At 45.3% G+C, this 57671-nt stretch carries 48 protein-coding genes and 1 tRNA gene (2 of these 49 only partly in view); 19 read left to right on the top strand and 30 right to left on the bottom strand.

Going from position 1 to position 57671, the window contains the following annotated elements:
* The 3 genes from WCY20_RS11085 to ccoS form a co-directional block, all read left to right on the top strand.
* Positions 1 to 150, top strand: partial view of an asparaginase domain-containing protein gene (locus WCY20_RS11085; RefSeq protein WP_345975149.1) — the 3' portion only. 333 nt of this gene lie to the left of the window's left edge; only the last 150 of its 483 coding nucleotides appear in the window; the start codon falls outside the window, past its left edge; its stop codon occupies positions 148 to 150.
* Complete coding sequence (locus tag WCY20_RS11080) at positions 143 to 2557, top strand: heavy metal translocating P-type ATPase (protein WP_345975147.1); 2415 nt, start codon at positions 143 to 145, stop codon at positions 2555 to 2557. Before WCY20_RS11085 ends, WCY20_RS11080 begins: the two co-directional genes overlap by 8 nt.
* 66 nt (positions 2558 to 2623) lie before the next feature.
* Entirely contained in the window at positions 2624 to 2845 is a 222-nt protein-coding gene (ccoS, locus tag WCY20_RS11075; RefSeq protein ID WP_345975146.1) for a cbb3-type cytochrome oxidase assembly protein CcoS, read from the top strand.
* A gap of 397 nt (positions 2846 to 3242) precedes the next feature.
* On the opposite strand, the gene WCY20_RS11070 is transcribed toward ccoS, so the two are convergent.
* The gene (locus WCY20_RS11070; protein ID WP_345975144.1) at positions 3243 to 3539 is read right to left on the bottom strand and encodes a c-type cytochrome; all 297 of its coding nucleotides are present in this window, start codon (positions 3537 to 3539) and stop codon (positions 3243 to 3245) included.
* A gap of 171 nt (positions 3540 to 3710) precedes the next feature.
* Here WCY20_RS11070 and rfaD point away from each other — a divergent pair, with 171 nt between their 5' ends.
* From rfaD to WCY20_RS11055, 3 genes are all read left to right on the top strand, one after another.
* Positions 3711 to 4724, top strand: a complete 1014-nt coding sequence (gene rfaD / locus WCY20_RS11065; RefSeq protein WP_345975143.1) for an ADP-glyceromanno-heptose 6-epimerase — start codon at positions 3711 to 3713, stop codon at positions 4722 to 4724.
* 301 nt (positions 4725 to 5025) lie between these two features.
* Complete coding sequence (rfaE1, locus tag WCY20_RS11060) at positions 5026 to 6456, top strand: D-glycero-beta-D-manno-heptose-7-phosphate kinase (RefSeq protein WP_345975141.1); 1431 nt, start codon at positions 5026 to 5028, stop codon at positions 6454 to 6456.
* Positions 6450 to 7058 carry a YfaZ family outer membrane protein gene (locus WCY20_RS11055; RefSeq protein WP_345975140.1) on the top strand — a complete coding sequence of 203 codons (609 nt, stop codon included), beginning with the start codon at positions 6450 to 6452 and terminating at the stop codon, positions 7056 to 7058. Before rfaE1 ends, WCY20_RS11055 begins: the two co-directional genes overlap by 7 nt.
* Before the next feature lie 186 nt (positions 7059 to 7244).
* Here WCY20_RS11055 and waaF read toward each other — a convergent pair whose 3' ends face one another.
* Both waaF and WCY20_RS11045 read right to left on the bottom strand, forming a co-directional pair.
* Positions 7245 to 8237, bottom strand: coding sequence for a lipopolysaccharide heptosyltransferase II (gene waaF, locus WCY20_RS11050; protein WP_345975138.1), 993 nt, complete (start codon positions 8235 to 8237; stop codon positions 7245 to 7247).
* Positions 8238 to 8239: 2 nt separating this feature from the next.
* Entirely contained in the window at positions 8240 to 9496 is a 1257-nt protein-coding gene (locus tag WCY20_RS11045) for a glycosyl hydrolase (protein ID WP_345975137.1), read from the bottom strand.
* A gap of 105 nt (positions 9497 to 9601) precedes the next feature.
* Between WCY20_RS11045 and WCY20_RS11040 the strand changes: the two genes are divergently transcribed.
* The 3 genes from WCY20_RS11040 to WCY20_RS11030 all read left to right on the top strand — a co-directional run bounded on the left by WCY20_RS11040 (position 9602) and on the right by WCY20_RS11030 (position 13825).
* Entirely contained in the window at positions 9602 to 11545 is a 1944-nt protein-coding gene (locus WCY20_RS11040) for an LTA synthase family protein (protein WP_345975135.1), read from the top strand.
* Between the two features lie 18 nt (positions 11546 to 11563).
* Positions 11564 to 12409 carry a hypothetical protein gene (locus tag WCY20_RS11035; RefSeq protein WP_345975133.1) on the top strand — a complete coding sequence of 282 codons (846 nt, stop codon included), beginning with the start codon at positions 11564 to 11566 and terminating at the stop codon, positions 12407 to 12409.
* A gap of 93 nt (positions 12410 to 12502) precedes the next feature.
* Positions 12503 to 13825, top strand: coding sequence for a UDP-glucose/GDP-mannose dehydrogenase family protein (locus WCY20_RS11030; protein WP_345975132.1), 1323 nt, complete (start codon positions 12503 to 12505; stop codon positions 13823 to 13825).
* Positions 13826 to 13913: 88 nt separating this feature from the next.
* On the opposite strand, the gene WCY20_RS11025 is transcribed toward WCY20_RS11030, so the two are convergent.
* Entirely contained in the window at positions 13914 to 14843 is a 930-nt protein-coding gene (locus WCY20_RS11025) for a glycosyl transferase family 90 (RefSeq protein WP_345975130.1), read from the bottom strand.
* A gap of 311 nt (positions 14844 to 15154) precedes the next feature.
* Between WCY20_RS11025 and WCY20_RS11020 the strand changes: the two genes are divergently transcribed.
* Positions 15155 to 16471 carry a hypothetical protein gene (locus WCY20_RS11020; protein WP_345975129.1) on the top strand — a complete coding sequence of 439 codons (1317 nt, stop codon included), beginning with the start codon at positions 15155 to 15157 and terminating at the stop codon, positions 16469 to 16471.
* Positions 16468 to 17061, top strand: a complete 594-nt coding sequence (locus WCY20_RS11015) for a YrbL family protein (RefSeq protein ID WP_345975127.1) — start codon at positions 16468 to 16470, stop codon at positions 17059 to 17061. The genes WCY20_RS11020 and WCY20_RS11015 overlap by 4 nt, the downstream gene beginning before the upstream one ends.
* A gap of 37 nt (positions 17062 to 17098) precedes the next feature.
* On the opposite strand, the gene WCY20_RS11010 is transcribed toward WCY20_RS11015, so the two are convergent.
* Genes WCY20_RS11010 through WCY20_RS10995 form a run of 4 tightly spaced genes read right to left on the bottom strand, consistent with a single transcriptional unit; the run spans position 17099 to position 20860 of the window.
* Positions 17099 to 18139 carry a glycosyltransferase family 4 protein gene (locus WCY20_RS11010; protein WP_345975126.1) on the bottom strand — a complete coding sequence of 347 codons (1041 nt, stop codon included), beginning with the start codon at positions 18137 to 18139 and terminating at the stop codon, positions 17099 to 17101.
* Between the two features lie 3 nt (positions 18140 to 18142).
* Complete coding sequence (locus WCY20_RS11005) at positions 18143 to 18931, bottom strand: glycosyltransferase family 2 protein (RefSeq protein WP_345975125.1); 789 nt, start codon at positions 18929 to 18931, stop codon at positions 18143 to 18145.
* A complete protein-coding gene (locus WCY20_RS11000; protein ID WP_345975124.1) occupies positions 18931 to 19689 on the bottom strand; it encodes a lipopolysaccharide kinase InaA family protein in 759 nt (252 codons plus the stop codon). Before WCY20_RS11000 ends, WCY20_RS11005 begins: the two co-directional genes overlap by 1 nt.
* Before the next feature lie 52 nt (positions 19690 to 19741).
* On the bottom strand, positions 19742 to 20860 hold the full coding sequence (locus tag WCY20_RS10995; RefSeq protein ID WP_345975123.1) for an O-antigen ligase family protein: 1119 nt from the start codon (positions 20858 to 20860) through the stop codon (positions 19742 to 19744).
* A gap of 367 nt (positions 20861 to 21227) precedes the next feature.
* Between WCY20_RS10995 and WCY20_RS10990 the strand changes: the two genes are divergently transcribed.
* Positions 21228 to 23165, top strand: coding sequence for an LTA synthase family protein (locus WCY20_RS10990; RefSeq protein ID WP_345975122.1), 1938 nt, complete (start codon positions 21228 to 21230; stop codon positions 23163 to 23165).
* Between the two features lie 39 nt (positions 23166 to 23204).
* On the top strand, positions 23205 to 24908 hold the full coding sequence (locus tag WCY20_RS10985) for an ABC transporter ATP-binding protein (protein WP_345975120.1): 1704 nt from the start codon (positions 23205 to 23207) through the stop codon (positions 24906 to 24908).
* Between the two features lie 40 nt (positions 24909 to 24948).
* Here WCY20_RS10985 and WCY20_RS10980 read toward each other — a convergent pair whose 3' ends face one another.
* From WCY20_RS10980 to gyrA, 22 genes are all read right to left on the bottom strand, one after another.
* Positions 24949 to 25800 carry a Wzz/FepE/Etk N-terminal domain-containing protein gene (locus tag WCY20_RS10980; protein ID WP_345975118.1) on the bottom strand — a complete coding sequence of 284 codons (852 nt, stop codon included), beginning with the start codon at positions 25798 to 25800 and terminating at the stop codon, positions 24949 to 24951.
* Between the two features lie 89 nt (positions 25801 to 25889).
* Entirely contained in the window at positions 25890 to 27221 is a 1332-nt protein-coding gene (locus tag WCY20_RS10975; protein WP_345975116.1) for an exopolysaccharide biosynthesis polyprenyl glycosylphosphotransferase, read from the bottom strand.
* Positions 27222 to 27305: 84 nt separating this feature from the next.
* On the bottom strand, positions 27306 to 28064 hold the full coding sequence (locus WCY20_RS10970; protein WP_345975114.1) for a WecB/TagA/CpsF family glycosyltransferase: 759 nt from the start codon (positions 28062 to 28064) through the stop codon (positions 27306 to 27308).
* A complete protein-coding gene (locus WCY20_RS10965; protein WP_345975112.1) occupies positions 28042 to 29220 on the bottom strand; it encodes a glycosyltransferase family 4 protein in 1179 nt (392 codons plus the stop codon). Before WCY20_RS10965 ends, WCY20_RS10970 begins: the two co-directional genes overlap by 23 nt.
* Positions 29198 to 31468 carry a polysaccharide pyruvyl transferase family protein gene (locus tag WCY20_RS10960; RefSeq protein WP_345975110.1) on the bottom strand — a complete coding sequence of 757 codons (2271 nt, stop codon included), beginning with the start codon at positions 31466 to 31468 and terminating at the stop codon, positions 29198 to 29200. The genes WCY20_RS10965 and WCY20_RS10960 overlap by 23 nt, the downstream gene beginning before the upstream one ends.
* Positions 31469 to 31477: 9 nt before the next feature.
* The gene (locus tag WCY20_RS10955) at positions 31478 to 32653 is read right to left on the bottom strand and encodes a hypothetical protein (RefSeq protein WP_345975109.1); all 1176 of its coding nucleotides are present in this window, start codon (positions 32651 to 32653) and stop codon (positions 31478 to 31480) included.
* A gap of 20 nt (positions 32654 to 32673) precedes the next feature.
* Positions 32674 to 34095: an MBOAT family O-acyltransferase gene (locus tag WCY20_RS10950; protein WP_345975107.1), complete on the bottom strand. Its 1422-nt coding sequence runs from the start codon at positions 34093 to 34095 to the stop codon at positions 32674 to 32676.
* On the bottom strand, positions 34096 to 35364 hold the full coding sequence (locus WCY20_RS10945; protein WP_345975106.1) for an O-antigen ligase family protein: 1269 nt from the start codon (positions 35362 to 35364) through the stop codon (positions 34096 to 34098). It lies immediately after the preceding gene.
* Entirely contained in the window at positions 35361 to 36590 is a 1230-nt protein-coding gene (locus tag WCY20_RS10940) for an oligosaccharide flippase family protein (RefSeq protein WP_345975105.1), read from the bottom strand. The genes WCY20_RS10945 and WCY20_RS10940 overlap by 4 nt, the downstream gene beginning before the upstream one ends.
* A gap of 7 nt (positions 36591 to 36597) precedes the next feature.
* Positions 36598 to 37701: a GDP-L-fucose synthase gene (locus WCY20_RS10935; RefSeq protein ID WP_345975103.1), complete on the bottom strand. Its 1104-nt coding sequence runs from the start codon at positions 37699 to 37701 to the stop codon at positions 36598 to 36600.
* Positions 37702 to 37709: 8 nt separating this feature from the next.
* A complete protein-coding gene (gmd, locus tag WCY20_RS10930) occupies positions 37710 to 38831 on the bottom strand; it encodes a GDP-mannose 4,6-dehydratase (protein WP_345975102.1) in 1122 nt (373 codons plus the stop codon).
* Positions 38832 to 39368: 537 nt separating this feature from the next.
* On the bottom strand, positions 39369 to 40202 hold the full coding sequence (galU, locus tag WCY20_RS10925; protein WP_345975100.1) for a UTP--glucose-1-phosphate uridylyltransferase GalU: 834 nt from the start codon (positions 40200 to 40202) through the stop codon (positions 39369 to 39371).
* Positions 40203 to 40444: 242 nt separating this feature from the next.
* Complete coding sequence (locus WCY20_RS10920; protein WP_345975098.1) at positions 40445 to 41428, bottom strand: hypothetical protein; 984 nt, start codon at positions 41426 to 41428, stop codon at positions 40445 to 40447.
* An 8-nt stretch (positions 41429 to 41436) separates the two neighbouring features.
* On the bottom strand, positions 41437 to 42570 hold the full coding sequence (locus tag WCY20_RS10915) for a polysaccharide pyruvyl transferase family protein (RefSeq protein WP_345975096.1): 1134 nt from the start codon (positions 42568 to 42570) through the stop codon (positions 41437 to 41439).
* The gene (locus WCY20_RS10910; RefSeq protein WP_345975094.1) at positions 42567 to 43625 is read right to left on the bottom strand and encodes an N-acetylneuraminate synthase family protein; all 1059 of its coding nucleotides are present in this window, start codon (positions 43623 to 43625) and stop codon (positions 42567 to 42569) included. The genes WCY20_RS10915 and WCY20_RS10910 overlap by 4 nt, the downstream gene beginning before the upstream one ends.
* Positions 43622 to 45250, bottom strand: coding sequence for a hypothetical protein (locus WCY20_RS10905; RefSeq protein ID WP_345975092.1), 1629 nt, complete (start codon positions 45248 to 45250; stop codon positions 43622 to 43624). Before WCY20_RS10905 ends, WCY20_RS10910 begins: the two co-directional genes overlap by 4 nt.
* 485 nt (positions 45251 to 45735) lie before the next feature.
* Positions 45736 to 45810, bottom strand: a tRNA-Asn gene (locus WCY20_RS10900).
* A 43-nt stretch (positions 45811 to 45853) separates the two neighbouring features.
* Positions 45854 to 46795 carry a radical SAM protein gene (locus WCY20_RS10895; RefSeq protein ID WP_345978258.1) on the bottom strand — a complete coding sequence of 314 codons (942 nt, stop codon included), beginning with the start codon at positions 46793 to 46795 and terminating at the stop codon, positions 45854 to 45856.
* Between the two features lie 11 nt (positions 46796 to 46806).
* A complete protein-coding gene (hemE, locus tag WCY20_RS10890) occupies positions 46807 to 47853 on the bottom strand; it encodes a uroporphyrinogen decarboxylase (RefSeq protein ID WP_345975090.1) in 1047 nt (348 codons plus the stop codon).
* Positions 47854 to 48030: 177 nt separating this feature from the next.
* On the bottom strand, positions 48031 to 48546 hold the full coding sequence (locus WCY20_RS10885) for a YqhA family protein (RefSeq protein ID WP_345975088.1): 516 nt from the start codon (positions 48544 to 48546) through the stop codon (positions 48031 to 48033).
* A complete protein-coding gene (locus tag WCY20_RS10880; RefSeq protein ID WP_345975086.1) occupies positions 48546 to 49577 on the bottom strand; it encodes an aspartate-semialdehyde dehydrogenase in 1032 nt (343 codons plus the stop codon). The genes WCY20_RS10885 and WCY20_RS10880 overlap by 1 nt, the downstream gene beginning before the upstream one ends.
* Before the next feature lie 33 nt (positions 49578 to 49610).
* Complete coding sequence (gene gyrA / locus WCY20_RS10875) at positions 49611 to 52130, bottom strand: DNA gyrase subunit A (protein WP_345975084.1); 2520 nt, start codon at positions 52128 to 52130, stop codon at positions 49611 to 49613.
* Between the two features lie 333 nt (positions 52131 to 52463).
* Here gyrA and WCY20_RS10870 point away from each other — a divergent pair, with 333 nt between their 5' ends.
* The 6 genes from WCY20_RS10870 to WCY20_RS10845 form a co-directional block, all read left to right on the top strand.
* Positions 52464 to 53765 carry an ammonium transporter gene (locus tag WCY20_RS10870; RefSeq protein ID WP_345975082.1) on the top strand — a complete coding sequence of 434 codons (1302 nt, stop codon included), beginning with the start codon at positions 52464 to 52466 and terminating at the stop codon, positions 53763 to 53765.
* Between the two features lie 80 nt (positions 53766 to 53845).
* Positions 53846 to 54184: a P-II family nitrogen regulator gene (locus tag WCY20_RS10865; protein ID WP_345975081.1), complete on the top strand. Its 339-nt coding sequence runs from the start codon at positions 53846 to 53848 to the stop codon at positions 54182 to 54184.
* Between the two features lie 268 nt (positions 54185 to 54452).
* The gene (locus WCY20_RS10860; RefSeq protein WP_345975079.1) at positions 54453 to 55628 is read left to right on the top strand and encodes an ammonium transporter; all 1176 of its coding nucleotides are present in this window, start codon (positions 54453 to 54455) and stop codon (positions 55626 to 55628) included.
* Between the two features lie 25 nt (positions 55629 to 55653).
* Positions 55654 to 56277, top strand: coding sequence for a hypothetical protein (locus tag WCY20_RS10855; protein ID WP_345975077.1), 624 nt, complete (start codon positions 55654 to 55656; stop codon positions 56275 to 56277).
* Between the two features lie 47 nt (positions 56278 to 56324).
* Positions 56325 to 57062, top strand: coding sequence for an energy transducer TonB (locus tag WCY20_RS10850; RefSeq protein ID WP_345975075.1), 738 nt, complete (start codon positions 56325 to 56327; stop codon positions 57060 to 57062).
* A gap of 58 nt (positions 57063 to 57120) precedes the next feature.
* A protein-coding gene (locus WCY20_RS10845; protein ID WP_345975073.1) for a phosphomannomutase/phosphoglucomutase crosses the window boundary here: on the top strand, positions 57121 to 57671 show its 5' end (the start). 808 nt of this gene lie beyond the right edge of the window; only the first 551 of its 1359 coding nucleotides appear in the window; the start codon lies at positions 57121 to 57123; the stop codon falls past the right edge of the window.

Here is a 57671-nt window from a genome sequence, read left to right as displayed (position 1 = left end):
CAGACAGAAGCGAGCCTGAACCTCGGCATGGCGCTCGGGTTTGCAGCAACACGGCCTGCTCCGGGTGTTTATATCTGCATGAGCGGTATTATCGCACCGCATGAGCAGATCCGAAAGAACAGAGCGGAAGGAAGGTTTGAAATTGTCTAATGTAGCGTGTGACCATTGTCATCTTCAATTTGATGAGTCCGTCATGATCAAAGAGGGAGAACACTATTTTTGCTGCAAAGGGTGCCAGGGGATCTACCATCTGCTTAAAGATGAAGGACTTGACAGTTTTTACGACAAGCTGGGTGATGAGAAACTGGCCCCGCCGACACAGCAGTTTGAAGATAGCAGCAACTTCAATTCACCGGCTTTTTATACCCGATATGTCTCTGTTGACAGTGAAGGGTTCAACGAGGTCTCACTGATCATCGAAGGGATCCACTGTTCGGCCTGCGTCTGGCTCAATGAGAAAGCGTTGGCGAAAATGGAAGGTGTCGTTGAAGCCCATATCAACCATACCAACAACAAAGCGCGCATTATCTGGGATGATGAGATCGTAAAACTTTCCGCGATAATCGATATGATCCGTGCCATCGGCTATGATGCGTTTCCGTATGATCCTGAGATCCAGGAAGCACGCGCGGAGAAAGAGCGCAAAGACTACTACCTTCGTATTACTGTCGCCGTTTTTGTCATGATGAATATCATGACGATCGCCGTGGCACAGTATGCCGGCTTCTTTACGGGGATGGAACAAGGTGTCAAAAACATACTCAATACTGCCGAATGGATACTCTCCACACCGGTGCTGTTTTACAGCGGCTGGGTCTTTTTTAGAGGCGCCTATTACGGCTTTAAGACCAAAACGGTCAACATGGACATTCTGGTCGCAACGGGGGCCCTCTTAACTTACCTCTATTCTATCTATATAACGATCTTCGAGAAGGGCGAGGCCTATTTTGATTCGGTGACGATGATCATCACCTTCGTACTGATCGGGAAGTTTCTGGAGGTTCTCAGCAAGAAGAGTGCAGCCGATACCCTTGATTTGCTCTCCAAGCATGTCCCGGGTGAAGTGACGGTTCTTAAAAACGGTGAACAGGTCAACGTTGATGTCAAAGAGGTCGTAATCGGTGATATCCTGCTACTGAAAGCCGGCGAAAAAGCGGGCATTGACGGTGAGATCATTGAGGGTGAAGGCAGTTTCGACGAATCGAGTCTTACCGGAGAGAGTGAACCGATATTCAAGCGTGTCGGCGAGCATGTGGTGAGCGGTACGACCAGTATCGACGCCGTTGTCCAGTACCGGGCGACAAAAGATTTTGAGCATTCTACCCTCTCTAATATTCTGACCATGCTGGAACGTTCCATGGCCAAAAAACCGCATATTGAACAGGTGGCAAACCGCCTTTCGGAATACTTTTCGGCCGTGATCCTGCTGCTGGCGCTGGGTACATTTATTGTCTGGTGGTTCTGGCCGCACAGTTTTGAGACCGCCTTTATGGTGGGCATCTCCGTCATTGTCATCGCCTGTCCGTGCGCCTTGGCACTGGCGACACCTGTGGCGACACTGGTCGGACTGGGGCAGGGTGCCAAACGGGGTATTCTGTTCAAAGAGGCTGCGCAGCTGGAGACATTGGCGAAGGTAGATACGCTGGTCCTTGATAAGACCGGGACGATCACGGAGGGGCGGCCGAAAGTGCATAGCGTGGAGTGGTTTGATGCATCGCATGAACGTGCGTCGCACAGTCTGAAGCTATTGGCGCTTCTGAACGCATCGAAACATCCGGTTGCAACGGGGGTGAGTGAATACCTTTTGCGTGATGATAAACAACCGACAGTTCCGATACTTAATGAGGTGCAGCAGATCGCGGCCAAAGGGATGGTGGCCCGCTGTGAACAACAGATGCTTGTAGGCGGCAACAAAGTGCTGATGCAGGAGCAGGGCATTGATACGCCGATGGAGAACACGCACACGCTGTTTTATTTTGCGATCGATGATCGGCTCATCGCCCGATTCGAACTATTGGATATGCCAAAAGCGGATGCGGCTGACGTCATCAGAGACCTGCAGCATTCGGGTATCGATGTCGTGATGCTGACGGGCGACCATGAAGGTGTGGCAAAACGTATCGCCGATGAGGTCGGTATCGAACATTACCAGGCTGACCTGACGCCGCAACATAAAGCCGAGATGATCGCCAATATGCAGGCAGACGGCCACAGGGTCGTTATGGCCGGTGACGGCGTGAATGACATCCTGGCCCTTGCACAGGCAGAGATCGGCATTGCCATGGGCAACGGAAGTGACATTGCTATTGATGTGAGCGATGTGGTGTTGATGAATGATTCATTGCGTTCGCTTGAAGAGTCGTTTCGCATCGGACGCGCGACCTACAGACTCGTCAAGCAGAACCTGGCGCTCTCGCTGGTGTATAATGCCGTAACGATTCCATTGGCGATGGCGGGTTTTATCATCCCGTTGATCGCCGCTATTTCGATGTCGATCAGTTCACTGTTGGTTGTCGGAAATTCGATGCGTATACAGTGGAGCTGGAAGAGAAAATAGGGTGACGTACCGTAGATACCTTATGGTAAAAAACAGGTCACCGATATTATTGAATAAGGAAGTTGAATGGACAGCTGGATCATAATTTTGATGCTCGGTGTTTCCGTCTTTTTAGGGGGATTGGCACTTTTCGGCATCATGTGGGCGATCAAGTCCGGGCAGTTTGACGATAAAGAGAAGTTTTTGAACCAGGTCCAGTATGACGGTGAGGAGGAGCTGAATGCCGCCGCCAAACAGCAGGCAAAAAAAGAGGCCCTGAAAAAGAGAAAAGAGTACCGTCCGGAGTGATGTCGCTGGATAACGGTCATACGGGAAGCCCTTTTGAGAGGAACTTGTTCGCCGAAGCGTATTAATATAAAAACGCGGTTTATCTGCGTGTGAACATTCTGTTGAAGAAAACCCAGTGTTAACGTAGTGAAGGGGAACTTGTTCGCCGAAGCGTATTAATATAAAAACGCGGTTTATCTGCGTGTGAACATTCTGTTGAAGAAAACCCAGTGTTAACGTAGTGAAGGGGAACTTGTTCGCCGAAGCGTATTAATATAAAAACGCGGTTTATCTGCGTGTGAACATTCTGTTGAAGAAAACCCAGTGTTAACGTAGTGAAGGGGAACTTGTTCGCCGAAGCGTATTAAAATTATAGAAAGCGGAAACTCCTGAAAGGAGAATCCATTAGAAGAGCTGATTATTTAAGAGTTGTGATGTACTCTGCAACTGCTTTGATTGTAGCATCATCGTAAGCCGCAACTTGACCTTTCATCAATGCACCCATACCGTGTACGTTACGTGTACCGGCTTTGTAGCCTTTTAGCGATTCTTCGATTTTTGCAGCATCCCAAGTGTTGATGATCTCAGATTTGTTAAGAGCTTTTTTCTCAGCTTTTGCACCGTGGCAGCTTACACATTTCTTATAGGCTGCAGCACCGTCAGCTGCCATTAGTGATACGCTTGCTACAAGTAGTGCTAATGCGATTTTTTTCATGTTTGATCTCCAGAGTTAAAATTTCAAAACATTATATGCATTATAATCTTAAATTGTACTAAGGCACTCTCGCTACATTAACCCTCTGTTTGCTATAATTCGCTTACAAAACGAACAATGCGTCAAGCACGTGTGATCCGCTAAAAAAACAACATATATTAAAGAGAGACAATGCGCTATATCGATGATGACCTAAAGGGAAAAACGATCCTGATCACTGGAGGAGCAGGGTTTATCGGCTCAAATCTGGCCTTCTATTTTCAGGAAAACCATCCCGATGCCAAGGTGGTGGTACTTGACAGTTTTCGTTCCGGCGAGACCCTCTCCAACGGTAATCTGAAGAGTTTCGGTCACTTTAAAAACCTTGTCGGTTTCAGCGGCGAGGTGATCAGCGGCGACATCAATGACAAGGCCTTACTTGCCAAACTTGAATCGGACTATGACTTCGATTACATCTTTCATGAAGCGGCCATCTCCGACACAACGGCCCTTGAGCAGGACCTGATGATCAGGACCAATCTCAATGCCTATAAAGACCTTCTTGACATGGCAGTCCGCCAAAACGCCAATATGATCTATGCCTCATCGGGTGCTACGTACGGTAACGCCCCTTCACCGCAGACGGTGGGTGTCGAAGCGCCGCAGAATGTTTACGGTTTTTCAAAACTGATGATGGACCATCTCTCCCGTGACGTAATGAAAAGCGCGAATATCAGTATTGTCGGACTGCGCTATTTTAATGTTTACGGACCGAGAGAGTATTATAAAGATAAGACCTCTTCTATGGTGGTCCAGTTCGGTCATCAGCTGCTGCAGGGCAAAAACCCGAGACTCTTTGACGGTTCGGACAAGATCGTGCGCGATTTCATCTTTATTGAAGACGTTATTCAGGCCAATATTTTGGCGATGCAGCCGAAGCAGAGCGGTATCTACAATGTCGGTACCGGTCATGCGCGTTCCTTCCAGGATATGGTCGATATCCTGCAAAAAGAGCTGGGCACATCATCTGCCTGCGAATATATACCAAACCCTTTTATAGGGCGTTACCAATTCCACACCGAAGCCAATATCGAGAGTACAAAAGAGGGACTGGGGTATGCGCCGCGTTACAGTTTTGAAGAGGGGATCAAAGCCTATATTCCAGAGATCAAACGTCTGTTTGAAGAAGAGGTGAAAAGCGTTTAGAAAAAGTGAACTGCTTCACTTTTTTAGCTTTGAAACCGGAGTGTTGTTGAGCTTGCGAAACCACGGAGGCTTAAAATCAGTTGCGTTTAGAAAAAGTGAACTGCTTCACTTTTTTAGCTTTGAAACCGGAGTGTTGTTGAGCTTGCGAAACCACGGAGGCTTAAAATCAGTAGCGTTTAGAAAAAGTGAACTGCTTCACTTTTTTAGCTTTGAAACCGGAGTGTTGTTGAGCTTGCGAAACCACGGAGACTTCTGTTTGTGGTGTTGAGATCACAAAGATGTACAAAGGAATTACATAATCATGACTGTGCTTAAAAACGCCAAACCTAACATCCTAGTCGTCGGCGACCTGATGATCGATCACTACCTCTGGGGTGATGCCGAGCGTATTTCGCCCGAAGCACCGGTGCAGGTTGTTGATATCGCCAGAGAGACATCGGTCCTCGGGGGTGCGGGCAATGTGGTCAACAACCTTATTTCGCTGGGTGCAGCCGTGAATGTCGCCAGCGTGGTCGGTGATGACGAGATCGCCAAAGAGTTGACGATCATGCTCAAATCCATCGGGGCAAAGACCGAAGGGCTGATCACCCAAAACGGACGCAAGACCAGTAAAAAGTCGCGTGTCATTGCATCGCATCAGCAGATACTGCGTTATGACAATGAGTCAAAAGAGACGATCAGTGCCGAGTCGGTTGAGAAGATACTTAAAGCGATCGAAAAAGATCTTTTTGTGATAGATATGATCATCCTTTCCGACTATGGCAAGGGGGTGGTCTCAGAGGCACTCTCGCAGGCGGTCATCACTCTGGCCAATGCAAAAGGGATCAAGGTGCTGGTCGATCCAAAAGGGACGGATTACAGCAAATACAGGGGTGCCCATATGTTGACGCCCAACAAAAAAGAGGCATCTGAGGCGACAGGTATCCCTATCGTTGATGATGCGAGCCTGGAGCGTGCGCTGCTTACACTGAAAGAGCAATGTTCCCTGGAACGTTCGATGATCACTCTTTCGGAGGACGGGATCGCTATCTATGACGGCGAAGTGAAACGTTTTCCTACGGTCGCGCAAGAGGTCTTTGACGTCACAGGGGCAGGTGATACGGTGATCGCTTCGATCGCCTTTGCTCTGAGCGCCGGTTTGAGTATCGAAGAGACGGCCCGCTTCTCCAACCTGGCAGCCGGTGTTGTCGTCGGCAAGATCGGTTCGGCGACGGTCACGCTAGACGAGATTGAGATCTATGAGTCAAAACTGCATCAAAGCAGTTCGGATGCCCATATCAAGAGCTTTGCCGAGATCGACCGCATCGTCAAGCGCGCCAAAGAACATGGTCAACGCGTTGTCTTTACCAACGGCTGCTTCGACATCCTGCATGTCGGTCATGTCAAATACCTGCAGGAGGCGAAGAGCTTCGGCGATATCCTGATTGTCGGGCTTAATTCCGATGCGTCGGTGCGTGAGCTAAAAGGGCCGTCACGCCCGGTCAACACCGAAGACGACCGCGCCTATATTCTGGCGGCGCTGGATGCCGTCGATTATGTCGTTAAGTTCAGCGAGGAGACACCGTATGATCTGATCAAGATGATCGCACCCGATGTATTGGTCAAAGGGGGTGATTATGAAGGTAAAGAAGTCGTGGGTACCGAGTTTTCAAAAGCGTTGAAACTGGTTGACTTCGTCAATGGCAAAAGCACAACAAAAACAATAGAAAAAATTCAAGGATCGACATGTTAAAAAAACTACTAATAGGACTACTCCTCTCCGGTTCGGTGAGCTACGCGATGCATGAGTTCGAATTAAATCTGAACAATAAAGATCTGGATCTGCATCTGGGGCTGGACATGGGGCAGTTCAATCACGCTATCGAACCTGACAGCTTTATGCTCAAGGCGAGACTGATGAAGGGTGACAATGCGCACAGCCGACTTCCGTACGATCAAGACCCTGAAATTCTGTCGGAAGTAGGGTTTGTGGTGCAGTCGACATCTGCATTGGCCCAGGAACTGATGCTGGGACTCGGCCTGAAAATCGCCTTTACACCGCTTGACAATGACCAGACAGTCTTTGTCATGCCGATCGGTATTGTGGGTGACTATACCCTTCCTTTGGATATTGCTATCCCGCTGCACATCGGCGGACAGTTCTACTATGCGCCCGAGGTGCTTACGTTTGAACAGTCGACCAGTTATACCGAGTACCAGGCAAACTTCGATATCCAATTGATGGAGAGAGCCTTCGTCACGACCGGTTACAGAGCTATCAAGACGCCGACGAAAGAGCGCAGCAACGCCTACTACAACCGCAGCTATTTCGTCGGCGTACGATTTTTGTTCTAGCTTCAGCACATCTTGTGCCGAAGTTCACCTCTCAGCGTACCGATGTACGCTTTCGGGTTCACTTCGGCACAATCTGCACCAAATCTACAACAAAAATATTTTGTTTGTTGTTCATTTTAAGTCTATCTTTCTAATCACTAATCACTAATCACTAATCACTAATCACGCTGACTGTTGATGTCAGTTTTACGAAAGGCCGAGTGTGTCGATGGCCTGTATCACTTCGTCCGCTTCGATCTTCTTCATACAGTCGTGATGTTTCAGCGGGCATTCGCGTTTCATGCAGGGGGCGCATTCGAGGTCGTGGCGGACAATGGCACTTTGGCGGTTTTTCCATTGGGAGGTCTCGAGGTGGCGTGTCGGGCCGAAGATGCTGACGGTCGGGACCTGGTAGGCTGCGGCCACATGCATCGGTCCGCTGTCGTTAGTGACAAAGAGCGAAAGGCCGCCGATGTGTGCGCAGAGCTCTTTGATGGAGGTCTTGCCGGCGAGGTTGGTGAAGTTGGTGATGCCGAGACGGATAAGTTCATCTTCTATCGCCTGGGCCATCTCCGTCTCGCTTGGGCCGCCGAAGATGACGATATTGTACTGCCCGGCATAGTGGGCGGCTACCCGGGCAAACTTCTCGGGGTACCACCGCTTGGCCGAACCGTAGGTGGCGCCGGGATTGATTCCGAGGGTCGCTCTTTCATAGCGGTGCGGTTCAATAAAAAGGCGCAGAGGGGAGATCTTTGCGATCTCTTTTGTTGTCAGGGTTTCGACCAGAGAGACGTACTGCTCAACGAGATGGCCTTCTTTTGCCTGCGGGGAGAGGGTCAATAGCAGTCGGGCGTGCCATGAATCACGGGCGATCGTGATTGGCGTCCCGGTGAACTTGAGAAGCAGCGATGCATGGATCTGGTTGCGAAAAGAGATGGCGATATCGTGTCTGCCGAGTCTCTTTGCGAAGGTGTAGGTGTTGAGCAGGCGGCTGCCGCCCTTTTTGGTCTCATCGACATAATGGCGGTGGCAGAAAGGGTGGTATTTGAGCGCCTCTATCGAGACAAAAGAGCCGACAAGGGTGAGTTTGGCATGCGGGTAGAACTCGCAAAGCGCTTCGATAGCAGGGGTCGCCATCACGGCATCTCCAAGCCAGTTAGGCAGTATGATCAGAATCGATTTTACAGGGGGTGTTGACATCTTTAATCACTTTTTTCAATGAGGTAGATCGGCGAGGGGCCGATCTTGAGGATTTGGCTTTCCCGCGTGTTACCATCGCGGTCGAGATAAGGCTGCGGTGTATTATAGGTAAGCGTCTGAAAATCCAGTGACCACTTCACAGTTGTGGTCTGAATTATGTTCTTTGCAACAAGGGTAAAGATACCATGCTTCTTCTCAAACGATACAAACTCCATCTCTTTTAGAGATCTCTGCATGGTCTTAAAAGCATTAAACGCAGTGCGTTTGCGCAGACCCTCTCTGTTGTCGACCAGCCCATAGCCCGGTGCGATCAGCTGGTGCCAGTAGACGGCGTCGACCTTTTGCGAGGCAAAGGCGAGCAGATAGTAGCGCACCATAAAGTCGGCGTAGCTCTCTTCGTCGACACACTCGTATTCGCTGGTCGGGGCGTAGGGTGCGGTGTTGGAAATGGGCCAGTTCGTCTCTGTGATGTAGAGGGACCGGGAGGCCTTTGGACTCATCAGGGCAAGGGCGTCGAGCAGACCGATCTTTTTGATCAGGTCGAACCCCATCTGCGTGTTTTCGGGCGCACCGCGGCGGTCGACATAGAGCAGGGCGGTAACGGCGTCATATCGGACTGTGAAAAAGTTGAAGAGGGCGTGGGCAGTGAAGTGGTATTCGAAGTCGATGACAGAAGGGCCGAGAAGTCTCAGTGCCGGAAATCTCCTTCTTTTGAGTTCATAGGCCACCTCGTAGAAACGGAGGTATTCGCGCACGCTGAAGAAGCCCCATTTGGCGCGGTTGATGGTCGAGCCGATCTGAAAACAGTCGACATAGGGGGAGAAGGCCTGAAAAACGCTTTCCAGATCGCTTTTTAAAAGCGCAAGGTCTTCCACATGTTCGCGGTCCTGCATCACATTCAGAATGATCTTTCTGCCTTCATTGACTTTGACAAAATCGACATAGCTTTCCAGGCGTTCCATCTCCCAGAGCGGGAAACGGATTAAAAGGGTTGACAGCTCCAGCTCGTCGGTCAGGGTATTGACGGCTTGCGGCTCTTTGTCGAGGTTGACGCTCATCCCGAAAAAACTGTCCGAAAGGATCCTGCGTTTGGGGATGACAATCTGTGCCAACAGGGCGACGGGCAAGACAAGAAGGGCGCTTAAAAAAGTCGAGAGAAGCGAAAAAAGCTCTTTTTTCCGCATTGCCTTTTTAAAGGCTCTGTCTTTTAGCTGGTAAGGTTGATCGGAGTAGGGATCCCACAAAAACGGCGCTTTCATCCTGAAATTATAGTCAAACTTAACTTGCAGAGCAGTCATAGGGCACCCGGCTGATGCCCTTTACCTAGTTCAGCTATAATTTCAGTAAAAAATTACGGACAACTAATGTACAGATCACGCACCAATTTTCAAGCCGTTATGGCAACGATCCGAGAACTTATCGTTTTCTATTTCCTTTTTATCGCTATCTTCTTTATCGGCAGAAGCCTGCTTCTTATGCAATATTATGACCGTATCGTTGATGCCGGTGTCAACCACTGGTACGGGTTTCTTCTCGGATTGCAGATGGACACGATCGTGGTCTCCATCATTCTGGTCATTCCTGTACTTCTTCTTTTCACCATGCCCAAGGTCTTTGAAAAACCGGTACGGATATTTATACGTCTCTATCTTCTCTTTTTTCTGTTACTGGCGGTCTATATTGAAAATGCGACCTTCCCTTTTGTTGCGGAGTTTGATGTCCGTCCAAATGACATATTTCTCAACTACCTGGCCTATCCGAAAGAGGTCCTGGGCAACATTTGGGTCTCTTACAAACCGGAGCTGTTTGTCGCTTTTGTCATGATGACGGCAATCGGCGTCTATTACTGGCGACGGACACGAAGCAGCTTCGAAGCGGCCTTTGAAGCGGCATGGTGGGTGCGTATCTTGTTTCTTGTGCCGCTGCTTGCCGTCCTGTTTATCGGTATTCGATCGTCGTTCGGCCACCGTGCAGCAAATATCTCCCTGGCCTCCTATACAAGTTCGCGCCTCGTCAATGAGGTCGCCAAAAACAGTCTTTTTGCAATCGGCTATGCCTACTATTCCCAAAAAAGCCATGGAAGCAAGATGGCAGGTTACGGAAAAATGGATATGGATGAGGCCTATGCACGTGTTTCAAAACAGCTGCACATCCCGGTCGGTGACCGAAAACTTCCTTTCTTCCGGGAACAGCCCAGCCATTTCAAGAACAGTAAGCCGAAAAACCTGGTCATCTTTGTCCAGGAGAGTCTCGGTGCACAGTTTGTAGGTGAATTGAGTGAGGAGAAAGGCATCACGCCGAACATCGACCGCCTGAGCAGGGAGTCGATCTTTTTCGATGAGGTCTACTCCAACGGAACCCGCAGTGTCCGCGGGATCGCCGGCAGTACGGCCGGTATTCTTGCCGTGCCGGGCAAGGGAGTGCTTAAACGTAACAAATCACAGAATGATTTCTTTACCGTCGCCTCACTGCTGAAACCGTACGGGTACCACAGCAGTTTTATCTACGGCGGCGAGAGCAATTTTGACAACATGCGCAGCTGGTTCCTCGGTAACGGGTTCGACGAGATCATCGATCAGCCAGAGTTCAAAGACCCTGCTTTTCTCGGTGTCTGGGGTGTCTGTGATGAAGATCTTGTCAAGCGGGCCAGTAGAGAGTTCGTTCGTCACCATGCGAACAACGAACCGTTCGTTTCGGTGCTTTTCAGTACGACCAACCATACCCCTTTCGAGTTTCCGGATGGGCGTATCGATCTGATCGAAGGCGAACCGGCGAACGGTGTCAAAAATGCGATCAAGTTTGCCGATTATTCCATCGGCGAACTGATCCGCGATGCCAAGAAAGAAGGCTATTATGAGGATACTGTCTTTATGATCATCTCCGATCACAACGTCCGTACCTACGGTGACGATCTTGTGCCGGTCAATATGTACCATATTCTGGGGATGATTCTCGGCGGCGGTGTTGAACCGCAACGTGTGACGACACTTGCGACACAGCCCGATGTTCTTGCCACGGCACTCGATGCGGTCGGACTTGATCTCACCTATCCGATCCTGGGAAAGTCCATCTTTGAAGACAGCGATAAAGATATGGTGCTTATGCAGTTTTTTGACATGTATGCTCTGCGAAACGGCAACGAAGTGGCGATCGTCCGTCCCAATAAAGAGGCCCTTACATTTACATACAGTGATGAGCACCTGCTCCCTGCCGAACATAATCAGACCCTTGAGAAGGATGCTGCGGCATTTGTGCATGTCCTGAACGATATCTATCAGAAACGCCTCTTCGCTGTAAAAAAACAGTAGTCAATTGAGGGGAGTGGTATGAAAAAAGTCATCGCGTTTGGTGTGGTTGCGGCGCTTGCCGTCTTGTGGAACATAACAGTCGTGTATGTTGATGCCCAGTTTGAAAAACGTGATTTTTCTGCTGTTTACGACAACTGCCATAAGATCTGGAGCTCGCGCGGACTCTACAACACGCATGACGAGCGCAACTCGATCACCGCTTTTAAGCGCGCATTCGGACGGGGTGCCAACGGTGCCGAGGTTGATTTTCATTATGATGCGAAGATGAACCGTTTTATCATCTCCCACGGTCACCCGAAAAAAGATGCCAACGGTGACTATATCTATCCGAAAAAAGAGGGCAGGATCCTGACACTCGAAGCACTTTTCAGCGCAGCGGGAGAGGGACATTACTTTTGGCTGGACTATAAAAACCTGGAACACCTGACGGCAGCAGAGACAGCGCAAGCCATTAATCGCCTCAAGTCGATAACAGAAGATGATGCTATCCGCGACCGTCTTTACATCGAAGCTTCGAATCCTTTGGCCCTTTCCAGATACACAGATGCCGGATTTAAAACGATCTTAGGTATCCATCCTCTCTCTGAGAAGAATATATTCTCTTCCCTTGTCATTAATGCGTATAAAATTGCCTATTATTTCAATAGTATCACCGCGCTGGCAATGCCTTACGGCAGTGTTGACAACCCTGTGTACGGCAAGCGTGCAGAAGAACGTTTCGGTTCTATTCCGGTCTTTCTTTTTCATGTTCCGGTAAATGACTCCCTCCTCAATGAACTTGTGCGTAAAAATAGTGTGCGTGTTATTCTTGCCGGACGCGATAAAAGTATAGACCGGTTCGATATCAATAATTGTGGAAAGTGATACACATCTTACATGGGGGGGGTATAGGCTGTTTGTAACCTCATTTTTGCTAAAATCATGATCTTAAAAGAATGGATCAAAAGGGAATAATATATGAAGATATCAGTAATCGGTACCGGCTACGTCGGATTGGTAAGCGGCACCTGTTTCGCGCAAATGGGCAACAAGGTGACTTGTGTCGATATCGACGAGCGTAAGATCGAGAAACTGAAGCAAGGCGTCATCCCTATCTATGAACCCGGTCTTGAGGAGATGGTCCTTGAGAACTACAAAAAAGGGACACTCTCTTTTACGACCGATGTCAAAAATGCGATTGCCAACTCATTGATCACCTTTATCGCCGTGGGTACGCCGATGGGCGAAGACGGTTCTGCCGATCTGCAGTATGTCCTTGCCGTTGCCAAAAGTATCGGGGAATCCATGCAGGAGTACATCGTCGTTGTTGATAAGTCAACAGTACCGGTCGGGACCGCGGACAAGGTCAAAGCGGCGATACAGGCCGAGCTTGACAGACGCGGTGTCGACATTGACTTCGACGTTGTCTCCAACCCGGAGTTTCTGAAAGAGGGGGCAGCGATTCAGGATTTTATGCATCCCGACCGTGTCGTCATCGGTGCCGATAATGACAAAGCGATGCAGATCATGCACGACCTCTACGCCCCATTTATGAAGACCCGGGACCGCTTCATCGGTATGGATATCAAATCGGCTGAGATGACCAAATATGCCGCCAACGCGATGCTGGCGACCAAGATCTCCTTTATGAATGAGATCTCAAATATCTGCGAACGTGTCGGGGCCGATGTCAACAAGGTGCGCAACGGTATCGGTTCGGATTCCCGTATCGGCTACAGTTTCATCTATCCGGGCTGCGGCTACGGCGGGAGCTGTTTTCCCAAAGATGTGCAGGCACTGGCTAAGACCGCCAAAGATTTCGGTTATACCCCAAGAATCCTCGATGCGGTCGAAGCGGTCAACTACGACCAGAAGAGCGTTATATCGAACAAGGTGATCAAACGCTTCGGAGAGAACCTTGAAGGGATGACCTTCGCGGTATGGGGACTGGCTTTCAAGCCGGAGACAGACGATATGCGCGAGGCCTCGTCGATCACGATCATCAACGAACTGACGTCGCGCGGTGCCAAAGTCGTTGCGTATGATCCTAAAGCCCGTCATGAGGCGGAGAGCTATTATCTTAAGGGGAATCAAAACGTTGCCTATGTCGACTCCAAATATGAAGCCCTTTCCAATGCTGACGCTCTTATCCTTGTGACAGAGTGGCAGGAGTTCAGAAGTCCTGACTTTGATGAGATGAAAAAACTGCTTAAAAACCCTGTCTTCTTTGACGGCCGCAACCAGTTCGATAAAGAGCGCATGAAAGAAACGGGTTTCGAGTATTTCCAGATCGGGGCGTAAGAACGCCTTTGATGAGTGAAGGGAACGGCTCTAACACATTCACCTTCTAAACAGTTCCTACTCCCTGCGATTGTGAAAGCAATTTGTTCTACAGCTGTCCCGACTTTTCGAAGTACTTTTTCAGGACCAGCAGAGAGATAGCGTCTTCGCGCTTTTGGTCTTTGAACTGGCTGACATGGTTGTTCGCGTTTTTGATGATGGCCAGCGCTTCATCTATATGCTCAGCATAGTAGTTTATCTTCTCTTCCAGATCCGAATAATCATCTTTCAGAAGCACGTAGTGATGGTTCGGGATCAGCCGTCCCTCCATAAACCAGGTCTCGTAGGTCGGTTTGACCATGAAGGCCAGCGAGTTCGACGACATCACCCACTTGAGGTTTGACGCCACATCGTTACCCTCGATGCAGAGGATGAACTTGTACTGCAGCTGCCTGGCCAGGCTCATCTTCTCTTTCTGCCATGGAGCACGCATATTTCCTTTTGTGTTTGTCTGACCGACATTGCAATAGGGTTTGTCGTGAAACTGTTGTAGAAAGTCAATACGGTGTTGGCCGTAAGCCTTGCCGCGCCAGACCAGTATATCTTTTTTGTCGCGGTAAGCCACTTTGTCGTCGACAAAGATGAAGTGTCTTACCTTGTTGAGCTTCATCAGGACGGCATTTGCATTGGCCCCGGCTATCGGCCGGCTTTTGACAAGACTTGGACGATCGGGTATTTTTGTAATATCACCGAAAAGATAGGCGACTTTGAAACGGGGGTCAAAGTATCTTAGATACTCCAGGAGATCGAAGAAGTAGGTCTTTTTTTTCTCTTTTTTAAAGCCTTTGATTGTTGTTGTGGCAGTTTCAAGGGTGAACTCCTCTTCAAGTTTGTTGTAATAATTCACCCGCTCCACAACCGCGGTATCATTTTGAAACGCTTTGATCTTGTCAGCGAGTTTCAGACGGTAGTAGGCATCAGGTAGGAGTAGTTTGGAAATATTCAACAGGTAGTAGGTCAATTTGGTGTTTTTATTCAAATCAATACGTATATATTTTTTGATCACGTGCATGCTCCGGAAAAGTTTTTAAGTATACAGGCCCCTTGCTAAAAAATACGCTAAATCAAGCAAAAAAGTCGTGCAGTTACCATATATAACAGCCTTTGGCTATGGTGTGCTGTAGTGTCAATGTATGCGCTTTACGTGCAGACAGTTTTTTAGTCTACTCATACCTGCAATGCGTTACTATATGTTTTATTTATCAGTACTGAACTGTGCCAAAGGGCCTATATGAAAATCTCCATTACCGGTAAACGGCAAAATAGACGCTGTTTCGATGGAATCACCGTATGATGTTGCATCCTAGCCTCTCTTTTTTTAAACAGCTGATCGACACACTGACGCAGAAAAAAATTGTCATGGCCTCCTTGCGTTACAAGCCGCTGGAAGAGCGTGTCGCATTCAGCGGTGACTACGATTTTATCACCTCTGAAGAGAATATAGATGCTATCCTTGAAGTGCTGTTTGCTCTGGCGACCGAGGCACGATTCAATTTTGTCATTAACCGGGTCAAGTACGGCAAAACTGTTATCTCTCTTTTCGGCACAAGCGACGCACGGCCGATTATTCTGGAGATATGGACCTATCTCGAAGTCCGGTTTGAAAAGACGCTGAGTTATCTGTTCTGGGAGGATGTTGAACCCCATATCATCTACCAGGAAGGGATTGGCTACACCCTCTCACTTGAATTTGAGGCCCTCTACTATATCTCCCATCTAAAGACGAAAAAGAAAGACCTGACACTGCCGTTGATCCGTGAACGGCTTGACTACTATAGTGAAGTACTGAAAGAGGGTTATCCTGAATACCGGCAGTGGTATAGAGCGTTGGCGGCAGACAGTTCGCTTCGAAATGAGATCGGTACCAAGGCAAACAGTGTCCTTGTGGAAAAAGGGATTCTTTTTACTGCAGGAGACCGTGCAAAAGCAGGTATGGCGAAGAAACTGCGGCTGCAGATATCGCTGCACCGGATCTATTCGCAGTGGCTCCGACGTATGAAGATCACGCCGGTCGTTGGCCCGGACGGTGTCGGAAAGACCTCCATTATCAATGCTCTTAAAAAAAGAGCGCGTTCCAAGATCAAATATTACCGTTTCAAAAATCTGTTCAGGCACAATTTTCTTTATCAGTTTAGTTTCCCTTTTTTAAAAAGAAAACTGGAGACCGGGGTAGCGAAGAACCAGTTTGACGATATCTACGGTGCATGGCTGGTTACGATCGCTTGGCTTCGCTTTCCGCTGCTTGCATTGGTAACGCTGCTGGGCAAGCGGTTTTACTTTTCGGACCGTTTTTTTCATGATCTGATCCTTAAGGATACCCGTTTTCCGGAGAAAAAAGCGGTGTTGCGCGGGAACTGGAAAGCGCTGCTCAAAAAGACGCCACGTACCTTCTGGTTCCTGCACCTTGATGCTCCGACGGAGGTGGTGCTTTCGCGAAAACAGGAGCTAAACGGTGATGCGGTCGACTGTTACCGAAGCGAGGTCTTTCGTATGTACCTTGAAAAACCGTCGCGCATCTACAGCTATATCAACACGGCCAATCCGATCGAAACATGCGGCGACGTGTTGATGCAGACGGCTCGAAACATAGGGATAAAATCCCGATGAGTACATTGAGGCTGAACGAATCGCTGTTGCTGGGAAAAGGCAATGAACGTCTCTGCTACGTCCATCCCGATGATCCGTCCAAGATCATCAAGGTCCCGTATAAACAGCTGAATGCCCGCGATCAGAACAGGCTTGAAGAGCTCTATGCCGCATATCTTGAAAGAAAAGGTGTAAGCTTCGAGCATATTACCCGCTGTTACGGCAGTGTCGATGTCGAAGGGAAAAAAGGTCTGGTCTTTGACCGGGTCATAAACAGCGACGGCAGTGTCAGCAGGACCTTCAGCGATATTATCAGGCAGCAGGTCATTACACCTGAGCAGGCCAAAGTACTATTGGATGACCTGCAAGCGTATCTTGTCGAAAACAACATCCTTTTCGTCGATGTCAGTCTCGACAATATCATGTGCCGCCATGAAGAGGACGGCAGCTACCGGCTTATCATCGTTGATGGTCTGGGTGCACGCCGTCCGGGTTTCAAATTCTGGCTCTACCGCCATTTTCCGCCGTACGCAGCCTATAAAGTGAAACATCAATGGCCGAAAGTGATGCGCAATTTTGAGAAGCTGCTAAAAGAGTTGGCTGCAAACTAGCATTTAACTGGAATAGAACTGCGTTGCAAAAAAGAGGCTAAGCTTCTTTTTGAACGGTACCATAGAGCCCGATATAGCGTTTGGCCATAGCCGACGGCGAGTAGTTTTTGACCGTCTCTTTTGCATGGGCCGCCAAAAGAGCTCTTTTTTCCGGATGTTTATAGAGATCGATAATGCTGTTTACAATTGCTTCGGCACTAGCTGGAGGGATCAGAAGCCCGTTATATTCACTTTTGATGATGTCGGGGATACCGCCGACATCTGTCGCTATGACCGGTACATTGAGTTGCATGACATCGAGAAGGATGGAGCCCAACCCCTCATGGCGTGAGGGAAAGAGAAAGAGATCGAAGCAGCTGATATAGTCGTTGACGTTGTCGACAAAGCCTTCAAAAGTGATGTTCTTTAGCCCCTTGGCCTGTTCTTTGAACTTCTCTTCATCCTCACCTCGTCCGAGCAGAATAAAATGAAGCTCGGGATGGTTCTTTTCGAGACCTTTCGCTGCTTCGATCAGCAGGGACTGCCCTTTATGCGAATCGACCAGAGCCCCGACGTTGCCGATTAGAAATTTCCCTTTGAAACGTTCTTTTATCATTGCTGAAACTTTTTCATTCACAGTAATATCACTGAAAGCACTGGGGATGATAGCCGTTTTTGCCTCCGGTGAAACGCGAAGCACTTCGTTTTCGATCGCTTTGGAGAGGGCCACCGATTTGAAAGCCGCAGCATACATCTTTTTGTTCAGAAAGTTTGTTTTGAGCGGGTTGTCGACACGCCGGGTGACGATGTAGGGCATGTTATAAAGCAGGTGTGCGAAATAGGCAAACTGAAGCGCTTTCGTCTCGTGGGCATGAAGGAGTGTTGCCCCCTTGACAACGCTGGAATGAAAGATATAGGGCTTTTTGAGAGGAATGATCTCAAGGTGCTTAATGTGTGAACAACGTTGTGCCAGCTCGGAGTCGATACGGGTGAGGAGCTTCTGCTTGTAGCCCTGTTGTGCAAGCTGTTCGATCAGCAGCTGCGTTTGTCTCTCTCCTCCACGAAAGCCTTTGGCGAAGTTGGCATGGGCGATCCACATCGATTACTGTTCCCAGAGCGAATCGGATGATTCGGCACTTTTGCGCATCTCGATCAGTTTGGCATATTTCATGTAGGAGTTGATCGATGCCGTCAACGAGATGGTCAGGCCGTCGAGACCCTGAAGAAAGCCTTTTTGAAGAAAGTACTTTCTGAAAAATGCAGCCATAAAGTGGATAAAAGGGGAGAAGCCGTTTGCTTTTCTGTTCTTATCAAGCAGCATTTTGGCACCGCGTGAACTGAAACGGTTCGTCTTGTAAAGCAGATCGTGGTAGTTTTTGTAGGAGAAATGGATGATATTGCCGTCAAGCTGCTTGACAGAGGGCGCTTCGACACTCGAATGGCCGGCCACGTCTCTGAACTTTGCTTCATGTCTGTTGTACAGACGGGTACAGACATCCGGATACCAGCCGCAATGTTTTATCCATCTATCTCCGATATAGTTTTTACGTTTGAAACTGTAGGCCGCCGGGTGTTTACTCTTCTGCTTAACAGCTCTGATCGCACCGATCATCTCATCATCCAGGCGTTCATCCGCATCGATGCTCAGGATCCAGTCATGCGCGGCATGGTTCAGCACAACGTTTTTTTGCGGGCCGTCTCCCAAATAGGCCTGGCTTATGACGGAAGCGTTGAGAGAACGCGCAATGTCGACAGTAGCATCCGTGCTGTCAGAGTCGACAACAATGATCTCATCGCAGACACTTTTGAGTGAATTGATGCAGTCTTTAATATTGTGCTCTTCATTTAAGGTGATGATATTCGCGGTAATTTTCATAGGGTTTATACTCATTATTTCTGTTTTTTGAAAAGGCGTTTGAACTGTTTGAATTTTTTATGTTTTTGGTCAAAAGCACAAATTTCATCGATCGCTTCCTGCACATCATAGCCTGCAATCTTAGCATACTCTTTTGCAATTATCTCCAACACATCCCTGTCTGCCCACAGCCTTGAAAAGTTCTTGTAGCGCTCCTGTCTGCTTAACGGCCTGAACTCCATGCGGTTGATATCGACGACACTGAAGGTATAGTCGTCCTGCTCTTTTTTGATGAGGATGTTGCCCTGCGAATAGTCGTTGTGAAGTACGCCGTTTTCGTGTAGTTTTGCGGTGAAACGGGCGAAGGCCTGAAACAGCTCAACCCTGTCTTCAAAGTCCGGATTCCGTAAAGGTGCACGAAGCGTAAAATCGTAGTCGAAAGCGATGCTGATAAAATAACTTTTGTGCAGGGTCGGCGTCAACTCCTGAATCGCGGCAACCGGCTCCGGTGTGTTGATGTTGAGCTGTTGAAGTTTAAGTGCGTTTTCATAGGATTTTTTCGCTTTTGACCCTCTGAAATAGGTATAGACGATCCGGTTTAGAAGATGGGGAACTTTAAAAGATTTTACGACAAAAGTATAGCCGGCGCAGGGTATCTTTTTGATCTCGTTGCGTGCCTTGTGCATGCTCTCTTGCTGATCGTCGAAATGGATATCGATGTGTTCGCAGAAGTCACGGCAGGATTCGTATTTGGGATTAAGTGAGATCTGATAACGGTTAGATAGCTGTTGCATAGTTATGAACGCTCCAATGTAAAGTTGCTTTTGGACCTGAATCGTCCAAAATTCATGTCTGAATCTGCCTGGTCTGCCCGGCTTGCAATGAAGAAGCAGCAAAGACAGATGTAAAGAGTATAAAAAGCGTTCTGGTCTCATTCACCAGTAAAAAAGGGTTGGAGATAAAAGCAACCATAAAGATAATACCAAACAGGATACTCGTCTGTTTTGTCTCCTGGTTGACGATAGGGAGTCTGAACAGCGCGTAAAACATCGCTAAGAACAAGAGTATCCCGATCAAGCCGCTTTGTACCATCACCATCAGGTATTGATTATGAAATTGATGTTTGGGAAGAAACTTTTCCACATAGTTAGAAAAACTGACGCGATCAGTGTCTATATAGTGGTGCGCAACAGCTCTGACATCGCCGATACCAACCCCGATCATCGGGTGGTCTTTAATAATCTCAGCCCCTAAAATGATATAAGCAGCCCGCATCCCCCAGGAAGATGAAAAATTACCATCCATGATCTTGTTGATATCGTTTTTTGCTATCTCTATTCTGTGCTGAAACATCGGGCTCATCTGGTAGGCCGCGGTAAAAAGAGCTGCGACCAAAAGGAAAGAGAGCAGGATAGTCTTAAATCGCAGTTTGAAGTGAATGATACCTGCCGATAAAATGGCAAGGGCATACGCGAGTTGACCGATCCTTCCCAAAGAGATAAAAAGGTTGCCGCTGATGGTAAGGAAGAAAATACCCATGACTATCTTTTCTCTGTTGCTGTAGAGTGAAGAGTAGATACGATTTAAAAGAAGAAGGGCGGTAAAGGCCATAAAGATACTGTAGGCACCGTGATGAATAAAAGGACTGGGGTATTCCGGACCATACCCTCTTACTCTCCACAATTCAAAATACATTCCGTAAGCAGTGATCTCGCTGATAAACATTGCAGACAGAAAAACAGTAACGATCTTTGAGAGATCTTTGCGCTTTAATGAGACGGAGAGAATTGGTATGGCAAACCACAGGAGATAATTATTAAAGTAGCTGTGGCTGACAGCATAACTGGTCTCTGTCCAGAAGATACTGATAAGTTGAAACGAGACAAACAAGGTCAAAAAAGTTAAAAATTTAGATTGTCTAATGCCGTTGAAGAGTTTTTTGTAGTCGGCTTCTATGAACCACACTAAGATAATAAGTATCAGTAGAATCCTGGATACTTTCCAGGAGAAGGGTGCGCTGAATGCAAGCAGAAATGACAGGTAAAGATATATCTTGCCAAAATCTATTCTTGAATACAGTGTGGAGAGCATTAAGGTCACTTGCTGTGGAATTTGAAAAGTTTTGAATTATAGCATTTAGGCATTTAAATATAAATTGGCCAATTTTACCTAAATGGTCAGAACATTTGCTGGATTATAGAACTATTTGGTAAAGATATTAATTTGTATCGCAGTCAAATAGACTTTAGGGAGACTGCATTGTTATGCCAGTATAATACGTTTAAAAAAGGCCTTTTTTGTGCTAATAACCCCCTTTCAACATAATATCGGATTGATACGGCAGATCATCTGGCTCCAGCTCTCATTTTTACTTCTGTTGACTGTTTCCAGAGTAGTATTTTTCCTGGCGTATAGCCCCGGCTACGACGAGCATTTTTCAAATGATATCATTGACGCATTTTTGCTCGGATTTCGCATCGACCTGGCACTTGTTTCGTACTTGTCGATCCTTCCTTTATTGCTTGTTATTATCAGCCAGGTTGTAAAAAACAGGATCGCTCCGACAACGCTGCAAGGCCTTTTGAGAGCTTATTTCATAACGGTGTACCTGTTGGTCAGCGGCATCATAGGGATGGACTTCGCATTCTTTTCCTATTTTAATGAACACATCAATATTCTCTTCTTCGGTGTTTTTGAAGATGACACCTGGGCACTTATCGAAATTGCGCGAAAAAACTATAATCTTTTTGCAATCACTGCAGGCATCGCGCTCTATGTTTGGTTAACGGTCGTATACGTGCGTAAAGTATTGTCAGCAACACTACCGATAGCATCGCGTGTCAAGGCTGTCTATCAGCCGCCGGTCTATGTCGCGCTGATCCTTTTGGTATTCCTCGGAGGACGGGGAAGTGTCGGCGTATTCCCGCTGGTCAAATTGATTCCGGATGTTTCAAGTGACCATTTTATTAATGCTTTGCCTAAAAACGGGGTATTCTCATTTCAGAAAGCAACAAAGCAGTATATACGCAGTAAATCCGGCGTATACCGTCTGGTCAATGCCACAGGATATGAAGGGAGGGTCGATAAGGCCTTTGAAGATTTTCTTCAGAGAGACAATATTGACCGTGAAGATCTGTTGAAAAACCTGGAAAGAACGACCAAAAAAGAGAGCCGGCTTGAAAAGAGGCCGCCGCATGTCGTTGTGGTTATGATCGAAAGTTTCGGTGCACCAATTTTGGCCTACCAAAGCCCTCAGTTCGACATTTTGCGGCGGTTAAAAAAGCATTTTGATGAAGATATTTTGTTTACAAATTTTATATCAACGCAGAACGGGACCATTGCCTCCCTGGAGCCTATTTTACTCAATGTACTTCGACACCCCGGCGGTACTACCTTTGGGCAGGGGCCGGAACTGGCCATCTCTTTTGAGCAGGCTGCGGCGAGAGTCTATGAAAAAAATGGATATGAAACCAGTTTTATCTATGGCGGCGACCTCTCCTGGCGGAATGTAGGGCAGTTCTTTTCACGACAGGGGTTTATGCATGTCGAGGGTAGAAGTGATATACACAATGCAATCCAAGGTACGCTTGATCATGTCTATGGTGCCTATGACCGATATGCGTACGCTTTCGTGCTTGAAAAACTCAAACAGGCCAAGAAACCGCAATTCATTTTTCTATTGACAACCAATAATCACCCGCCGTATGTCCTGGAACCAGGGTATCAATCCAAACCCCTTTTGATGCCGGACGAACTCAAGGCCCATCTGGTAGGGAGTGAAGCACTTTTCAAACAGCGGATAAAAGACTATCAGTACGCTGTCGATATGGCTGGCGGCTTTATGGATGAGATCAAAAACTCGGACCTTGCAGACAAAAGTGTTGTTGCGATAACTGCCGACAACAACACCATGGAAGGGGTGATGCATTATGACGATTTCTTGCAGGAGTCCAAGCAGGTTCCGTTTTATCTCTATCTGCCGCCCTATTTAAGAACGAATGCACCTGATGTCACTCTTCCGGGATCCCAAAAAGATATTTTTCCGACTCTGTACAACCGTACGCTGTCCGGGGTGACTTACCGTGCGATCGGAAGTGACCTGTTTGACCCGAATGTGCTGCATTGCGGATTTAACACGAAAGGTATTCTTCTCTCATCTGACGGTGCTTTTGCATCCGGTAAAGAAACAACACCTGGTCAGCAAGAGTGTGCGAAACATTACAAAGCGGCATTGGCGATCACGGAAACCCTGGTGACATTGCAAAAATAGTATTTAGTGTAAAATGGCATTTAGTATAAAAGGATTTTTTTGAAAATATATAAACGCTATTGGATCTATATTAAAGAGTACAAGTTTCAGTTTTTATTGATTTTTGCCGGCATTGTTCTGACCGTATCAGCAACAATTGCGACGGCACAGATCATGCAGCCATTGATGGATGACATGTTCATCAAAAAAGATGAAACCATGCTCTACCTTATACCGCTGATGCTGGTTATAATCTATGTCGTCAAGGCAGTGGGACGTTATATCCAATCGGTAACGATGACCTATGTCGGTCGACATATCATTACGCGTTTCCGATCGATGTTACTTGAAAAGATCCTCTATTTTGACATGCAATTCCTTTTTACGAATCGCAGCGGTGAGTTGATCTCGCGCCTGACAAACGACCTTAACCGCATTCAGTACTTTGTTTCCAATATGCTTCCTGAACTTGTTCGAGAATCCTTGACTGTATTGGGGCTGATCGGTTACGTGGTCTATCTGAACCCGGAGCTTGCATTTTATTCGCTGGTGGTCGTTCCGGTTGTCTTTTATCCTATCATTGCAATCGCCAAGAAGTTAAAAAAATATTCACACCGTTCCCAGGCTAAAAATGCCGATGTCGTCGTCCGTCTGACTGAGGTATTCAACAACAGCGAGATCATTAAAGCCAATGCGACCGAAGCCTATGAGATGGAACGTTTTTCCAAAGAGAACTGGAAGTTTTTCAAGATCAACATGAAAGCCACCTATGTAGGACAGCTTATTTCGCCTATTATGGAACTCGTTGGCGCCGTCGGTCTGGCGGCAGTCATTTACATGGGTGGTACATATGTCTACAACGGTACGATGACGGTGGGTGAGTTTACCGCCTTTTTAACGGCGGTCGGTTTGGTGTTTCAGCCTGTTCGGAGAATAGGTACGATCTACAGCAAGATCCAGGATGCGGTAGCGGCAAGCGAACGTGTCTTCCAAGTGCTTGATCGGGAAAATAGTATTATTGACGGGGATACTGTTCTGGATGAACCGGTCAAAGATATCCGTATCGAAGCCGTTGACCTTTTCTACGGGGAGAAACAAGTTCTCAAAAACATCGATTTAGCAGTACATGAGGGACAGAACATCGCACTAGTGGGTGACAGCGGCGGGGGAAAAAGTTCACTGGTCAATTTACTGGTCCGTTTTTATGATGCAACCCGTGGGAGTGTCAGGATAAACGGTAGAGATATTAAAGTCTACACGCAGCATTCCCTCCGCGAACAGATCGCAATCGTATCCCAGCGTGTTTATATCATGCAGGATACCCTGGCTCAGAATGTCGCCTACGGGCATGAGGTGGACGAAGAGCGGGTAATTGATGCCTTGAAACATGCCGATGCCTATGATTTTGTAATGGGGATGGAAGAGGGTATCCATACGATGATGGAAGAGTTCGGTGCCAACCTTTCCGGCGGGCAGCGCCAGCGCATTGCAATCGCCCGGGCTATCTACAAAAACGCCTCACTGTTGATTCTGGATGAAGCGACCAGTGCACTCGACAATGAGACCGAGAAACGGATCCAAAATGCCTTGGAAGATTATGCCAAGGACAAGATTACTATTACCATCGCTCACCGTCTGAGCACAATCGAAAGCGCTGATATGATACTGGTCTTTCAGGCGGGAGAGATCGTTGCGAGAGGAAGACATGAAGAGCTGCTGGAGAGCTCCTCAGTTTATCAGCGGTTGTCGGGAACTTTGAGTTAAAAGCAATGCCTGGCAAAGATGCCTGCCCCTTTCAATCTTTTTATTCGTTTTCTTCTTCTTTAGGCGTTTGTACAAATTCTAAAAAGAAGGCTAGGAAAACTGCGAGCATCAAGCCGGTAACAAAAGCCACGACAATGATCAAGGCTTTCTTTGGTTTGATTGGTTTGTCCAGCACTTCGAAATTGCCTATCACCCTGGTCGGTTGGATACGAAGATCTGAGATAGAGAGAGCAAGATCATTTTTTTGCGAACGCAAGGCGCTGATACGGTTGTTCATACTGTATAACTCACTCTGTTTTTTACCGATCTCTATCGCATAGATCCCCGCAAGTGCCGCGTCCTTTTTTGAAATGTTTAAAAATTTACTTTCATAGTCAGCAATTTTGCCCTTAAGTTCCACTGCTGTTTTTTCGTTTCTGGAGATGTCTTCTTCAACCTGTGTCAACTTCTCTTTGACGGTGTCTTTGTAGATCGTTATTTTTTCATTTTCCTGGGTCGTGATCTCATCGACGATCTTGGTCATTAAACCTGCAGCGTCTTCGTTACTATACCCCTGTGTCTTGATCACCAAAAGGCTGGTCGTTTTCTTTGGAATGCTGATCTCACTGACTAAAGGCATTTCTACCTCTTTACCCTTGATATCTACCTCATAAGTAAAATCAAGTTTCTGCTTCGTATCATTGATACTTTGTACCGGTTTGTTGTCGATTAAAGATACTTCGACAATACTTCTTATCTCATAGACCGGTTTTGCGATGAGTACATAGACAATGGCTAGAATTGTCACGATCAGTGTGATCAGCATGACAAGAATTTGACGCCGTTTCAAAATTAAAACAAGCTCTCGGAGATCGATCTTCTCCATTGGTGTATAAGTTATATCGTTTTGCAATGCATTTCCTTAATAAAAGTGAGATTGTACATGAAGCCATGTTAAAAGTTAGAGTCTTGTTCTTGCCTACATAGAAGTCAATAATACGATCAACTTGCACCCTCTCGAATCAAAACTGTTTTTACGGTCTTGAACAAGATTACATTATCCATCCATAGGTTCCAGTTCCTTATGTACCAGACATCAAGTTCGACGCGTGATACAAAATCCACATCGCTGCGCCCGCTGACCTGCCAAAGACCGGTGATGCCAGGCTTTACCGCCAAGACAGTTTCCAGACTATCTCCTATTTTCTCTTTTTCGTTGAGCATATAGGGGCGCGGTCCTACAAAACTCATTTCACCTTTGAACACGTTAATGATCTGCGGCAGTTCATCCAGGGATGTTTTTCGTAAAAAGTGACCGATCTTTGTGACACGCGGGTCGTTCTCGTACTTATGGTATTTGGCATAGGCTTCGATCTCTTCCGGATGCGCTTTCAGGTAGCTTTCAAGTAGTTCATCTCCATTTTCAGCCATTGTTCTAAATTTATAACAGACAAAAGTCTTATTATCTTTGCCCAAGCGTTCCTGTTTAAAGAGAATGGAGCCGTTAGGCTCCTCTTTTTTGATCTTGTACGCAATCACAGCCATAATCGGTAGTAACAGCGGAAAAGCGATCAAGAACAGGACAATGTCTGAAAGCTGCTTTAGCCAGATGCGGTATCGGCTCTTCAGACGATTCTGAAAGACAACAAGGTTTGTCCGTGTGTTGGCAAGCTCGTAGATGTGCGACTGGGTCAGATCGTACTCATCCATCAGCGGGATGAAAACAACTTCGTGTTTGCTGCGGATCTCCTGGTCGATAATGCGGCGGAGCTCTTTCGCATCGGCCCCTTTTGAGTTAACGAAGACTGTCTTCGGCTCTTTTCTTTTCGCTTCAACATAGCCCAGATAGTGGTTGCGGAAGATCTCTTCTTTGATGAACGGATCGTTTCCGTGCACTTTGGCTTCTCTTCGCCAAAGCCCTGCGCGGAAAAGAAGTTTTTTACTGATATTCTTGGAAAGAGGGATCAGCAAGGCCATTAGGAGAAAAGCAAAAATGATAACGGCACGAGAGTATTCCTCGACACTTTTGGTAATCGCCAGGTAGGCCATTATGATTAGAAAAGCGAAACTGAGTGCTTTAAGGACCTGTCTGCTCTCGTGCCAGAAGTCATAGCGCCGGGTATACGCACCTTCGTAGGCCAGCATAGCGAGAGTGGCCAGGTAGATTAATGAGAACTCTGTGTAGATTGCCAGCGGTTGTGAATGTGTTACAAAAAAATATTCATTTAAAGCTTCTCTTAACAGGTATGACAGGCAGATAGATATAAAGATGGTCGCTGCATCAAGAAAAATCAGAATGGCTTTCGAGAAAATATCCCTCACGTTTGTATTCATATTACTCCGGTTTTTTTGTGTGATTATAACTAAACAGATCTTTGATAATTATCCTTCGCAAGCTTCTCCAGCCTCTAGAAAGTGTTAATCAAGACGCTTGAAAATCCTAACTTTGACAATTTGAATTAATAATAAAATAATAAACAATGTATTAGTAACTAGATATCTTTTCCATAATCTTTTCGGGTCTTGAATAAATCTATACATCCATTCCAATGCGTAATCCTGCATCCATTGGGGTGCCCTATCTTTTACGCCAGCGTATACCTCTAATGCTCCGCCAAGGCCTATCATGCAACTGTTTATTTTATTTTTATGTTCAGCCATCCATTTTTCTTGTTTAGGACAACCCAGTGCTACGAAAACCAAATCAGGATTTTTATCATTGATCATGCTAACAATATTATTTTTTTCTTCCTCTGACAGTGTTCTAAATGGAGGTGAATACACGTTAAGTTCTAAATTTGGAAATTCTTGTTTTGCCTTCGATACGATTTCTTCTAGTACATTATCAGTAGACCCATATATAAAGATCGATAAACCTTTTTCTTCAGAAATTTTCATAAGATCTGGCATTAAATCCATTCCAGCAACTCTATCTTGATCAATACCATAAAGGAATTTCATCGCTTTAGCAAGAGGCATACCATCAGGTGTCGCCATGTCAGCACCATTAACAACTGCAGAAAAATTGGTATCTAAATATGCTTCTATGGTCATGTGAACATTTGATACACATATATAGCTAGAACTATGATTTTGAACCAAGCCTAAAATATTATGAATAAATGTTTCATATTTTCCAGTGCTAATTAAAGACTTAATTACTTTTCTTTTTTTCACCAATAACTTCCTTATAAATATGCATCAACTGATCATAATTTTTCTCTTCAGAGTACTTACTTTCAAATTCATTGCGTGCATTTCGACAGAACTCTTTATATTCTGTCAGATGATCATACAACCAATCAACTTTTTTTTGTAAATCGCCACTGTCACCCGCTTTATAAATTAAACCTGACTTGTGATTTTCAATCATCTCAGCAGGCCCTCCCAAGTCACCACAAATAACGGGTGTTCCCACTGACAATGATTCCAAAATTGTCATTGGCATTCCTTCGTACCAGATGGACGTAAAGATCAGTGCCTTGGCTTTTTTCAGTTTGGTAATGATAAAATCAATTGACTGGAATCCAGCATATTCTATATTAGGATATTTCTCTGAATGTTCTTTCACTTTTTGTGAAAGAGGGCCGGTCCCTATAATCAGTAATTTTCTTTCTGAATGTTTAAAAGCTTCCAGCAATATATCAATGCCTTTCTCTTTAGACAAACGTCCAACAAAAAGACAATAGTCATCTTTATTCAAATCAAACCCGCGATCTTCTACAAAGTTCGATTTTACTGCCATCTTGGAGTCAGCCAATTTTAATGAAGAGTCCAAAAATTTATTTTTTGCAAACTGCGTTAACAGAATATATTTGTCAACACGATCATACCAGGTCCCCGCTGCCTTATGGAACCATGTCATACTTGCCAGAAAAAGTGTTTGAACCCTGGAATTGCGATAACATCCATGTAAAACACCATCCAGTGCAAAAGATTTGGAAATACAGGCTTCACAAACTTGATCATCCCGAAAAAACATTGCATTTGGACAGATCAAGCGATAATTGTGAAGTGTCATGACAATAGGAGTTTTCTGTTTATTCGCGGCATAAAATAGGGCAGGGGATGCAATAGGGAAAAAATTATGTACATGTATGACATCAGGACAGAATTCCTTAATTTTACGCTCCAATAAACGGGAAGATTCAGGGTTGTAAAATGAATAAAAACCATACTTGATTTTTTCCAAAGGTGATTTTATCAGATCATTATTGAACATCAATGTTTCAACTGTTTCTCCATATTTTTTCAAAAGTTTTAATTCGGATTCCAAAACAGTATCTTCACCACCGCGGTGCTGGTACTGATTATGGACGAGCAGTATTCGCATTGATAGACTCCATTACTTGTTGCGTCAGCCATTCAGACTTCAGACCTTTTAAATCTGACACTTTATCAGACAAGTGAAAGTCATCCATTAGTTCTGAAACTTTACCTTTTTTACCTATTTGATAATCCAGCCCTATCGTGTTTGAAGGGTTTTGAGTCAGGGAAAAGATACATCCATGAAAACGCATGGAGATCACCACATCCATCAAATTCAAAAAACGCAGCATATCATCAATGCCCGGTTCATATTCCCATATCCTGAAATCGATCCCATCATTAAAATACGTTTCCAGTTTATAAGCTGATAACAGATCGGAAAAACCATACTGGTCCGGGTTCATAGGAAAAAACACAAAGACAACATCCTTCTGCAAACGCTTTTTGATATCGGCAAAAGCGTTCGCAATATTACTGTACAAAGTCTCTTCCAGCTTGTCCAGGTCGGTTTCATCCGAACTGTACTTCGCCCATAAAGGTCTTAGATTGATACCTATAAATATTTTTTCATCTTTGGTTTCCAGACAGTCTGACAATAGTTTGTTGACGGAAGGAGGCAGCAAAGTTTTATCGATCGATTTTCTACTCTCGAGATAGTCAAATGCAGGATCTTTATCCAATTTTACGTCAAGTTCCTGTGACAGCACGTAATCTCTTGAAGCTACGGTTCTTACCTTGACATGATCGGCGGTTTTCAGCATTTTGTTGACCAGATAAAATGAGAGCTTGCTGCCCAGCGGTCCAATGCCTACACCTTCGATCAGTACGGTTTTCCCCATTGCTTTGGCTTGCACCATCGTTTTCAGGTGATTTGCCAGGTGCAAAGGCATGTCCATCAAAGGGCCTCCGGCATAGGCAAGGTATTGACAAGACTTCAAAGAGGCATCAATGTCTGTATCCCCGACAACTTGTATTTCAACATCCAGGTCCAATTCGTCCACCCATCGTTGCGTTCTGTCAGGCCTGAAACTTGATATATACACTTTTTGTATATTCAGCTTCTTTTTCAGCCGTAATATAACACCCCCCAGAATAGCAGCATCACCTACATGTTCTCCGCCGTAAGCCCCTATCAACAGGACACTGTTGTTTTCATAAGCGGTTGGTCTGACAACTGGAGCATAACTGTAATACGCTATGGAGAGTAAAGATTTTATTCCCTTGAAGACCTTCATTATTTTACCCACGGGGGCATAGAATTTCGATCGGGAGTACATCTCTTCAAACAGTTCGGCAGGTGTCCATGCCCCGTTTTGGTCATGAAGGCATGTCCGGCATGTGCTGTTTTTCAGATTATTGACCACGTTATCCGCATGTTGGGACCAATAGGCAGCCGAACTGTCTTTATCGGCTCTTACCTCACCCAGTTTGTTTGCCGAGACAGAACAGTTGTAGAGCTCTCCTTTTGATGTTAAAAACAGACCCTCGTTTTGGAAATAGCATGGAAACGTTCGCGTATGGGTATTTTCACTGAGCAGTTTTGCCATGCGCTTATAATACATTCTGCGAGAAGGTGAAACGGTATAGTCATGTAACCTCGGTTCCAGGAAAAAATCCGCCAGATAAGAATTTTCATGCCGGCTAAGTACAACGTCATCAATCACAGAGTCATTATATAAGCGTGCAATCGTCGTTGCCCTGCGAAAAATGACTTCGACTCTGTTTTCAATGGCATAATTGAGAACTTTACCGACATGATAGACATTGTCTTTGGAGACGGTGCACTGCATCTGGACTTTAACACCGTGCTGCTTCAAAAACTGCATCGTCGCGTTGACTCTTTCAAACGCTCCGTTGACTCCTCTGATAACATCATGTGTTTTCCCAATGCCATCGAAAGAGAGATTGACCGAGAAAGCGATTTGATGCTCATTGACGGCATCCAAAATCGCTGGTAACACTCCCTCCCATCGTTCTGTGTGATATCCATGGCTTGTGATAGATAACGATTCCAGCTTTGGAAGAGATTGCAGTATCTGTGCTATGCACTCGGGCAGATCTTTTCGTAATGTCGGCTCCCCTCCGGAAATGCCTATGTGTTTTACTTCTCTATACAGTTTATCGCGGAATATTTCACCTATCTCATCTGCTGAGAGTTCATTTTCAACCTTATCTCTCCATACATTACACATGACGCACTTTGAATCACAATTATCTGTGATCGGAAAATTAATGACATACGGAAAATCACGTTTGTTTTGTAACCGTGATTTTTTAAAAAACCACTCATATAGATAATTAATTATTTTCATTTTTGACCTTTAGTAGTAATCCAAACAGTTTTGGGTGATTTGATGTAAATTTGTAGAAAAAATATCAGAATTTTCAACGCCATTTCTAAAATTTTTATGCGGAAAAAAATGTGAATCACTTATAAGTAAATAATCGATTAAACCTCGGGAGGTATTGTATCCGGTTTCTAATTGAGTATCAATATTATTTTTTGTAAGCAATACACCAAACGGTTCACAAAGTTGTTTTTCATTTTTAATTTTCTTAATGATTTCGTCATTAACAGCTTTTGTGTAGTGAAAAGTCTCTCTCCAGAATGCATTGTTGATTATGTAATTATGCGGCAATGAGAAATCGTAGAAATCCGATATCGAAACAAGCTCTCGCTTAATATAGTTTATCTTATCAGGATCGGCCTGGAAGATGTTTTTATAATGAAATGGAACAAAAAGCATACTGAAATGGGCCCCCTTGATTTCAGTAAGCGTCTTTAGCTCTCTGATCATACCGATGACTTGATCGATCTTCTTTTGATCAAAGGTTGAATCTTTATATCTTAAGCCTGTTAAATTATTGACATATGATAAGTGTTCAGCATTTTTGTCATATGGAACCAAGTGGTTTGCATTCGTTCTGATATAAAATTCTTCTTTTTTTATCAATTCATAATCTTTCTCAAATAAAAAGTTAAAATCTTTTTCATCCTCTCTTTTAAAAAGATATTTTTTCAGCAATACTGCCCATTCTCCCATATCTTTGGGATAAACATCTTTTTTATATTTAACGTTTATGCTGAGGTCATAAAAATACTCCAGATCAATCGTTAAAATAATATTTTTAACATGAATATTATCCAACAGCAATTTGGCATTATGAAGATGTTCCACCATATTCCCGGAGTTATAATTCAGTTTGTACCACGAAGCCCCTAATGAACGGACATCCATATTGCCGATTTTCGAGTTCCCAAATATAAAACTGTCAAATTCATGCTTGTTGCTTAAAAGAAAAGCCATAGGGATAATGCGGTCAGCATGGTTAAACTCCCACTTGTTGTCTTTTCTCCAATAGTAGGTGTCGTAATGATGATTAAAAGCGTTGAAAATCCTATACCTATCTATCCACAGGTTTGTAACAGGGAGCAATAATGCGCCTAGGAACAAAAAAAGGAAAAATATTAAAATAAATTCTTTATATTTATGCATTTGACTACACCCTGCTTTTATTAAAAATTAAAATATAAAAATTCACTGTTTTTTGTTGTCAATATGTAGAATAGACTTATCAAAAAAAGCATCGACGCAAATAATGCGAATAAACGAGTAGGTTTAAAACAAATTTTTCCGCTACAAGGGACAAAACGAATCATTTGCATGGAGTTCAGGAAAGTGAGCACCAGCACCACCCCGCCCAGGATAAAAGAGGTTTCAAAAACATCTATTTTATATGTAAACATACGCATGTTTAAATCTATCATCCCGGAGAGTACTTTAATCGCATCCTCCCATTCCCTGGCGCGGAAAAAGACCCAGGCGATGTTGACAAAGTTAAACGTAACAAACCATGCCAGGTACCTGTTCATGGTAAAGCCAAGCTGTTTCCAAAAACGGTGTACGACCAAAGCGAGACCATGAAGAAAGCCCCAGAATATGAACGTCCATCCCGCTCCGTGCCATATGCCGCCGAGAATAAATGTGGCAAGCAAATTGTTATAGGTCCGGAAATTTCCTTTGCGGTTTCCGCCCAGTGGGATATAGATATAGTCCCGTAAAAAGCGAGAGAGCGTAATATGCCAGCGTCTCCAGAAATCCTGGATATCGCGTGCCTTATAGGGACTGTTGAAGTTAATCGGCAACGTGATATTGAACAGCAGTGCCGCACCGATCGCCATGTCGGTGTAGCCGCTGAAATCAAAATAGAGCTGAAAAGTGTACGATAGTGATGTCGCCCATGCTTCAAAAAAACTCAATGTTGTCGCCACGTCAAAGCCGTGTGTTGCCCACTGAGCGAAGCTATCGGCAATAACCACTTTTTTAAACAATCCGATAGAAAAAATAAAAAGTCCCACAGCAATATTTTTATAATTTTTAACCAGATTCCATTTTGAAGCGAACTGAGGCATCATCTCCGCATGATGTACAATTGGTCCTGCAATAAGCTGAGGGAAAAAAGTGACAAAGAGGGCATAGTTTAAAAAGTCATATTCGGCCGTTTCACCACGATACGAATCAACCAAATAAGCGATCTGTTGAAAGGTGAAAAATGAGATTGCTAAAGGCAAAGCTAAATGTAGCAAAGGAACGGATTCGTTAAATGCAAGATTGACGTTTTCAATAAAAAAATCAGAATATTTAAAATAGCCAAGCAAGGCGATATTGGAAGTAATCCCAAAAGCTAATAAAGTCTTTTTATGAACTTGAACTTTTTTAAAATTCTCATTTAACGAGTTACCAATCACATAGTTAAATAACATCGAAGATAAAATAATCGGCAGATATGAAATATTCCACCACGAATAAAAAAACAGAGAGGCAAAAACTAAAAAACCTTTTGCGCCGGTAATTAATCGCTTCTGCAAAAGAGAGAAATATATGAAAAAAGAAAAAGGTAAAAATAGAAATATAAATTCATAGCTGTTAAATAACATTTATCTTTTTCCAGCTTGATGCAGATTTCTATGAGGATCTTGTAATAACTGACCATTTGTCAATAGATAAAACAAAAATAAAACAAATAAAGGATTAACAGCATTTCCGATGTCTACTGTTGTCATAGCGGTAACCATTATAATAATAAGTTGCATCGAAGATGCAACAGTTATCTTATTTGTATTGAAAATGATGTTTCTAAAAGATAGAAAAAACAGCCTTGTACTGATTAGCATTACTAATACAAAAAAAGGTATTCCTAATGAAAGGGCAATTTCAATATACCCATTGTGGGTGTGCGGTGGCAACCAAAAGTCTTGTGTGAAATTCTCTTTTAAAAACTCTTTCGTTCCCTCTACGTAACCTACTCCAAACCATGGGTTTCTAATGATGCCGTCAAAAGCAACTTCATAAATATACGTTCTATTATTGAGTGTTTTTAACTCCTCTAAAGGGTCATTCCCATAACCTAATCTGTCAATATTGAAAGTGGAAAAAAGAAATATCATTCCAATAAAAGTCATACCGATAATGGCGAGTTTATTTATCAAATTCTGTTTATGGAGCATGAATAAAATAGAGCCGAAAGCGATAACCATACTTGTCCGGCTATTTGTTAAGACAACTATAATTAGAGCTATCAAAAGGGTAAAGACAAAAAATTTCTTGCTAATATGATTTTTAAATAATAAGTAGTATGCTGACCACATACTTAGAGATCCTATAATACCCAATTCATTCGGGCTGTAAACCGATCCTCCCAATCGCACCCTTCCTTGCGTTTCCAATTGGAATATCATCGAATGATCTTTAACCAACCAAAAAAGGAGAATAAGAATAATCAAATAAAAGTTTATGAGAAGGGCTTTTTGTATCAGATCAAGAAGATTAAGGCTTTTAAATGATGTTGCTGATAAGAGTACAAGAATACTGGTCATTACAATAAGAAGCTCAAGTAAACGGTAAAATCCCAATACATCTGCATACTGACTTAACATAAAGGAAGTAATTAAAACATACGAATATAAAATGCTGAAAAACAAGCTGAAAATAGGAATTTCAATTTGAATCGGGTTTCTTCTCCAATACATATATAATTTATATATAAGATATATTAAAAAAGCAGCTACCAAAAAAATCCACAAGATTCTAAATATTTTAGTGGCAGCAAACATAGGCATAAGAGTTAGTCCAAATTTATCGACCTGGTCAAGACCAAATGGTTTAAAAAACAGTATGGTTAAAAAAATCATAACAATTTTATTCACATCTTCACCTTGTGCATTCTTAAAACACTAAAGCCCAAGAAAATATCTGAAACAGCCCATGATAAAACAAAAGCCAAGACAGCCCCTTCAATTTGATAGCTGTGTATCAGATAAGTGCCTATAGTTAAGGTGAAAAACGAAGAAAACAAAAAAGCTTGAAAAATATATTTCACCTGTTGTAATGCGCGGAGATACAATTGTAAAATATTTGCAATTCCAATCAATAATATTGAAGAAGATATGTATTTTAGTAATTCAGCATATTCAGTATACTTTGGACCATAGAGGAAAAACAATATATCTTCTGCATAAATAAATAAAATTGTGATCGCAATAATTACAATCGGTAATGAAGCTAAAAAAACATTAAATGTCTGTTTTAGCACATTAGATTTCTGTTGCATTTTGGCAAATACGGTAGTCAGAAAATTCGTTAACGTATAAAAAAACGGGTTAAGCGTGTTTATGATATTCATTAAAACTGCATAGACTGCAACAGTTTCCATGTTGACAAGTATCCCCAATGTAATTGGAAAGATTCTCGTTCCAACCCATGATGTGAATGTCGATAAAAAAGCCCAACGTGCGAAGTTATAGCTTTTTTTATATGCCATAACCATAATTTTTAGATTCAATTTGTATTCGATTCTATTTTTTTGCAGTAAATAGATAGTTGACAAAATATAAGGTATGGAAATCAAAATAATAATTGTGTGTAGTAAAGTGATGTTAAAATAATATGCTAGCCATATGAATAATATTACACCGCCATAAGCGATAATATCACTAATCAGTAATTCCTGAATATGCCCAGAAGTAAACAAAATTCTTCTAAAAAAATCTTGCAACTGTTTGATAGTCAGATAAAAAAGAGAAAAAATAATAAATGCAGTTTCATCGTACAGATTAATTAATTGAAGATAATGCAAAAAATATATTAATAGAGACATTAGTATAAGTAAAATAATAAAAAGTATATTTAACCCCAATAAGCCACTCGTATATTTTTCATAATATCTTTGTCCTAGTTTTGCGGCGATGACATTATGAGGCTGTGTTATTAGAGAGATATGCGTGTTATTGATAAGTACACTGATAAAGAGAAGAAAAGAGATAAAACCGAATTCAGCTTTATCCAAGATTCTTGCTAGAAAAATTATCAGTAAAAAATTAGATAAACTGACTATTCCTTGATCAATAAATGATAAAAATAAGTTTTTTTTCAATTGTTACCTATTTATAGTTGTTAAAGTTGATATTTAAATACCATTCATACATAGTTTTGATTCCATCGTTCAACTCAACTTTATGTTTCCAGCCAAGCGCATGAAGCTTAGAAACATCAGTCAATTTTTTCATCGTTCCATCAGGTTTATCAGTATTGAAATAGAGTTCACCTTTAAAGCCAATGATCTCTTTGATCATCTCGGCTAATTCTTTGATGGAGATATCTTTACCTGTTCCAATGTTGATATGAGTATTTCTTATCTCTGTAGTTGTAACACTATTGGGTGTGCAAGTCTCATTACTGCCAGATACATCTGTATATGTGTCTTTGAAATCTCTGTTCTCAAGTAAAAATACACAGGCATCAGCCATATCTTCAGAGTATAAAAATTCTCGACATGGTTTACCTGTCCCCCAAATTTCTACACGGGTTTCATCTACACCGAATTTAGATAGATACTCTTTTGCTTCATCAATGTTATTGAGATCTAAGTCTTTTACTACGTCATCATATTTTTTTTCATTGAGCAGTTTGGCACAATGGATCTTTCTGATGAGTGCAGGAAGGACATGTGACTTCTCTAAGTCAAAATTGTCATTTGGTCCATAAAGGTTGGTCGGCATAACTGAGATAAAGTTAGTACCGTATTGAAGGTTATAAGATTCACACATCTTGATGCCTGCTATTTTCGCTATAGCATAAGGTTCATTGGTGTACTCAAGCGGTGACGTCAGTAGACAATCTTCCGGCATAGGCTGCGGAGCATCTTTTGGATAGATGCAGGTGCTGCCTAGAAACAGAAGTTTTTTGACACCGTTTAAATAGGCTTGATGGATGACATTGTTCTGTATCTGGAGGTTTTCGTAGATGAATTCCGCCCGGTAGGTATTGTTCGCCACAATACCGCCCACTTTTGCTGCAGCAAGGATCACATACTCCGGTTTTTCAGACCGGAAAAAATCTGCCACTGCTGTTTGGTCTGTCAAATCCAGCTCGGAATGTGTTCTATTGACCAGGTTTGTATACCCTTTAGATGTTAGGTTCTGCACAATTGCAGAACCGACCAGACCTCTGTGACCCGCGACATAAATCTTGCTTGTTTTATCCATATTATAGACTACTCGAAATAGTTGTGAATACGGTATCCACCGTCTTGAAGGTACTGATCTTTAGTCATAAGTTTAAGATCTGACTCCATCATATCATTAACAAGATCTTCTAGTTTATGCTCACGTGTCCAACCCAGTTTCTGCTCCGCTTTTGTAGGGTCACCGATAAGTAAGTCAACCTCTGTCGGGCGGAAATAACGTGGATCGACTGCCACCACTTCCTTTCCGATCTCTACCTGATAATCAGGATTTGAGCAGGCGACGACATAGGCTTTCTCATCAACACCTTCACCTTTAAACTCTAATTCAATTCCGGCATAGGCAAAGGCCATTTTTACAAAATCACGCACTGTCGTGGTGACCCCCGTAGCGATAACCCAGTCTTCCGGCTCATCGGCTTGCAGGATCATCCACATCATTCTTACATAATCTTTTGCATGTCCCCAGTCCCGTTTAGCATTGAGGTTCCCGAGATAAAGTTTGTCCTGTAGACCTAGCGCTATTTTAGATGCTGCACGCGTGATCTTACGCGTTACAAAGGTCTCACCACGAACAGGGGATTCGTGGTTAAACAAGATACCGTTGCAGGCGAACATACCGTAAGCTTCACGGTAGTTAACCGTGATCCAGTAGGCATACATCTTTGCAACGGCATAGGGACTTCTTGGATAAAAAGGAGTCGTTTCACTTTGCGGCACTTCTTGCACTTTGCCGTATAGTTCTGATGTAGATGCTTGATAGATCTTGGTCTTTTTTGTAAGCCCCAAAAGTTTTACTGCTTCAAGAATACGCAATGTCCCTGTGCCGTCGGCATTGGACACATACTCAGGTGTCTCAAATGAGACCGCCACGTGACTCATGGCTGCAAGATTGTAGATTTCGTCAGGTTGAACCTCTTGGATAATACGCGTTAGGTTCATCGAGTCTGTCATCTCTCCAAAGTGAAGTGTCAGATCCATTCCTTTTACGTGCGGATCATGATAAAGGTGATCAATACGATCTGTGTTGAAAAGCGAAGATCTTCTTTTAATACCGTGTACTTCATAGCCTTTTTTTAGTAAAAACTCTGCAAGATATGACCCGTCCTGTCCTGTGATCCCGGTGATTAATGCTACTTTCTTTTCTGCCATTTAAAACTTTCCTTTATACTTTGTATTATGTAATTTCTTAATTATTCCGCGACTAAAATTTTCACGCCTCAAGGTGGCTTATTCCGTTTCGCCATTTACCTTCTCTGATTTCTTGCCAAGATGCTCTTCGATCTTAGGTATAGCAATAGCATAATGATGATAATTTTCTTTTATTGGCGGGAATTCAAGTTTTTTTTCGAGTAAAAAAACAATTGTTATATTGCCTTTATTAATTACCGGGAATTATAGTTAATACTTCCTTACAAATCGATGATTTGAATAGTTCCGGAAAGTAAATGCAGATATGCTTATGAGTGTGCTTTATATGGGCTTTTATCTTAGCCGTGTGTAGGATCTAGGGGATTGATGTAGTGAAATCAGTGTTAGTTACAGCCGGACTTTTTCGTCAAGATAAAACAGATAGGGTAGACAATCTTGCAAACTTCAGCCTCTTTGCCGTTTGGTAGGTCAGGTCGATCCTTTGGTGACCTCATAAAGTCATTTCCTGTCGTAGACGAGGATGATGCTTTTTAACTTTTAGCCCTTTGATTTATTGTAAAAAAAGTTGGTCGCTTCGACAAAACCGTCGACCGAGCCGCAGTCAAAACGTTTACCTTTAAATCTGTAGGCGAGAACCTTGCCCTGCTTGGCCTGGGTTAGGAGGGCATCAGTGATTTGGATCTCGCCCCCTTTGCCCGGTTTTGTTTCACTGATGATGCCGAAGATATCCGGGGTGAGGATATAGCGGCCGATGATGGCAAGGTTGGAAGGCGCGTCCTGAGGGTCGGGTTTCTCGACCATATCGCTGATCATAAATACCCCGTCCTCGATCTCTTTTCCGTCGATCACGCCGTATTTGTAGGTCTCCTCTTTGGGCACCTCTTCAATGGCGACAATAGAGCATTGGTGTTTTTTGTAGAGTTCCACCATCTGCTGCAGCACACCGGAACTGTTATGGTCGCAGAGGTCATCCGCCAGGATGACGGCAAACGGCTCGTTGCCGATGAGTGTCTCGCCGGTCAGGATCGCATGCCCCAAACCCTTCATCTCGACCTGTCGTGTGTAAGAGAAGGTGCATTTGTTGATAAGTGAGCGGATCTCGGTCAGAAGATGTTCTTTGGACGTCCCTTTGATCTGCTGTTCAAGTTCGTAGGAGATATCAAAATGGTCCTCGATGGCACGTTTGCCGCGCCCGGTTACGACTGCCATCGTCGTAATACCGGCTTCGACAGCCTCTTCGACACCGTATTGGATCAGCGGCTTGGTCAGTATGGGAAGCATCTCTTTCGGCGTCGCTTTGGTTGCCGGAAGAAAACGGGTACCGTAACCGGCTGCGGGAAATAGACATTTTCTGATGGGTGAATTGCTCAAGTCGGGTCCTGGATGATTAATTATATTTAAGTCTGTTATTTTACAGTGTTAAAGCTTGATATTCTATGAGTAGAAGGTAGGCTTTACGGGCTCTGTGGCGGTCTGACGGTTTCTTTCGGATAGGTGAAGAGGCAATAGAGAGTTGTCTCTTTAAGTCAGCTGCCAGTGTCTTAAGATCAAGACCAGGCCAGCGCCGGAGGTGCGATTCTTTGGTGAAAAAGAAAAACGCTAGGCTCCTTTTTTTACTTTATGATGTTGAACCCATTGTTGTTAAAAAAAGCATAATAGTTTTCAACGACCTCGGCTCTTTCGGTCTTGAAAAAGTGTTTACCATCTATGTGAAAAAGCGTAACCTCTGATTCATTGAACATCTGTTTTAATGTATACAGGGCGGTTGAGAAGAAACCGGTGATGTAGCGCGGGTACTCCTGTTTGATCAGAAAGTCAAGCTCTATAGGGTACTTGTTGGTATATATTTCCGCGCGCTCTTGTAAAACGGCAGCTACCGCTTTCGGAATATTTTCATAACGGTGCTTGACATAGATGATCTCTTTACCTTGATAGTGTTTCAGAATTTTTTCCAGATGTTCTATGAAAATATCTTCAGGGATCTCTTTGTTATAGATCGGCTGACCGAGTATGTAGACTTTGTCGCTTTTGCTTTGGGATAGATTGAACTGCTTTTTGAGGTGGGTGAACGCATTTTTGACAATGGTCTCATCCGCTTTCGGCGAAATGTCAAAGAAGGTGAAAAAGTTTAATTTGTACTCTTTGTGCGCTTTGAGGCCAAACATGTTGAACCGTAACAGCTTCATCCTGTCTTTGAACCGAAGCTTACTGTCTTGCAAAAGGGCTTCATGCCGCTTTAGCGTTGATGTGCCGTCATCGACCAGGAAAATCTTTTCGTGCTTGAGATTGGCGATAATGACATTGCTGATACTGTCGATGTCACCCGTGAAGATGTGTTTGAAGTGATAGGCTTTGATCTTTTTGATCAGCTTTACATAATCCAAAAAGCTTGTTTTGGATTTTTTTTCGATATGAAACAGCATCTCCCATTTGTAATCGATCGCATGTAAAACCTCTTGGATCTGCCGGTTATTTGACATGCTTTTTCTGTCGATGATGACAAGGATGTTGTTCTCAAGAGAGAGCGTCTCGATAGCTTCTAAAATGTTGATCAGCTGCAGCGGCGACCGGACAATGTGAAGATTATACATTTTCATGACTCGGCCTATGGCAGCTGCGCTAAAAAGCGCTGCATGATTTTGAAATTACTGTCGATGTTTTTTCTACTGAGCTTGAACCGGTTGAAATCGGCGAGCTTCTCATAATCGAGTTCGCTGATGAGCTGTTTCGGCAGGTGGGTGTTCGCACGGTACCTGTCGTAGTTGATCAACTGGTTGAGCTTTTTAGCCAGGAGGTTGTCCTCATAGTTGTCGAAGGCGTCGATGGTGATGCCGCCGATCACATTTTTGATGGATTTTCCTCGACCGTCTTCATTGAGGAGGATGGAATACCGGGAGATACTGTTCATAAAGATATGGGCATGCACCCGGTAACCGATGTGCAGGTCTACCGTACTGTAGTGTTCTATCAGGTTTTCGGCGCTGCCGGAGATATCTTTATAGGTGATTTTCTGTTCGAGCAGCCAAGTCTCGAACTCTTTCTGTGAGTCAAAAAGACTTCCCGAGACACCCTGATTCCTTTTGGTCGCATCCAGAGAGTGGTGGAAAATCACTTCAAATGTCTCATCAGCAAAATACTCTTTGCATTGCAGGATAGACTCTTTGAGGAGTTTTTCCATACTACGGCTGTGGTTGAAAGCGACGCCGACTGAAAATGAGACTTTTTTGATCGGATAGGGTTCAAAATCTTTGCCGATATGTTGCGTACTGTAGTAGGCCGGACAACCCGTCATCAAAAAGTTTTTATAGTTTTCGGAATGCAGGACATTCAAAGAGTGGTAGTCCCGGACACTCGAGAGATAGCCGGAATTTTCAATTCTCTCAAACAGCTCTTTGGTGGTATCGCTCAGGCCGTAGGTATAGGTGTCGCTCCACTCCCCTGATTTTGAGCTCCATCCGATCCCCATCGTGATGATCGGGACCTTGATATCGCTGAGGCGGCTCATCTTGTAGAGGTTGGGGTACATGTTCGGATGCAGGGCAGGGCCGCCTGTCAAAATCAACGCTCTGGAGTCGTTGACCATTGCAAGAGTCTCTTCATCGAACGGCACCCATCGGTCGAGATCGACGATCTCACGGTCGGGCCGGAACTCTTTAAAGAGCTTCTTGGCCCGGTGTTTTATCAGAAAATCCCCGGCGTTGTTCTTACTGCCGGTCAGAATGACGTAACGATCTTTCATCTGAACATATCCCATTTGATGACATCGTCATCTTTGATATCGACGGTTGCGACCTTGCCGACGACATCATCGATGAACTTCGGGCTGACACCGTGGGCAGGACGTTTGAATGTCAGCATCTCTTCGGTGATAACCCCGCCTTTGGGTATGTCGCCTTGCGCGACCAGGCTTCTTCTGGCATTGGCTCTTGCCGGGGCTTCATCTTCCAGCGCTTCGACTTTAAAGCTTCCCAGGATCTCAAATGTTCTCTCAAGGTTGTTTCTGAACACTTTCAGATCCTCTTTGTCCATGGCGTGGTAGTGGTCGTTGCCCGGCAGTGTTTTGTCGTGTGTGAAGTGTTTTTCGATGATGACGCTTCCCAGCATTGTTGCCATCTCGCACACTTTCATGTCGTGCGGCAGGGTGTGATCGCTGTAGCCGATGATCTTGTCCGGAAAAGCCTGTTTAAGACCAAGGATCATACCCAGGTTGGCATTTTTATCAGGTGTCGGGTAGTTCAGAACGCAGTGGAGCAGGGCCAGGGGATTGCCGTGTTTCTCGATCCAGCTCACCGCCTCCTGGATCTCGCTCAGGCTGCTTGCACCGGTTGAGAGGATAATCGGTTTGTCGAACCGGCACATATACTCGATAAAAGGTTTGTTGGTGATGTCGGAAGAGGATATTTTGTAGACGTCCATCATCTCGTTCAGGAAGTCTGCCGATTCGACGTCGAACGGCGTGCTCATAAACTCGATGCCGACCTGATCGCAGTAGTTTTTGAGCTCCTGCATCTCATCTTTCCAGAAACCCTGGTGTTTTTGAAAGAGTTCGTGCTGCGATTTCGTCGGTTCTTTTGTCGTGTCCCAGTAGGCCGGCGAATCCTTTGATGCAATCGTATCGGCTTTATAGGTCTGGAACTTCACCGCATCGGCACCGCCCTCCTTGGCTTCGTCGACAAGGCGCTTGGCAAGTTCCATACTCCCCTCGTAGTTGACGCCGATTTCTGCGATGACATAGGGGCGGTACAGCTTCGGTTCGTAGGGATTGATAGTTGTAAAAAGTTCAGTTAATTTCATTTGCTCTCCATAAGGTTTTGAATCAGTCTGTTGACCGTTTTTCGTCCGGATTTCAGATCTGTTTTTTTCATGAGATCACTCATGTATTTTCTGCTTTCCGTTGCATTGACCAATGCTATGAAATTTTTATACAGCTCTTCGTCGGTGAGTTTGTAGCCCAACCCCAAGTTCAAGAACCCGAATTCGCTCGAAGCAAAAAAGTGGGTCATCTCACGTTCATTCTGCGCCATGACAATGGCCGGAGTACCGATACTCGCTATCTCATAGGTCGTTCTGCCTGCCGACGTGAAGATCAGGTCGGCTTCAAGCATGTATTGCGAGATATTGGTGACGTTCTCTTTGACGTCGATCGTTGTAAAAGCACGTAAGGAATCATACTCTTTGTAGCCAAACCCTGCGATAACGGTGATGGTTATGCGGTTCGCATTGCAGTAATCGTAGATGGTTTCGATGACCTTCTTCGTGTAGTTGTTCGGGTCAACCCCGCCGAAGGTGACAAGGATGTTCCTGACATCACCGATCGTCTCTTTTTGTCTGGAGTAGATGAACTCGTCCCGCAGGACAAAATAGTCATGGCCGAAAAAGTGATTTTGCAGTATCTGCTTCTCCGGGTAGATGGCATTGATGACAAGGTCCGCTTCTTTGGCACCGTCTCCAAGATCCTCAAAATTAACGACTTGCAGACCCAGATGTTTGAGTGCTGAAATGTAGGCTGTATCGGTGTCAAGCCTGTCGTTGATGATCAGGTCCGGATTGATGGATCTGATGTCGTCGAGGATGTCGGCGTGCTGCTGCATCACGACCGGGTAGTTTTTTGATGCGATCTTCTCGAAAGCCAGCTGGCTTTCGCTGTCTACCAGAAAGGTGACCTGGTGATTCAATATGTCATTGGCGATCAGCAGGGTGTTGTAGACATGGCCCAGTCCGACATCACTGTTGCCTGTGACGAGGAACAGGATATGCTTTCTTCGGAGATGGTATTCGCAGAGGTTCCAGTCTTCATAGGTGTCTATGTCGATCTCTTCGCCGTTACCCAACAGGTACAGTTCGACATTTGTCCCGATGCGGTTGGCCGGGGTGATGATCTCTCTGCGGGTAATGAAAAAACCGCCGGTCTCCGTAAACATGGGTGTTAAATATTGTCTGTTGACCCGTTTTTCATAGTTCGGCAGAAAACGCTCCCCCTCTTTACGCCAGGAGAGGTGGGTGTCGTCTTTGGCGGCGATGACTGTCTCAAGTGCAGGATCGGCAATCATCTTTTCGATGGCACTGTCAAGCGAAGCGGTTTTCAGAAGCGGTGATGTCGGCTGCATCGTGATGATGAGATCATAGGTCTTGTTTTCTGCTGCCTGGGCATACGAATAGCAGGCATGGATGACCGGATCGAGCGTGCTTTTATCATCGGCTATGGAGATGTCACGTTTGTGGATCTTTGCACCGAAACCGATCGCAGTGTTGAGTATTTCATCATCTTCGCTGGAGACATAGACATCGAGCGAATACTGTGAAGCCAGGGCCGTTTTGATGGAGTAGTAGATAAGCGGCTTACCATTCAAAAGCCGTAAATTTTTTCTCGGTATCCCTTTGGAACCGCCGCGTGCCGGTATGACAGCCAAAATATTCATAAACTACTCCGCATCTTTCTCTCATCTGGAAAAGTATGGCTATTATAGTGGTTTTTGCATTCGGTTTGGCTTTGGTTTGAGGTGATAAAAAGAGAGTGCTGATGGAAGAAAAACTTCTTCAGTTATGTTGGGATCGTACTGATCTATGTACTTTTTCATACCTCTGCCATCGGTTCTCAGAAGGCAGGAACTTACTCTTTACGTACATGGAAGAATGAAGTAGACTTCGGCTTTTCTTTTTTTCGCGAACCCGTAATATTTGAATGGCACAATTAAGCTGACAGGCGGTGATCGCGGCGCGCTTTGTCCGTAAATCCGTTGCCGGACAAAATTGGCGAATGTGTTGAAGTCTTGTTGCTTTTATCAATAAATTGAATGGACGATATGTCTTAGCCAGAATCTAATAGGTAAAAAAGGTACAGTTTGGGCGCATTGTTTAAGCCGATTGTTTGTTACCAGAGTGTTTATGGGGTTTATTGTATGAGTGGCTCCGGATACTGGATTCGAACCAGTGACCAAATGATTAACAGTCATCTACTCTACCGCTGAGCTAATCCGGAATATGTTAAGAGGCCGAAATTATAGTGAATGGCGCCTTGAATGTCAAGACTTTTTGCGCTTTCTTTGCACATTTTCTGCCGGAATATAAAATTCCAGTTTCGCCCGTTCGATTTTGATGACTTTTTTGGCATCGATCAGCTCTTGCAATGCTTTTTGTGTTGTTGCGTCAAAGAGTATCTCGATATCCTCCTGTGTCAAAGGACGTTTGTCGAGGGTGTTGATGATCTCCTCTTCAGTGTAGGCTGACTGTACAAACTCTGCATGTTGGCGTGAAGCGATGTTGATAGGCAGGTCAGCGTCAAACTGGGTCGCAATGCTATGGAGTTCGCCATAGGAGATCCCTTCGACAGGGTAGGCCGGCGGCCGGTCGATTGTGCCGATGTCGATGCGCAACGCCTTTATTTTTTTCAGAACGTCATTCAGTGCGGCGATCTCTTCTTTCGTGTCGTTCAGCCCGCGCACGAAAAGGATCTCAATAAAAAGCTTGCCTCGGTAGGCATGTGAAAAACGTTCTATCGCCGAAACGACATCATTGATCTTGAGGGATGGATGCGGACGGTCTATTTTTTTAAAGACCTCCGGCGTCACTGCATCCAGAGAGAGCTTGACCTTGTCAAGTTTTAAGAGGGTATTGAAGACGGCTTCATCGGTCAGTGTCGCACTGTTGGTAAGGATGAGTGTCTCTTTTTCCTCTTTTATCTTGTCGATCTCGTCGATGAGCTGATCCAGGTGGGGGTAAAGGGTCGGCTCGCCGTTGGCGGTAATCGTGATCTCATCGATGTTCCGGTGTTCTTTAAGAGCCGCTTTGAGATCCGTAATGATCTCTTTAACACTAACGACGGTGTCCTGATGATCGACTGTCGCAGCCGGTGCCAGTTCACAGTAAAGGCAGTCAAAGTTGCACTGTTTAAATGAGGGGGAGAGGTCGATACCCAGAGAGACCCCGAATCTTCGGGAGTGGATTGGTCCGAAGATGGTCTTCACCAAAGGCCTTTTTACTTTTTGGAGACGCGCTGGCACTCTTTGACAAAGTGAATCGCGTTTTCAACCGGGACATCCGGCAAGATACCGTGACCGAGGTTAAAGATGTGGCGCTCGCCGCCCATGGTCTCCTGGATGACCTCGACACACGTTGTCGTCGCCTCTTTGGAGTAGAGACGGCACGGCTCCATATTGCCCTGAAGGACATACTTGTCGCCAAGGTACTTTTTAGCCATTGCCATCGGCGTGGACCAGTCGACACCGAAGACGTCAAAATTCCCGTAAACAAGGCCGCGTTCAATAAAAGATGCAACGCCTTTAGGGAACATGATAATAGGAATATGCGGGTACTTCTCTTTAAGATACTCGGCGATCTCGACCATGTACTTCCATGAGAATTCGTCGTATTTGCCCGGTTCGATCGCCGAAGCCCAAGAGTCGAAGATCTGAACGACGTCGACACCGCTCTGGATCTGTTTCTCCATATACAGCTTGACTACTTCGGTCACTTTGGCAAGGATGTTGTGAAGGAGTTCAGGGTTGGAGTAGAGCATCTTCTTGCAGATGTTATAGGTCTTGGTTCCCTGACCTTCGATCATGTAGGTGGCCAGCGTCCACGGCGCACCGGTAAAACCGATAAGGGCTTTCTCATCACCGCGTTCATCAAGTTGTTTACGAAGCAGCTTGATGGTGTCGTAAACGTAGGTCAACTTGTCAGCTGCCTCTTCGCCGCCGATAAGTCTGTCCAGATCCTCCTGAGAAGTGATCGGATCGCTAAACTTCGGACCTTCGCCCTTAACGAAAGAGAGATCCATCCCCATTTCATCCGGGATGACCAGAATATCGCTGAAGAGAATAGCCGCGTCAACGCCGACGATGTCGAGCGGCTGGAGGGTGACTTCAGCCGCTTTTTCAGGGTCGTGGCAGAGGTTGAGAAAGTTGCCGGCTTCGGCACGGACTTTCATGTATTCAGGAAGGTAACGGCCGGCCTGGCGCATCATCCAGACGGGTGTGTACGGTGTCGGTTTGCCAAAACAGGCATCTACAAATATTTTGCTCACAAGTGTCCTTTTTGAGGGGTTAACCTCTCATTTTTATTAATTGTCATTCCGAACTTGATTTACCTAAAGGTATTTCCTCTGGTCCCAAATCTAGCGCTTTATGACAACGATGTTATCATCTACATCGGAGATGTAGTAGATCCCAAATCAAGTTTGGGATGACGAAAGGTATCCTCTTTAATGTTTTCCCACTTTGTTGAGGAAAAAGAGGCCGACAGCGACAGCGGTGATCGAGAGTGCGAAGTAGAGCATCTCCAACGCACCGTTGTATTCGGTGTGACCGACTTTCTGGAAGAAACCGACGACCAGGACCATAACGATGACCTTGGATATCTTGTCTTTGAGTTGATCAAGTGAGTGAATAGCCAGAATCTTACTCTCTTCACCCTCTTTGTCTTTTGCGGCATCAATCTCAGAGATAAACAGTTCGTAGAGGCCGAATGAGAACAACAGCATCACAACACCGATGAGGTAGAGATCGACGGCACCGATGATCCCGCCGACCACATCTTCGTGAAAGTGCTCGGGATGGGCATGGTTCATGTAGGTCGAGATGACGTAGCCTGCCGTTGAGAAGACGTCGATACTGGCGACAGTGAAAAGTAAGACAGCGCCGATCAGCCCGAATATGACGGCCAGAAGAACGATAAAACGCGAGCTCCACAATCCGTTTTCAAAGAGTCTTTCCAACATTACTTCGCCTCTTGCATCTCAACCCATTTCTGGGCGATTCTAACAGCATTGGTCGCGGCGCCGACACGAAGGTTGTCGGCGACGACAAACATGTGCAGGACATTATCGCGATAGAGGTCTTTGCGGATGCGGCCGACAAAGGTCTCGTTCTGATCGATACACTCCGCCGGCATCGGGTATTCGCTTGCCTGAGGGTTGTCGATGACGACGATGTTCGGTGCCTTGGCAAGCAGTGTCCGTGCCTCATTGGCATCGACGGCACTGTCGAAGGTAAGCGTAAGTGTTTCCGAATGGCCGCGGAGAACAGGCACGCGGACACAGGTCGCACTAACCTCGACATCTTTGTGCATGATCTTTTTGGTCTCGTTGACCATCTTGATCTCCTCTTTGGTGTAGCCGTTCTCCTGGAAGACGTCGATCTGAGGGATGACATTCAGTGCGATCTGGTGAGGGAAGCTCTTGTGCTCGGCATCGGAGAGTTTGAAAGCAAAGAAGGCCTGCATCTGGGTCACCAGCTCTTCCATCGCCTGTTTTCCTGCACCCGAGGTTGCCTGGTAGGTGCTGACATCGACACGTTGAAGATCGTAGGCCTCATCGAGCGGTTTGAGCGCCTGCACCATTTGAATGGTAGAACAGTTAGGGTTCGCGATAATCCCTTTGGTCTGCCATTGTGCGATATCCTGCGGATTGACTTCCGGCACAACCAGCGGCACATCCTTGTCCATTCTGTAATGACTGGTGTTGTCGATCACGACAGCACCTGCTTTGGCGGCAAACGGGGCAAACTTTTCCGAAATGGAACCGCCTGCGGAGAAGAGGGCGATATCGATCTCCTCTTCCTCGAAAACCGTTTCCGTCAGCTCTTTGATGACGATCTCTTTGCCTTTAAACTCAACGGTGTTTCCGGCACTGCGGCTGCTCGCCAGCGGAACAAGTTTGTTGAGAGGAAAGTCGATCTCTTCCAAAACACGTAATATCTCTTCACCGACGGCGCCGCTAGCGCCGACAACTGCAACATTATAGTTAGCCATATAGTTTATTCCTTCTCTCTTACTGAGTTGATCTTAAAAAAGTGTGTCGTTGCCCGGCTCGTCGATTGATGGTGGGACCGGAACTTCTTGACTACCCTCTTCATCTTCGTCATCGCTCTCTTTCTCGATCTTCGGACAGCGGGCGATACTGATGACATCGTCACCTTTGACGATATAGACGCCGGAGGTGTTGCGGCTCGATTTTGAGATGGACTGCATATCGACACGGATCATCTTGCCCTCTTTGGTCAAAGCCATCATATCCATGTTCTCATCGACCATCACACAGCCGACAACGCTGCTACCGGTCTTCTGGTTGAGCTTCATCGCGATCACACCTGATCCGGCGCGGTTGGTCAGGCGGTATTCGCCGGCTGTCGTTCGTTTACCGATACCTTTTTCGCTGACCGTCAGGATCTCCTGCTCATCATTGCTGATGATGTTGGCATCGACCACTTTGTCGTCGGCATGTTTGAACTTGATACCGCGGACACCGCGGGTACTTCTACCCTGGTCGCGTGTTTTTTCGATCTCGAACTTGATACACTGCGCTTTTTGGGTCAGAATAAAGAGATACTTGGTCTCAAGCGTTGCGATCTTCGCCGTGATCAATGTGTCATCGTCATCGAGAACGATCGCGCGCACTCCGTTGCTTCGGATGTTAGAGAACTCAGAGAGTTTTGTCCGTTTGACAATACCGTTTTCGGTAAAGAAGACCAGGGATTTCTCATCACTGAAGTCGGTCGTAGGCAGGATAGAGCGGATGTTCTCATCCGGAAGCAGGTTGATCAGGTTGACAACCGCTTTGCCTTTTGCCGTACGTGAACCTTCAGGGATGCGGTAGACCTTGAGCCAGTGCAGCTGACCGCGATCTGTGATGAACAGCAGGGTGTCATGGGTCATACAGGTAAAGAAGTTTTTGATAAAGTCGTCATCGTAGGTGGTGACGGCTGTCTTACCTTTGCCGCCGCGGCGCTGCTTCTCATACTGCGCCAGCGGTACGCGTTTGATATACCCGCGGTGGGTGATAGTGACGACCATCGGCTCGTTCGGGATCAGGTCCTCGATATCGATATCGTCATAGTTGTCTTCAAGCGTTGTACGGCGTTTGCCTTCATAGATTTCGTAGACTTCATTAAGTTCATCAGCGATGATCCCTTTAAGGACCTCTTCGCTTTTGAGGATCGACTCAAGGTATTCGATCAGTTCAAGGACTTCACGAAGTTCATTTTCGATCTTCTCGCGCTCAAGACCCGTCAGCTTTTGCAGACGCATGTCGAGAATAGCCTGGGCCTGGATCGCCGAGAAGTCAAACTCGCTTATGAGCCCCTCTTTGGCCTCTTCAGTGTTTTTGCTTGCACGGATAAGCTTGATGATCTCATCAATGTGGTCAAGTGCTTTTTTAAGACCTTCAAGGATATGCGCTTTGGCTTTGGCTTTTTCAAGATCAAAGATCGTACGGCGGATGATGACTGTTTTGCGGTGATTCAAAAAGTGCTGCAGCATTTCGATCAAGGTAAAGACACGCGGTTCCTGGTTGAGGATGGAGAGCATGATGATACCGAAGGTGGTCTGCATGTTGGTCGATTTGAAGAGGTTGTTCAGAACGATCTCGCTCATCGCTTCGCGTTTAAGTTCGATGACGACACGGATACCTTCGCGGTCCGACTCATCCCGGATCTCGGAGATCCCTTCGATCTGCTTATCTTTGACCAGGTTGGCGATACTCTCGATCAGACGGGATTTGTTGACCATGTACGGCAGTTCGTCGATGACGATAATGTCTTTTTTGCCCTTGATCTCGATATGGGTTTTCGCGCGTACTTTAATACGGCCGCGGCCGGTCTCATACGCGTCCAGGATCCCCTTTTTGCCGAAGATGATACCGCCGGTCGGGAAATCCGGTCCCTGGATGTGTTCCATCAGGTCCGTCAAGGTGGCGTTCGGATTCTCTAAAAGAACGCGAAGTGCCGCGATGATCTCATGCGGGTTGTGCGGCGGGATGTTGGTCGCCATACCGACGGCGATACCCGATGAACCGTTGATCAGCAGGTTCGGTACACGGGTCGGAAGTACATCCGGCTCCTGCGTCGTGCCATCGTAGTTGTCGATCATATTGACCGTCTCTTTATCGAGGTCTTTAAGCATCTCGCCGGCATATTTGGTCATACGCGCTTCCGTATAACGCATCGCTGCCGCGTTGTCGCCGTCGACGGAACCGAAGTTCCCCTGACCGTCAACCAGTTCCATGCGCATCGAGAAAGGCTGGGCCATACGGACCAGCGCGTCATAGACAGCCGTGTCACCGTGCGGGTGGTATTGCCCGATCACATCACCGACGATACGTGCTGATTTTTTATACTTGGCGCCGGCCGACAGGTTCAGTTTGTCCATCGCATAAAGTATACGGCGGTGAACCGGTTTAAGACCGTCACGCACATCAGGCAGGGCACGACCGATGATAACACTCATGGAGTAGTCTAGATAACTCGCTTTGAGGGTGTCTTCGATATTAATATTTTCGATATCGCTATGTTCTAGCATGTCGCTCATTCTGTTACCTCAAAATTTAGGATGTAAAATTGAGTGATAATACAAAAAAATGGCTTAAAGGCACGTCTAAAAGCCATATAAAGCACAATTCATAAATTTAAGTTTCGATTAAAAAAGTTGTAAAAGCCATATTTTGGAAATATAGTGCATTCTGTGAAGGTGTTTCAGAAGGTAAAAACATTACATATGTACAACTATATATAATATAGGCACAACGCTACAGGGTGAAAACAATATACACTAAAAAGTGATTAAAAAATAGGCAGGATTGGCGGCTGTGCATAACAATTTTATTTTATACTAGCAACTGAAATTAACTAAAAAGGAGTAAGAATGAAAAAGTTCTTATTGGCTCTTCTTCTTTTGCCGACATTCGTGTTTGCAGAAGATACACTCAACACAGGTGATACCGCATGGATGATGGTTTCAACAGCATTTGTACTATTGATGACTCCGGCAGGTCTTGCACTTTTCTATGCAGGTATGACACGTAGCAAAAATATTGTGAATACGTTCGCAATGGTCTTAGGTGCATTTGTTGTCGCTTTTGTTGTATGGGTCATCGCTGGTTACTCGATCGCGTTCGGTACAGCAGATAACGCAACAGTGCAAAATGTATTCGGTGGTTTAGGTAATGTTATGCTTAGCGGAATCGCATGGAATGACTTGAGCGGCAGTTACCCGGCTTACGTGTTCATCGTGTTCCAGGGTACTTTTGCGGCTATTACTGTTGCAATCGCTGCGGGTTCAGTGATTGAGCGTATTAAGTTTTCGACGTGGTTGGTGTTTGTAGCCGTATGGGGACTTGTTGTTTATGCTCCGATTACACACATGGTGTGGGGTGGAGACGGTGCACTGCTTTTTGATGCCGGTGCACTTGACTTTGCCGGTGGTACAGTTGTACACATGAATGGTGGTCTTGCCGGTCTTGTTCTTGCTTACCTTGTCGGTAAACGTAACGGTTACCCTACTGCAGCGATGAAACCTGCAAGTGTTATCCTGACAGCAGTCGGTGCAGCACTTCTATGGTTCGGTTGGTACGGATTTAACGGTGGATCTGCATTTGGTGCAAACGAAATTGCCGGTCTTGCTTACATGACGACAACGATCTCTGCTTCTATTGCTGCAATCACATGGATGGCTCTTGAGTGGTTCGTTTACAAAAAGCCGACACTTCTTGGTGCGGCTACAGGTGTGATCGCCGGTCTTGTCGCTATTACTCCGGCAGCTGGTTTCGTTAGCGTCGGCGGTGCATTCGCTATCGGTATCATCGGTACTATGATCGCTTTCTACGGTGTTGTTGTAATGAAGAAGAAACTTGGTTATGATGATTCTCTTGATGCATTCGGTGTGCACTTCCTTGCAGGTCTATGGGGTGCTATCGCAACAGGTATTTTTGCTCTTAACGATCAAGACCTTCTTTGGGACGGTCCGCTTAAAGCAAGCGGTGACCGTATGGGACAACTTTTTGTTCAATTCGAATCAGTCCTGGTTGTTGGTCTGTTTACCCTTATCGGTACGGTTGTAGTCTACTACATCGCAGTATTATTGACAGGTGGTAAACGTGTAAGCGAGGATGATGAGTCTATGGGTCTTGACGAATCGGTACACGGTGAGCGTGGATTCAACCTGTAAGGGTTGGTCTTAGCCATACTCTAATATGGTAAGTGTATAATACACTTACGATATTACAAAAATTATCAGGAGATAAATTAATGAAAAAAGTAGAAGCAGTTATTAAACCGTTCAAATTGGAAGATGTCAAAGATGCACTTGCGGAGATCGGTATTACCGGTATGACGGTAAGCGAGGTCAAAGGCTACGGCCGTCAAAAAGGTCACAGCGAGCTTTACCGCGGTGCAGAGTATGTTGTGGACTTTCTTCCAAAGATCAAAATGGAGATGGTCGTAGCGGCTGATCAGGTTGACGAAGTGGTCAATACGATCGCCGAAGTAGCCGCAACAGGCAAGATCGGTGACGGTAAGATCTTCGTTAGCGATATCGCTAAAGTTGTTCGTATCAGAACAGGCGAAACAGGTCCGGACGCTATTTAATCCGGCTTCAGAACATTTGTTCAACTCTAAGTCTGCCTCTGCGCACATAAGCAGTGCGCTATCGGGCAGGCGGCCCAACCTACACTTATTATCAATGCTACCTTGTTTTTCTTTTTTACTTTAAGATTGTATCGATTTCAGAACTCTTCACAATATTTACCCCTACTTCCCCTTACCCCTATCAAGTTTAAACCTTATTCTATTAAAATTATAAAATATTTACGCTCTATCAAAATTTTATAGACGTATTAAAAAAACAAGGTTTTTCATGCTCGAATCCGATTTTACTTACATTATCGACACCTTTTTTACGCTTTTTGCGATGACTCTGATCATCTTCATGGTCCCCGGTTTTGCTATGCTCGAAGCAGGGCTTGTCCGTACAAAGAATGTGACGTCCGTATTGACGATCAACACGATGATCTATGCGATCGCCTCTTTGGCTTTTTTGCTTATAGGCTATAAATTTGCCTTTGGCACATGGGAAAAAGAGGGGATGAGCATGTGGGCGGCTTTTATGTTTCAGATGGCGTTTGTCGGTAAGACGATCAATATCATGAGTGGCGGTGTGAGCGAGCGTGTCCGCATTATTCCGCTGGCGATCTTTACCGTTATTATGGGGGCTTTGATCTATCCGATGATCGTCAACATCTCCTGGGGTGCTGATTTCCTGGACGGCACTTTTCTGGACCTTACGATGTATGACCTTGCCGGTTCGACCGTGATCCACTCGACCGGCGGTTGGGCGCTGTTAGCGGCTATTATGATCATCGGTGCGCGTAAAGGACGTTATGTCGGCGAAAAGATCCGTGTTATTCCTGCATCGAATATCCCGTTGGTTGTTTTGGGTGCCTTCCTTCTCTGGATCGGCTGGTTCGGCTTCAATGGCGGTTCGGTTGGTTCAATTTCTTCCAAAGAGAGTGCCGACGCGGTGGCATTGACGATCATGAACACCAATACGGCAGGTCTGGCGGGCGCCATTTTTGCAGGATTGCTTATGTACCTGCGTTACCGCCTTTTCGATATTACGATGGTCTTGAATGGTGCGCTTGGCGGTCTTGTCGCTGTAACAGCGGGACCGGACCTGTATGATATCTATACACCGATTCTGATCGGGGCCGTCGGCGGTACTTTGGTCGTTTTTGCCGTTCCGATGTTTGATAAACTGCGTTTGGATGATCCCGTCGGTGCCCTGTCGGTTCACCTTGTTAACGGTATTTGGGGAACGTTGGCCGTGGGTATTTTTGTTGAAAGTGTCTCTTTTATGGACCAGCTCAAAGGTGTCGCGGTGGTTGCCGGTACCGTCTTTCCTCTCTCTTATGCGACGTTGTTTGTCATCAATAAACTGGTAACGTTCAGAGCGGAGGATGATATGCAGGTCGAGGGGATGGATGTCGGTGAGTGCGGGGTCGAAGCATACCCCGAATTCAAACGTGCCATCTAAGTAAAAGTTCCAGCTTCGGCGCACCTTGCGCAAAAGTTTTGCTCTCGGCGCACAGCAGTGCGCGGTCGGCAAAACGTTTTCCACAATCTACACCAAATCTGAAACTTTTTTAAAGTTCAGTTTTGATTTAGATGAGCTACGTCATCTTTCTATAATCCATTCACCATTCACCATTCACCATTCACCATTCACCATTCACCATTCACCATTCACCATTCACCATTCACCATTCACCATTCACCATTCACCATTCACCATTCACCATTCACCATTCACCATTCACCATTCACCATTCACCATTCACCATTCACCATTCACCATTCACCATTCACCATTCACCATTCACCATTCACCATTCACCATTCACCATTCACCATTCACCATTCACCATTCACCATTCACCATTCACCATTCACCATTCACCATTCACCATTCACCATTCACCATTCACCATTCACCATTCACCATTCACCATTCACCATTCACCATTCACCATTCACCATTCACCATTCACCATTCACCATTCACCATTCACCATTCACCATTCACCATTCACCATTCACCATTCACCATTCACCATTCACCATTCACCATTCACCATTCACCATTCACCATTCACCATTCACCATTCACTCTTCTGCCGCTCTAACGCTTCTGTAACACTTCTCCCTGTATAATCCCTTTATGAAATTCCGCATGACAAAATCTTTTTTGTACTCTCTTTTTTTACATTTGACAATCGTTTTGCTGGTTATCGCGCTTGTCTGGGTGAGCAAAAGCGAAGAGAATCCTCATCATGAGAAACGGTGCAAGATCATGCTGTCGCAGGTCTGTGCCTGTGTGCCTGAGGAAACAGAGGCACAGCCTCCCGTTGTAAAAAAACAAAAAAAGCCGCAGCCCAAGAAAAAAAGTGTGGAAAAAGAGCATAAAAAGAGCGCCCCCTCACCTGTTGTTGAGGAGAAGGCCGCAGTTGTCGATGAAACACCGCCTGAGATGACAGAAGCAGAAGAAGAGACGCCGGAGGAACCTGTCGAAGCAGAACCGGAGATGATCGAGATGGCTGAAGCTGACGATGGACAGGAGGATGAATTGCTTATCGTCTCTCCTCCGCCGGCTTCGAGCAGCGTTGCCGAAGTGCAAGAGGTCTCGCTGGAAGATGCCTATATCCAGGAGCATATCAACGAGATCATGGCACTGCTCAAAAAGAACCTCTACTACCCCCGTATAGCGAGAAAACGCGGCATCGAAGGAAAAGTGCTTGTTCGGTTCGAACTGTTGGCGAATGGTGACATTGAAAATATTACGGTTCTTGAGACGGAGCGGGAAATTCTGGCACGTGCCGCAGTGACGACAATTGAGCGGCTGGAGGGGAAGTTTCCTCTGCCCAAAGAGATGTTGACCTTGAGTGTGCCGATCGTCTACCGACTCCATTAATGGCACCTCTAATCATATTTAAACTATAATTTTAATGAAATTTTGACAAAGGCTGATTGTGAGCATTTACAGAGAATACGACATTAGAGGTATCTTCGAGAAAGAGTTGAACGAAGATACGGTCACAAAGATCGGGTTTGCCCTTTCTGCACATATAGAAGGTGATTATGTCGCTGTCGGTTATGATGCGCGGGCGCATTCGCCGGTTCTTTTTGAATACCTGGTGGCAGGTCTCAACGCAGGCGGCAAAACGGTCTTGGGGATGGGATTGGTCCCCACACCGGTGAACTACTTTGCCAACTATCAGGCGTTCGACGGCGTTACTCCGACGGCGTCGATCATGATCACCGGTTCGCATAACCCCCCTGAGTATAATGGTTTCAAGATCACCATCGGTCAAGCCCCTTTCTTCGGAGAGCAGATCTATGCGCTCGGTCGGGAGATCGATACGATGGCGTTTCCGTCCAAAGCGGAGCGCCGTGTCAAAGAGATCGATGCGCTTGAACGCTATAAAGCCTACATGATCAGAGAATTTGCACATCTCAAAGGGATGAACGAGCGTATCGTCTATGACTGCGGAAACGGTGTCGCCGGCGTTGCCATCAAAGA

Source organism: Sulfurimonas sp. HSL3-7 (assembly GCF_039645985.1).
Classification (GTDB): domain Bacteria; phylum Campylobacterota; class Campylobacteria; order Campylobacterales; family Sulfurimonadaceae; genus Sulfonitrofixus; species Sulfonitrofixus jiaomeiensis.
This window is presented reverse-complemented; position numbering and strand designations above follow the sequence as displayed.

Excerpts from the sequence above, each read along its gene's own strand:
- ccoS (WP_345975146.1), top strand. The coding sequence starts at position 2,624 with ATGGACAGCTGGATCATAATTTTGATGCTCGGTGTTTCCGTCTTTTTA.
- WCY20_RS11070 (WP_345975144.1), bottom strand. The coding sequence starts at position 3,539 with ATGAAAAAAATCGCATTAGCACTACTTGTAGCAAGCGTATCACTAATG.
- rfaD (WP_345975143.1), top strand. The coding sequence starts at position 3,711 with ATGCGCTATATCGATGATGACCTAAAGGGAAAAACGATCCTGATCACT.
- rfaE1 (WP_345975141.1), top strand. The coding sequence starts at position 5,026 with ATGACTGTGCTTAAAAACGCCAAACCTAACATCCTAGTCGTCGGCGAC.
- WCY20_RS11055 (WP_345975140.1), top strand. The coding sequence starts at position 6,450 with ATGTTAAAAAAACTACTAATAGGACTACTCCTCTCCGGTTCGGTGAGC.
- waaF (WP_345975138.1), bottom strand. The coding sequence starts at position 8,237 with ATGTCAACACCCCCTGTAAAATCGATTCTGATCATACTGCCTAACTGG.
- WCY20_RS11045 (WP_345975137.1), bottom strand. The coding sequence starts at position 9,496 with ATGAAAGCGCCGTTTTTGTGGGATCCCTACTCCGATCAACCTTACCAG.
- WCY20_RS11040 (WP_345975135.1), top strand. The coding sequence starts at position 9,602 with ATGTACAGATCACGCACCAATTTTCAAGCCGTTATGGCAACGATCCGA.
- WCY20_RS11035 (WP_345975133.1), top strand. The coding sequence starts at position 11,564 with ATGAAAAAAGTCATCGCGTTTGGTGTGGTTGCGGCGCTTGCCGTCTTG.
- WCY20_RS11030 (WP_345975132.1), top strand. The coding sequence starts at position 12,503 with ATGAAGATATCAGTAATCGGTACCGGCTACGTCGGATTGGTAAGCGGC.
- WCY20_RS11020 (WP_345975129.1), top strand. The coding sequence starts at position 15,155 with ATGATGTTGCATCCTAGCCTCTCTTTTTTTAAACAGCTGATCGACACA.
- WCY20_RS11015 (WP_345975127.1), top strand. The coding sequence starts at position 16,468 with ATGAGTACATTGAGGCTGAACGAATCGCTGTTGCTGGGAAAAGGCAAT.
- WCY20_RS11010 (WP_345975126.1), bottom strand. The coding sequence starts at position 18,139 with ATGTGGATCGCCCATGCCAACTTCGCCAAAGGCTTTCGTGGAGGAGAG.
- WCY20_RS11005 (WP_345975125.1), bottom strand. The coding sequence starts at position 18,931 with ATGAGTATAAACCCTATGAAAATTACCGCGAATATCATCACCTTAAAT.
- WCY20_RS11000 (WP_345975124.1), bottom strand. The coding sequence starts at position 19,689 with ATGCAACAGCTATCTAACCGTTATCAGATCTCACTTAATCCCAAATAC.
- WCY20_RS10975 (WP_345975116.1), bottom strand. The coding sequence starts at position 27,221 with ATGAATACAAACGTGAGGGATATTTTCTCGAAAGCCATTCTGATTTTT.
- WCY20_RS10965 (WP_345975112.1), bottom strand. The coding sequence starts at position 29,220 with ATGCGAATACTGCTCGTCCATAATCAGTACCAGCACCGCGGTGGTGAA.
- WCY20_RS10960 (WP_345975110.1), bottom strand. The coding sequence starts at position 31,468 with ATGAAAATAATTAATTATCTATATGAGTGGTTTTTTAAAAAATCACGG.
- WCY20_RS10955 (WP_345975109.1), bottom strand. The coding sequence starts at position 32,653 with ATGCATAAATATAAAGAATTTATTTTAATATTTTTCCTTTTTTTGTTC.
- WCY20_RS10950 (WP_345975107.1), bottom strand. The coding sequence starts at position 34,095 with ATGTTATTTAACAGCTATGAATTTATATTTCTATTTTTACCTTTTTCT.
- WCY20_RS10935 (WP_345975103.1), bottom strand. The coding sequence starts at position 37,701 with ATGGATAAAACAAGCAAGATTTATGTCGCGGGTCACAGAGGTCTGGTC.
- gmd (WP_345975102.1), bottom strand. The coding sequence starts at position 38,831 with ATGGCAGAAAAGAAAGTAGCATTAATCACCGGGATCACAGGACAGGAC.
- WCY20_RS10920 (WP_345975098.1), bottom strand. The coding sequence starts at position 41,428 with ATGAAAATGTATAATCTTCACATTGTCCGGTCGCCGCTGCAGCTGATC.
- WCY20_RS10915 (WP_345975096.1), bottom strand. The coding sequence starts at position 42,570 with ATGAAAGATCGTTACGTCATTCTGACCGGCAGTAAGAACAACGCCGGG.
- WCY20_RS10910 (WP_345975094.1), bottom strand. The coding sequence starts at position 43,625 with ATGAAATTAACTGAACTTTTTACAACTATCAATCCCTACGAACCGAAG.
- WCY20_RS10905 (WP_345975092.1), bottom strand. The coding sequence starts at position 45,250 with ATGAATATTTTGGCTGTCATACCGGCACGCGGCGGTTCCAAAGGGATA.
- WCY20_RS10885 (WP_345975088.1), bottom strand. The coding sequence starts at position 48,546 with ATGTTGGAAAGACTCTTTGAAAACGGATTGTGGAGCTCGCGTTTTATC.
- WCY20_RS10880 (WP_345975086.1), bottom strand. The coding sequence starts at position 49,577 with ATGGCTAACTATAATGTTGCAGTTGTCGGCGCTAGCGGCGCCGTCGGT.
- gyrA (WP_345975084.1), bottom strand. The coding sequence starts at position 52,130 with ATGAGCGACATGCTAGAACATAGCGATATCGAAAATATTAATATCGAA.
- WCY20_RS10870 (WP_345975082.1), top strand. The coding sequence starts at position 52,464 with ATGAAAAAGTTCTTATTGGCTCTTCTTCTTTTGCCGACATTCGTGTTT.
- WCY20_RS10865 (WP_345975081.1), top strand. The coding sequence starts at position 53,846 with ATGAAAAAAGTAGAAGCAGTTATTAAACCGTTCAAATTGGAAGATGTC.
- WCY20_RS10860 (WP_345975079.1), top strand. The coding sequence starts at position 54,453 with ATGCTCGAATCCGATTTTACTTACATTATCGACACCTTTTTTACGCTT.
- WCY20_RS10850 (WP_345975075.1), top strand. The coding sequence starts at position 56,325 with ATGACAAAATCTTTTTTGTACTCTCTTTTTTTACATTTGACAATCGTT.